The organism is Stenotrophomonas sp. BR163, from assembly GCF_047520985.2.
Classification (GTDB): domain Bacteria; phylum Pseudomonadota; class Gammaproteobacteria; order Xanthomonadales; family Xanthomonadaceae; genus Stenotrophomonas; species Stenotrophomonas sepilia.
The window spans coordinates 1-56,071 of the sequence record NZ_JAXBRE020000024.1 but is presented as its reverse complement, the minus strand read 5'-3'; the positions used below and the strand labels follow the sequence as shown (position 1 = coordinate 56,071).

Annotated in this window: 49 protein-coding genes (1 of these 49 cut by a window edge); 28 read left to right on the top strand and 21 right to left on the bottom strand. The window is 63.8% G+C overall.

Annotated features, from left to right (window positions below):
- Positions 1–209, bottom strand: the beginning of a protein-coding gene (locus ACM0PY_RS16905; RefSeq protein WP_180886351.1) for a PadR family transcriptional regulator. It extends 352 nt beyond the left edge of the window; 209 of the gene's 561 nt are visible here — the first part of the coding sequence; it begins with the start codon at positions 207–209; its stop codon lies off the left edge, out of view.
- A 544-nt stretch (positions 210–753) separates the two neighbouring features.
- On the opposite strand from ACM0PY_RS16905, the gene aceE reads away from it, so the two are divergent.
- Together aceE and ACM0PY_RS16895 are read left to right on the top strand one after the other, a co-directional pair.
- On the top strand, positions 754–3,441 hold the full coding sequence (gene aceE / locus ACM0PY_RS16900) for a pyruvate dehydrogenase (acetyl-transferring), homodimeric type (RefSeq protein ID WP_012478970.1): 2,688 nt from the start codon (positions 754–756) through the stop codon (positions 3,439–3,441).
- A gap of 526 nt (positions 3,442–3,967) precedes the next feature.
- Entirely contained in the window at positions 3,968–5,542 is a 1,575-nt protein-coding gene (locus tag ACM0PY_RS16895) for a DNA cytosine methyltransferase (protein WP_070490038.1), read from the top strand.
- A 41-nt stretch (positions 5,543–5,583) separates the two neighbouring features.
- Here ACM0PY_RS16895 and ACM0PY_RS16890 read toward each other — a convergent pair whose 3' ends face one another.
- Complete coding sequence (locus ACM0PY_RS16890; protein WP_070490040.1) at positions 5,584–6,042, bottom strand: very short patch repair endonuclease; 459 nt, start codon at positions 6,040–6,042, stop codon at positions 5,584–5,586.
- Positions 6,043–6,177: 135 nt separating this feature from the next.
- Here ACM0PY_RS16890 and ACM0PY_RS16885 point away from each other — a divergent pair, with 135 nt between their 5' ends.
- From ACM0PY_RS16885 to ACM0PY_RS16865, 5 genes are all read left to right on the top strand, one after another.
- Positions 6,178–7,656, top strand: coding sequence for an ATP-binding protein (locus tag ACM0PY_RS16885; RefSeq protein ID WP_070490041.1), 1,479 nt, complete (start codon positions 6,178–6,180; stop codon positions 7,654–7,656).
- On the top strand, positions 7,653–10,307 hold the full coding sequence (locus ACM0PY_RS16880; RefSeq protein WP_235646817.1) for a Z1 domain-containing protein: 2,655 nt from the start codon (positions 7,653–7,655) through the stop codon (positions 10,305–10,307). The genes ACM0PY_RS16885 and ACM0PY_RS16880 overlap by 4 nt, the downstream gene beginning before the upstream one ends.
- Positions 10,300–11,265 (top strand): PD-(D/E)XK motif protein, encoded by a 966-nt coding sequence (locus ACM0PY_RS16875; protein ID WP_070490045.1) that lies wholly within the window; start codon positions 10,300–10,302, stop codon positions 11,263–11,265. The genes ACM0PY_RS16880 and ACM0PY_RS16875 overlap by 8 nt, the downstream gene beginning before the upstream one ends.
- Complete coding sequence (locus ACM0PY_RS16870; protein WP_180886440.1) at positions 11,265–13,367, top strand: AIPR family protein; 2,103 nt, start codon at positions 11,265–11,267, stop codon at positions 13,365–13,367. The genes ACM0PY_RS16875 and ACM0PY_RS16870 overlap by 1 nt, the downstream gene beginning before the upstream one ends.
- Before the next feature lie 542 nt (positions 13,368–13,909).
- Positions 13,910–14,308, top strand: coding sequence for a transposase (locus ACM0PY_RS16865; protein WP_180886442.1), 399 nt, complete (start codon positions 13,910–13,912; stop codon positions 14,306–14,308).
- A 275-nt stretch (positions 14,309–14,583) separates the two neighbouring features.
- Here ACM0PY_RS16865 and ACM0PY_RS16860 read toward each other — a convergent pair whose 3' ends face one another.
- The 3 genes from ACM0PY_RS16860 to ACM0PY_RS16850 all read right to left on the bottom strand — a co-directional run bounded on the left by ACM0PY_RS16860 (position 14,584) and on the right by ACM0PY_RS16850 (position 17,333).
- Positions 14,584–15,462 (bottom strand): DUF5677 domain-containing protein, encoded by an 879-nt coding sequence (locus tag ACM0PY_RS16860; protein WP_414609332.1) that lies wholly within the window; start codon positions 15,460–15,462, stop codon positions 14,584–14,586.
- A gap of 799 nt (positions 15,463–16,261) precedes the next feature.
- Positions 16,262–16,630: a hypothetical protein gene (locus ACM0PY_RS16855; protein WP_180886446.1), complete on the bottom strand. Its 369-nt coding sequence runs from the start codon at positions 16,628–16,630 to the stop codon at positions 16,262–16,264.
- Between the two features lie 487 nt (positions 16,631–17,117).
- Positions 17,118–17,333, bottom strand: a complete 216-nt coding sequence (locus ACM0PY_RS16850) for a hypothetical protein (protein ID WP_180886448.1) — start codon at positions 17,331–17,333, stop codon at positions 17,118–17,120.
- Positions 17,334–17,496: 163 nt separating this feature from the next.
- Between ACM0PY_RS16850 and ACM0PY_RS16845 the strand changes: the two genes are divergently transcribed.
- The 4 genes from ACM0PY_RS16845 to ACM0PY_RS16830 all read left to right on the top strand — a co-directional run bounded on the left by ACM0PY_RS16845 (position 17,497) and on the right by ACM0PY_RS16830 (position 22,890).
- Positions 17,497–17,877 (top strand): hypothetical protein, encoded by a 381-nt coding sequence (locus ACM0PY_RS16845; protein ID WP_180886449.1) that lies wholly within the window; start codon positions 17,497–17,499, stop codon positions 17,875–17,877.
- Positions 17,878–18,118: 241 nt separating this feature from the next.
- Positions 18,119–18,751, top strand: a complete 633-nt coding sequence (locus ACM0PY_RS16840) for an imm11 family protein (protein WP_180895471.1) — start codon at positions 18,119–18,121, stop codon at positions 18,749–18,751.
- A gap of 29 nt (positions 18,752–18,780) precedes the next feature.
- Entirely contained in the window at positions 18,781–22,206 is a 3,426-nt protein-coding gene (locus ACM0PY_RS16835) for an XVIPCD domain-containing protein (RefSeq protein WP_180886453.1), read from the top strand.
- A gap of 45 nt (positions 22,207–22,251) precedes the next feature.
- Positions 22,252–22,890, top strand: a complete 639-nt coding sequence (locus ACM0PY_RS16830; RefSeq protein ID WP_414609333.1) for a hypothetical protein — start codon at positions 22,252–22,254, stop codon at positions 22,888–22,890.
- Positions 22,891–22,967: 77 nt separating this feature from the next.
- Here ACM0PY_RS16830 and ACM0PY_RS16825 read toward each other — a convergent pair whose 3' ends face one another.
- Together ACM0PY_RS16825 and ACM0PY_RS16820 are read right to left on the bottom strand one after the other, a co-directional pair.
- A complete protein-coding gene (locus tag ACM0PY_RS16825) occupies positions 22,968–23,465 on the bottom strand; it encodes a hypothetical protein (protein ID WP_119706053.1) in 498 nt (165 codons plus the stop codon).
- A gap of 289 nt (positions 23,466–23,754) precedes the next feature.
- On the bottom strand, positions 23,755–24,513 hold the full coding sequence (locus ACM0PY_RS16820) for a hypothetical protein (RefSeq protein WP_235646819.1): 759 nt from the start codon (positions 24,511–24,513) through the stop codon (positions 23,755–23,757).
- 326 nt (positions 24,514–24,839) lie between these two features.
- Here ACM0PY_RS16820 and ACM0PY_RS16815 point away from each other — a divergent pair, with 326 nt between their 5' ends.
- From ACM0PY_RS16815 to ACM0PY_RS16790, 6 genes are all read left to right on the top strand, one after another.
- Complete coding sequence (locus tag ACM0PY_RS16815; RefSeq protein ID WP_180886402.1) at positions 24,840–25,766, top strand: XVIPCD domain-containing protein; 927 nt, start codon at positions 24,840–24,842, stop codon at positions 25,764–25,766.
- Positions 25,763–26,398, top strand: a complete 636-nt coding sequence (locus tag ACM0PY_RS16810; protein WP_180886403.1) for a hypothetical protein — start codon at positions 25,763–25,765, stop codon at positions 26,396–26,398. Before ACM0PY_RS16815 ends, ACM0PY_RS16810 begins: the two co-directional genes overlap by 4 nt.
- Before the next feature lie 2 nt (positions 26,399–26,400).
- Positions 26,401–27,414, top strand: a complete 1,014-nt coding sequence (locus ACM0PY_RS16805; protein ID WP_180886405.1) for an XVIPCD domain-containing protein — start codon at positions 26,401–26,403, stop codon at positions 27,412–27,414.
- 186 nt (positions 27,415–27,600) lie between these two features.
- Entirely contained in the window at positions 27,601–28,746 is a 1,146-nt protein-coding gene (locus tag ACM0PY_RS16800; RefSeq protein WP_180886407.1) for a YncE family protein, read from the top strand.
- A gap of 143 nt (positions 28,747–28,889) precedes the next feature.
- On the top strand, positions 28,890–29,465 hold the full coding sequence (locus ACM0PY_RS16795) for a hypothetical protein (protein ID WP_180886409.1): 576 nt from the start codon (positions 28,890–28,892) through the stop codon (positions 29,463–29,465).
- Between the two features lie 300 nt (positions 29,466–29,765).
- Positions 29,766–30,236: an XVIPCD domain-containing protein gene (locus ACM0PY_RS16790; RefSeq protein WP_235646821.1), complete on the top strand. Its 471-nt coding sequence runs from the start codon at positions 29,766–29,768 to the stop codon at positions 30,234–30,236.
- A gap of 63 nt (positions 30,237–30,299) precedes the next feature.
- Here ACM0PY_RS16790 and ACM0PY_RS16785 read toward each other — a convergent pair whose 3' ends face one another.
- Positions 30,300–30,716: an XVIPCD domain-containing protein gene (locus tag ACM0PY_RS16785; protein WP_180886411.1), complete on the bottom strand. Its 417-nt coding sequence runs from the start codon at positions 30,714–30,716 to the stop codon at positions 30,300–30,302.
- Positions 30,717–30,791: 75 nt separating this feature from the next.
- Entirely contained in the window at positions 30,792–31,271 is a 480-nt protein-coding gene (locus ACM0PY_RS16780) for a nuclear transport factor 2 family protein (protein WP_134971618.1), read from the bottom strand.
- A 227-nt stretch (positions 31,272–31,498) separates the two neighbouring features.
- Between ACM0PY_RS16780 and ACM0PY_RS16775 the strand changes: the two genes are divergently transcribed.
- Positions 31,499–32,311 carry an alpha/beta fold hydrolase gene (locus ACM0PY_RS16775; RefSeq protein ID WP_180886413.1) on the top strand — a complete coding sequence of 271 codons (813 nt, stop codon included), beginning with the start codon at positions 31,499–31,501 and terminating at the stop codon, positions 32,309–32,311.
- 293 nt (positions 32,312–32,604) lie between these two features.
- Here ACM0PY_RS16775 and ACM0PY_RS16770 read toward each other — a convergent pair whose 3' ends face one another.
- Positions 32,605–33,285: a hypothetical protein gene (locus tag ACM0PY_RS16770; protein WP_180886415.1), complete on the bottom strand. Its 681-nt coding sequence runs from the start codon at positions 33,283–33,285 to the stop codon at positions 32,605–32,607.
- 134 nt (positions 33,286–33,419) lie between these two features.
- On the opposite strand from ACM0PY_RS16770, the gene ACM0PY_RS16765 reads away from it, so the two are divergent.
- A complete protein-coding gene (locus ACM0PY_RS16765) occupies positions 33,420–34,064 on the top strand; it encodes a hypothetical protein (RefSeq protein ID WP_088496225.1) in 645 nt (214 codons plus the stop codon).
- Positions 34,065–34,128: 64 nt separating this feature from the next.
- Positions 34,129–35,097 (top strand): polysaccharide deacetylase family protein, encoded by a 969-nt coding sequence (locus ACM0PY_RS16760; RefSeq protein ID WP_180886417.1) that lies wholly within the window; start codon positions 34,129–34,131, stop codon positions 35,095–35,097.
- Positions 35,098–35,100: 3 nt separating this feature from the next.
- Here ACM0PY_RS16760 and ACM0PY_RS16755 read toward each other — a convergent pair whose 3' ends face one another.
- The 4 genes from ACM0PY_RS16755 to ACM0PY_RS16740 all read right to left on the bottom strand — a co-directional run bounded on the left by ACM0PY_RS16755 (position 35,101) and on the right by ACM0PY_RS16740 (position 37,734).
- A complete protein-coding gene (locus ACM0PY_RS16755; RefSeq protein ID WP_258013495.1) occupies positions 35,101–36,027 on the bottom strand; it encodes a class I SAM-dependent methyltransferase in 927 nt (308 codons plus the stop codon).
- Positions 36,008–36,412 carry a hypothetical protein gene (locus tag ACM0PY_RS16750; protein WP_495493280.1) on the bottom strand — a complete coding sequence of 135 codons (405 nt, stop codon included), beginning with the start codon at positions 36,410–36,412 and terminating at the stop codon, positions 36,008–36,010. The genes ACM0PY_RS16755 and ACM0PY_RS16750 overlap by 20 nt, the downstream gene beginning before the upstream one ends.
- An 88-nt stretch (positions 36,413–36,500) precedes the next feature.
- Positions 36,501–37,169: a hypothetical protein gene (locus ACM0PY_RS16745; protein ID WP_180886419.1), complete on the bottom strand. Its 669-nt coding sequence runs from the start codon at positions 37,167–37,169 to the stop codon at positions 36,501–36,503.
- A 145-nt stretch (positions 37,170–37,314) separates the two neighbouring features.
- Positions 37,315–37,734 (bottom strand): hypothetical protein, encoded by a 420-nt coding sequence (locus ACM0PY_RS16740; RefSeq protein ID WP_134971603.1) that lies wholly within the window; start codon positions 37,732–37,734, stop codon positions 37,315–37,317.
- A 90-nt stretch (positions 37,735–37,824) separates the two neighbouring features.
- Here ACM0PY_RS16740 and ACM0PY_RS16735 point away from each other — a divergent pair, with 90 nt between their 5' ends.
- A complete protein-coding gene (locus ACM0PY_RS16735) occupies positions 37,825–38,109 on the top strand; it encodes a hypothetical protein (RefSeq protein WP_180886421.1) in 285 nt (94 codons plus the stop codon).
- 37 nt (positions 38,110–38,146) lie between these two features.
- Here the strand turns inward: ACM0PY_RS16735 and dmeF are convergent, their stop codons facing one another.
- On the bottom strand, positions 38,147–39,112 hold the full coding sequence (gene dmeF / locus ACM0PY_RS16730) for a CDF family Co(II)/Ni(II) efflux transporter DmeF (RefSeq protein WP_180886378.1): 966 nt from the start codon (positions 39,110–39,112) through the stop codon (positions 38,147–38,149).
- Positions 39,113–39,162: 50 nt separating this feature from the next.
- On the opposite strand from dmeF, the gene ACM0PY_RS16725 reads away from it, so the two are divergent.
- A complete protein-coding gene (locus ACM0PY_RS16725; RefSeq protein ID WP_180886379.1) occupies positions 39,163–39,447 on the top strand; it encodes a metal-sensing transcriptional repressor in 285 nt (94 codons plus the stop codon).
- On the opposite strand, the gene ACM0PY_RS16720 is transcribed toward ACM0PY_RS16725, so the two are convergent.
- A complete protein-coding gene (locus ACM0PY_RS16720; protein ID WP_134971597.1) occupies positions 39,435–39,821 on the bottom strand; it encodes a MerC domain-containing protein in 387 nt (128 codons plus the stop codon). The genes ACM0PY_RS16725 and ACM0PY_RS16720 overlap by 13 nt on opposite strands.
- 68 nt (positions 39,822–39,889) lie before the next feature.
- Here ACM0PY_RS16720 and ACM0PY_RS16715 point away from each other — a divergent pair, with 68 nt between their 5' ends.
- A complete protein-coding gene (locus ACM0PY_RS16715; RefSeq protein WP_180886380.1) occupies positions 39,890–41,215 on the top strand; it encodes a GTP-binding protein in 1,326 nt (441 codons plus the stop codon).
- A 143-nt stretch (positions 41,216–41,358) separates the two neighbouring features.
- Here ACM0PY_RS16715 and ACM0PY_RS16710 read toward each other — a convergent pair whose 3' ends face one another.
- The gene (locus tag ACM0PY_RS16710; protein ID WP_134971593.1) at positions 41,359–42,966 is read right to left on the bottom strand and encodes an ATP-binding cassette domain-containing protein; all 1,608 of its coding nucleotides are present in this window, start codon (positions 42,964–42,966) and stop codon (positions 41,359–41,361) included.
- Between the two features lie 254 nt (positions 42,967–43,220).
- Entirely contained in the window at positions 43,221–44,120 is a 900-nt protein-coding gene (locus ACM0PY_RS16705) for a LysR family transcriptional regulator (RefSeq protein ID WP_134971591.1), read from the bottom strand.
- A gap of 223 nt (positions 44,121–44,343) precedes the next feature.
- On the opposite strand from ACM0PY_RS16705, the gene ACM0PY_RS16700 reads away from it, so the two are divergent.
- On the top strand, positions 44,344–45,522 hold the full coding sequence (locus tag ACM0PY_RS16700; RefSeq protein WP_180886381.1) for a serine hydrolase domain-containing protein: 1,179 nt from the start codon (positions 44,344–44,346) through the stop codon (positions 45,520–45,522).
- On the top strand, positions 45,519–46,703 hold the full coding sequence (locus tag ACM0PY_RS16695) for an MFS transporter (protein ID WP_180886382.1): 1,185 nt from the start codon (positions 45,519–45,521) through the stop codon (positions 46,701–46,703). The genes ACM0PY_RS16700 and ACM0PY_RS16695 overlap by 4 nt, the downstream gene beginning before the upstream one ends.
- 274 nt (positions 46,704–46,977) lie before the next feature.
- On the opposite strand, the gene ACM0PY_RS16690 is transcribed toward ACM0PY_RS16695, so the two are convergent.
- Entirely contained in the window at positions 46,978–48,594 is a 1,617-nt protein-coding gene (locus tag ACM0PY_RS16690) for an EAL domain-containing protein (RefSeq protein WP_072167714.1), read from the bottom strand.
- Positions 48,595–48,821: 227 nt separating this feature from the next.
- Between ACM0PY_RS16690 and cycA the strand changes: the two genes are divergently transcribed.
- Together cycA and ACM0PY_RS16680 are read left to right on the top strand one after the other, a co-directional pair.
- A complete protein-coding gene (cycA, locus tag ACM0PY_RS16685) occupies positions 48,822–50,195 on the top strand; it encodes a D-serine/D-alanine/glycine transporter (protein ID WP_180886383.1) in 1,374 nt (457 codons plus the stop codon).
- Between the two features lie 211 nt (positions 50,196–50,406).
- Positions 50,407–51,183, top strand: coding sequence for a lytic transglycosylase domain-containing protein (locus ACM0PY_RS16680; RefSeq protein WP_180886384.1), 777 nt, complete (start codon positions 50,407–50,409; stop codon positions 51,181–51,183).
- Between the two features lie 97 nt (positions 51,184–51,280).
- Here the strand turns inward: ACM0PY_RS16680 and ACM0PY_RS16675 are convergent, their stop codons facing one another.
- A complete protein-coding gene (locus ACM0PY_RS16675; RefSeq protein WP_134972650.1) occupies positions 51,281–52,801 on the bottom strand; it encodes a tetratricopeptide repeat protein in 1,521 nt (506 codons plus the stop codon).
- A 167-nt stretch (positions 52,802–52,968) separates the two neighbouring features.
- On the opposite strand from ACM0PY_RS16675, the gene ACM0PY_RS16670 reads away from it, so the two are divergent.
- The gene (locus ACM0PY_RS16670) at positions 52,969–55,050 is read left to right on the top strand and encodes an NHL repeat-containing protein (RefSeq protein ID WP_180886385.1); all 2,082 of its coding nucleotides are present in this window, start codon (positions 52,969–52,971) and stop codon (positions 55,048–55,050) included.
- Here ACM0PY_RS16670 and ACM0PY_RS16665 read toward each other — a convergent pair.
- On the bottom strand, positions 55,028–55,435 hold the full coding sequence (locus ACM0PY_RS16665) for a YciI family protein (protein WP_414609489.1): 408 nt from the start codon (positions 55,433–55,435) through the stop codon (positions 55,028–55,030). The genes ACM0PY_RS16670 and ACM0PY_RS16665 overlap by 23 nt on opposite strands.
- Positions 55,436–56,071: the final 636 nt, after the last annotated feature.

Sequence of the window (56,071 nt, the reverse complement as noted above, 5' to 3'; positions counted from 1 at the left end):
GGGTACATGGTGCCGGCGCTGGGCGTGTAGGCCTGCATGAACTGGTTGCTGATCAGCTGCATCAGCTCGTAGCCATGGCGCGGCTGTTCGCCGATCAGGGCCAGCACCAGCAGGCGCAGGTCGCCGCGGCTCAGCACGCGCGGCTGGCCGTTGCGGCGCGGCACCGCGGGATCGGTGGAGCGGGCTCTGGCAGAAGCGGTACGGCTCATTTCGATATATCGGTAAACGAGTGTGCAAACGATATATCGATATGTCGAAAGCGACAACATCCGATCCGGCCACAAGCAGGTGCAATTTGGGCCACGGACCTTCGTGCGCACAGCAAAAGGGGCGCCCCCTGCGAGGCGCCCCGGCGATGCTGTGGAAGGGAGCAGGGCCATCGGGCCCATCACTCGCGACCCACCCTGGGCCCGCGACTGGCAGTGATCCAGAGGCAGGTGCGACATGTTGTCGCCGGTTCAGAACCGCTGCCCGGCGCCCACCTACGGCGGTTCCGGAGTTGCCCTACAACCGTCATCGGCAGCAGTAACACTGCGTCCTGCGCATGGGCGCAGCGGCCGCAAGCGACAGCCCGCGCCGCCGCCAAGGCCCGCCGCAGGGCCATCAGCGGGCCCGGCAAGCCCCTTGCGGACACTGGCCGGTTGCATCCATACGCCTGCGTAGCCAAGTGACGAAAGCCCTTGGTGCGCTACACTTTGCGGTCTAGAAATCTATACAACAGTCGCGCGCGTGCGTGCGGTTATGGGAGCGCTAATGAACTGGTTGAACGAGGTGCTGAACAACGACCCGAATCCTGTGGAAACCCAGGAGTGGATCGAGTCGTTGAAGGCCGTTATTGATGTCGAGGGCTCCGAGCGCGCGCATCAGCTGCTGGAAGGCATGGTGGAACTAACCCGTCGTTCGGGCGCCTACCTGCCGTTCTCTCCCACCACCGAATACGTCAATACCATCGAACCGCAGTTCGAGGCCAAGAGCCCAGGCAACGCCGAGCTGGAATGGCGCATCCGTTCGATCATCCGCTGGAACGCGATGGCCACGGTGGTGCGCGCAAACCGCAAGCCGGGTGACCTGGGCGGCCACATCGCCTCGTTCGCCTCCGGCGCCACCCTGTACGACGTGGGCTTCAACCACTTCTGGCGCGCCCCGAGCGAAAACCACCCGGGCGACCTGCTGTTCATCCAGGGCCACAGCGCCCCGGGCATCTACGCGCGTTCCTTCCTGGAAGGCCGCATCAGCGAAGAGCAGCTGGACAAGTTCCGCATGGAAGTGGATGGCGGTGGCCTGTCCTCGTACCCGCACCCGTGGCTGATGCCGGACTACTGGCAGACCCCGACCGTGTCGATGGGCCTGGGCCCGCTGGCCGCCATCTACCAGGCGCAGTTCATGCGCTACCTGGAAAACCGTGGCCTGATCGAGAAGTCCGACCGCAAGGTGTGGTGCTTCATCGGCGACGGCGAGAGCGACGAGCCGGAAACCCTGGGTGCCATCGCCCTGGCCGGCCGTGAAGGCCTGGACAACCTGATCTTCGTGGTGAACTGCAACCTGCAGCGCCTGGACGGCCCGGTGCGCGGCAACGGCAAGATCATCCAGGAACTGGAAGGCGTGTTCCGTGGCGGCGGCTGGAACGTGATCAAGCTGCTGTGGGGCGGTTACTGGGATGCCCTGCTGGCCAAGGACACCAACGGCGTCCTGAAGAAGCTGATGATGGAAACCGTCGACGGCGAATACCAGAACTGCAAGGCCTTCGGCGGCGCGTATACCCGCGAGCATTTCTTCGGCAAGTACCCGGAAACCGCTGCGATGGTGGCCGGCCTGAGCGACGACGACATCTGGCGCCTGAACCGTGGTGGCCACGACCCGCACAAGGTGTATGCCGCCTACCACCAGGCCGTGAACACCAAGGGCATGCCGACCGTCATCCTGGCCAAGACCGTGAAGGGTTACGGCATGGGCAGCGCCGGTGAGGCACTGAACCCGACCCACCAGACCAAGAAGCTGGACGACGAAGCGGTGCGCCACTTCCGCGACCGTTTCAACATTCCGGTGACCGACGCGCAGCTGGCCGACGGCCAGGTGCCGTTCTACCACCCGGGCCCGGATTCGCCGGAAGTGCAGTACCTGCAGGAACGCCGTGCCGCGCTGGGCGGTTACCTGCCGCAGCGCCGCCGCAAGGCCGACAAGACCTTCGTGGCACCGAAGCTGGAAGCCTACGAGCGCCTGCTGAAGAGCAGCGGCGAGCGCAGCTACTCCACCACCATGGCCTTCGTGCAGAGCCTGAACATCACCCTGCGCGACAAGGAACTGGGCCCGCACATCGTGCCGATCGTGGCCGACGAAGCCCGTACCTTCGGCATGGAAGGCCTGTTCCGCCAGATCGGCATCTACGCGCCGTTCGGCCAGAAGTACAAGCCGGTGGACGCCGACCAGCTGATGTTCTACCGCGAAGACCAGAGCGGCCAGGTGCTGCAGCAGGGCATCAGCGAGCCGGGTGCGATCAGCTCGTGGATGGCCGCCGGTACCAGCTACTCGGTCAGCAACGTGCCGATGCTGCCGTTCTACATCTACTACTCGATGTTCGGCTTCCAGCGCGTGGGCGACATCGCCTGGCAGGCCGCCGACATGCGTACCCGCGGCTTCCTGCTGGGTGGCACCGCCGGCCGCACCACGCTGAACGGTGAAGGCCTGCAGCACGAGGATGGCTTCAGCCATCTGGTGGCCGGTGGCATCCCGAACGTGCGCAGCTACGACCCGACCTTCGGCTTCGAAGTGACGGTGATCCTGCAGCACGGCACCAAGCGCATGATGGAAGACCAAGTGGACGAGTATTACTACGTCACCCTGATGAACGAGAACTACACCCACCCGGAAATGCCGGAAGGCGCGGCCGAAGGCATCGTCAAGGGCATGTACCTGCTGACCGACGCCGGCAAGCCGAAGAAGGGCGAGCTGCGCGTGCAGCTGCTGGGTTCGGGCACCATCCTGCGCGAAGCCATTGCTGCCGCCGAGCTGCTGGACAAGGACTTCGGCGTGACCGCCGACATCTGGAGCTGCCCGAGCTTCAACGAACTGCGTCGCGATGGTTTCGACGTGGAACGTGCCAACCGCCTGCATCCGGAAGGTGAGCAGCGCAAGGCCTACGTGACCGAGCTGCTGGAAGGCCGCCAGGGCCCGGCGATTGCTGCTACCGACTACGTGCGTGCGTATGCGGACCAGATCCGCGCGTTCGTGCCGATGTCGTACACCGTGCTGGGTACCGATGGTTTCGGCCGTTCGGATACGCGTGCGAACCTGCGCCGGTTCTTTGAGGTTGACCGGTACTACATCGCGCATGCCGCGATTGCGGCGCTGGCGAAGGAAGGGAAGATGACCGCGAAGGATGTGGCCCGGGCGATCAAGCAGTACAAGATTGATCCGGAGAAGGCTAATCCTGTTGGGGTTTGATGTAGTGCCCTTGCCGAGATGGCATCTGTGGTGATAAAGAGGGCGGCGAGTAGCCGCCCTTTTTATTTTGCTAACGATGTGAATGTCATTGAATTGAATACAATGAAAGCGAAAACGGTCTGCCATGTGGGGTGTCTGCGGTGGGCGGTAATGTTGATGCAGGAATGCCACTGGAAGCGACGGGTTCTAGCGGGGGGCGGCCTCGAAGTTGAGCGGCGAAGCTCGGGTAATTTCATTAACGCGTTCTTTTATCCTGCGAAGATGGATTTGTTCAAGCAGAGCAGGACGATTGATTTACTGCTGACGCGCTTGAAGGAATGTGAGATGGATCTATCTCCTGACTTTAAGCGGCGCGCAAATCTATGGAACGAAGGTGGGAAGAATGGACGGAGCGCTAGCGTGCTTGCGCTGACCGCAGGTCTGGGCAGTTGCCAAGCAAGATGAGTGGTGATTTCTGAATGCTCTCAGTTCTAAGGAGGGCTTATCACATCAAATTTCCGGAAGTACTAAGGGGAGGATTTCTGGCATGCCAGTTCCCATAATTGATATTTTTGCTGGCCCAGGAGGGCTCGGGGAAGGATTCGCGTCCCTGCGGGGCCACAAGAGGCAGCCATTCTTCGAGATTGCCCTTTCTATTGAGAAGGATGCTGTCGCACATCGCACGCTGTCGCTCAGGGCAGTGTTCAGGCGCCTGCGTGGCACCAAGGACGTCAAGCACTACTACAGCTACATACGGCGCGAGATCGATGAGGCTGCTTTTCGCAAGATCCCTGCCGTGGCCAGCGCCTTTGAGCATGCTGCCACCGAGGCGAGATGCCTAGAACTTGGCAAGTCCGATGAAGTCAGCATAGACAAGGAAATTCGGGCTGCACTTAAGGGGCAGGAAACCTGGGTGCTGATCGGCGGCCCACCCTGTCAAGCGTATTCGCTGGCGGGGCGCTCCAGGCGTGCCAACGACAAAGACTTTCACAAGGATGAAAAGCACTTCCTCTACAGGGAGTACCTGAGAATCATCCAAGTGCACAAGCCCACCATTTTCGTAATGGAGAATGTCAAGGGTTTGCTTTCCTCCAAGCACTCCGGCAATCCGATGTTCGAGAAGATCATCGCGGATCTTTCAATGCCGACCGAGGGGCTCGAGTACGAAATCCGATCCTTCACCAAGAAGGGCGACGAGAGCTCGCTGGAACCTACCGACTACCTTATTCATTCCGAGCGGCATGGGATTCCGCAAAGCAGGCATCGCGTGATTCTGCTCGGAGTGAGGAAGGGGTTGGATATTCCTCAGCATCAGTTGCTGGCACCCGTGGCAAAGCCTGTCACGGTCAAGCAGGCCATTGACGATCTTCCTCGAATCCGCAGCAAGTTGTCGCGTGGCGATTCGGTGGAGGCGTGGCGCAAAGCTGTCCAAGCTGCCCCCTCGTGCGTCAAGGGCTGGAAGACAGAGAATGAATCTGCCATTATCGAGAAAATGCGTTCCTTTGCTGCTGCGGCAACCAGCACTACCACTGGTGGCGCCTTTATTTCACGGGACTACAAAAGGCTAAAGAAGCCAACAGAGCTTCAGCAATGGCTTCACGACCGAAGTTTGGGGGGGGTTTGTCAGCATGAGGCGCGTGGGCACATGGCATCCGATCTTGCTCGGTATCTTTTCTCGGCCAGTTTTGCTCACTTATCGGGATACTGCCCGACGCTGGATGTCTTCCCTCCCAAGCTGCTTCCTGATCACATCAATGCGCATGTCGATCGGGAATCCGAAGTGATCCCATTCAAGGACCGGTTCCGCGTGCAGTGCAGGAATGAACCGTCCACCACGGTGGTGGCCCACATTGCGAAGGATGGGCACTACTACATCCACTACGATCCCTCGCAATGCAGAAGTCTTACGGTCAGGGAAGCAGCACGGCTCCAGACGTTTCCCGACAACTACCTCTTCGCGGGCAACCGCACGGAGCAGTACACCCAGGTCGGCAATGCGGTGCCTCCGTTGCTTGCCCACAAGCTAGCCAAGACCGTTCGTAGCCTTTTGAACGAAATGAATAAGAGGAGGCGAAGGCAGATTGGTTACATCTTAAAGAAGATGCCGGCGGGAAGTATGTAGCGAAACCTGCCGGAACAGCTTCCGGTACTTATTGAAGCGGGCTAGTCAGTGCTTTGACCGATCACCAAGACATCCTCGCCGCTATGCAGCCATTCCTCAACCACCTGTGCAGTCTCCTCGCGCGAGTGCTTCAAGGCACACTCCCATACGACCGCCATACGCCAGCCAAGCGCATGAATCATCTCCGCATGGCGCGTGTCGCGAGCGACATTTCCCTGGAATTTCTGCAGCCAGAAATCTTCATTGGTACTGGGAGTGGTTGTATAGCGGCACCCTTCATGTCGGTGCCAGAAGCACCCATGGACGAATACCACTGCTTTGTGCTTCGGGAACACAAGGTCGGGGGAGCCGGGCAGCCCCCGCACATGAAGTCGATATCGAAAGCCCCTGGCGAAAAGAAGGGAGCGAAGTATCCGCTCCGGCCGGGTGTTCTTTCCGCGAATGCTCGACATCATGCGGCTGCGCTGCGGAGTGGTTGGAACGCGCATGGTCTTGAGCATCTTCCGCCTGAATGTCTGCAGGAATGGCAGCTCCGCGCTTCCGCTTGGCAATGCGAACGGATGAATACGATACCCGAAGCAGCAATTCGGAGCTTACCATGCGCTTGACTCACGAGAAGACGCAAGAGGAAGCCGATGGCTCGTGATCGCAGTCATCCGCCGAGCGCGGCCTGCCTTTCGGAATCGATGCGGGACCTTGGGTACTCACTCGAAACTGCGATTGCCGATCTGATCGACAACAGCATTTCCGCTGGCGCGGACACCATCGACATCATTTGCGATGCATCCGGTAAGCATCCTGTGATGGTCATCCTCGACAACGGCAAGGGGATGACAGAAGACGAGCTGCTCGGTGCAATGCGTCATGGGACCGGCAACCCCAGGCAGCATCGGTCGCCGCAGGATCTAGGGCGCTTCGGCCTTGGCCTGAAGACAGCCTCGTTTTCCCAATGCCGCTCATTGACCGTTGTGAGCACACGCGATGGAACTTTCTGCGGAGCCGAATGGAATCTGGATCGCATCGATGCTGCCGACGACTGGATTCTCTCCATCCTGGACGATGCGGACATCCATGGGTTCCCTTACGTCGAACGGCTCGGCGCCCGCGGCACGGCCGTTATTTGGCGAGAGCTCGATCGATTGATGGAGGACGAAGCCGGGCATCGTCGAGACGAGATTGTCAATGAGAAGCTTGAGGCGGTGGGCAGACATCTGTCACTTGTCTTCCACCGGTTTCTCTCGGGTGAGATCAAGGGACATGCCAGGATTTCTCTCACCGTCAATGGCCGTCCGATTACGGCATTCGATCCCTTTTGCAGGAAGAATCCTGCCACCCAGGTGCTTCCAGAGGAGATCGTCCGCATCGGCGAGGCCGAGGTGCGCCTGCAGCCTTACGTGCTTCCGCATCACAGTCGTCTGTCCGCGTCCGAGTACGACTACTACCAGGATCGTAGTGACTTCATCTCTAATCAGGGGGGCTACGTCTATCGAAACGGCCGCCTAATGGCTTGGGGCGACTGGTTCAGACTTGTGCCGAAGGGTGAGGCCACCAAGTTGGCCCGGGTACAGATCGACTTTCCCAACAGTCTGGACGAAGCCTGGACCATCGACATCAAGAAATCGCGTGCCCGCCCGCCGCATGGGGTGCGGGAGCGGCTGCGTCAGATCATCAACAGGATTACTGCCCGCAGCGTGACGGTGCATAGGGGGCGCGGGCAGAAGCTCTTTCAGGAAAGCCAGGCCCTATTCTGGGAGCGCTACGCCGATCATGGCGGCATCCGTTTCGCAATCAACGAGCAGCACCCTCTCATTGCATCCCTGGGCACAAGACTTTCGCCCGAGGATGCGGATCTGCTTCGTGTCCTGCTGGATTCGATTGCCGCCTCCCTGCCGGTGGAGATGATCTATTCCGATTACTCGACCCATCCGCGCCAGATCAACCGGAGGGCGGTGGATGAAAGCCAGACTCTGGAGCGCCTGAAGAGTCTCAGGAAGGTGCTCTACGGCGACGGGCCGGGCGATCCGAATGCCTTTCTCCAGATCGTGCGCTCGACGCACCTTTTCGATGGCCAGATCGAACTGGCCGAAAAATTCATCAGCGAGACCTTTGCATGAGCCTCACAGTCATCACGGAAGAACGAAACATCGCCAACGCGCTCATCTCAGGCCTTGCCAACATGGCCGAGACGCCGACGCGCGAGCAGGTGGAGGAGAAGGCGATAGAGATCGCCGCGATCTTCGGCTATACGGGCGATCTCCGCAATATCGTCACCGAGGCGATGATATCGGTTGACACGCGCATGGGGGCCGGTGTTTCGCTGGTGGATGTCACTGCGAAGCATGATGATCAGTGGGTCCACAAGCGTGATGATGTCGCTTGGACATATGCGGAATCCTATGGAAACTTTCTTCTCAAGGAAGGTTGGCCGCCGCAGATGGTCCAGTCGCTGAGCGATGTCACGACCCGCATTCTTGGCCACCTGCAGGATCCGTTGAGCGAGGGCACAACCTGGAACCGTCGCGGCCTTGTCATCGGTCATGTGCAGTCGGGCAAGACGGCCAACTACACCGGCCTGATAGCACGCGCCGCCGACGCCGGCTACAAGTTCATCATCGTCGTCGCCGGCATTCACAACAATTTGCGCAAGCAGACGCAGCAGCGCATCGATGAGGCCTTCATCGGCCGGTCCAGCGATCCCGAGGATCGTCGCAACATCGGCGTCGGCCTCGCGCCGGGCTATCCGCATCCGGCCACCCTCACCAACATCAACGAGGACTTCAACAAGAACACGGCGGAAAAGAGCGGCTGGAAGATCAACGACTTCAGTAAGCCGATCATTCTGGTCATCAAGAAGAATGTGACGACGCTCACGGCTCTTCACAAATGGCTGAAGGAGCTGAACGCCGAGGGCGATGGCCGGATTTCCGACGTGCCGATGCTGCTGATTGACGACGAGGCCGACAACGCGTCGATCAACACGAACAAGGAGGATCTGGATCCGACACGAACGAATGCGATGATCCGGCGCATCCTCGGGCTGTTCGCAAAATCGTGCTATGTCGGCTACACGGCGACCCCATTCGCCAACATCTTTATCAACCCCGACGCCTATGGCGATGATGTGCGTGAGGAGCTGTTCCCTCGCGACTTCATCTATTGCCTGGACGCGCCAACGACGTACTTCGGTGCCGAGAAGGTGTTCCTCGACGAGGCGACCAGTCAATCGATCGTGAGGCCGATCGACGATTGTGAGAATCTCATTCCGTACGCCCACAAGCGTGACGATGCTGTCCCCGAGTTGCCCCCCAGCCTCTATCGCGCACTCGACGAATTCATCGTCGCTCGCGCCATCCGCAACCTGCGTGGGCAGACAGGAAAGCATTGCTCAATGATGATCAATGTGTCGCGCTTCGTGCCCGTTCAGAAGGCCGTGCGTGACTTCCTGAGTCTCAGGGAGAAGAAGATCAGGGAAGCGGTTCTCGCCAACTACGCGATGCCGGAAGAGGTTTCCGCAAGAAACGCGTACATGCAGGGCCTGAAGCACGCCTTCGATGCGGAGTATGCCGATGCTGGGTTTACTTGGGCGGAGGTGAAGGCAGCCCTCAGCGGCGTCTTCGAGCACCTCCACCTCTATGTCATCAACAGCAAGAGTGACGAGGTGCTCGACTACGCCCGCTACGCGAAGGAAGGAGTCGGGCTGACCGCGGTCGCGGTCGGTGGTCTGAGCCTCTCCCGAGGCCTGACCATCGAGGGATTGACCGTCAGCTACATGTACCGCAATACGAAGATGTACGACACCCTCATGCAGATGGGGCGCTGGTTCGGTTACCGGCCGGGCTTCCAGGACCTCTGCCGCGTTCATCTCTCTCGCGATTCGATTGATTGGTACTCTCATATTGCCGAGGCAGCAGAAGAACTTGTCCAACAGGCTAAGCAGATGAGTCGGAATGGATTGAGTCCTGATTATTTCGGCTTGTACGTTCGGTCACATTCGAAGAGCCTGTTGATTACTGCGGCGAATAAGATGCGCGCGGCAGAAGAGGTTGTCATTAATCAAAACCTTACCGGGCAGCTCGTTGAAAGCACCTCGCTGCCATTTGACAAGGAAATCAACAGTGCAAATGAGCGGCTGATAGAGGATTTATGGAAAAGACTCAGCAGCCGAGCTCAGTCAACGGACAAGGGGTGGTTCATACCCAATGTTGGAGTTGGCGATATTGAGGACTTTTTGGTTGAATTCAAAACACACAAGAATTCATCCCTGAAGAAGATGATGGCTCTGGATTATTTGGAAGCCATAAGAGATCAGTATCCGAATGGCGATGTTTTACTGATCTCTAAGGGGGCTGGTGATGCTGATAACTTCAGGCTTGGTCCACAGGATCGGACGGCAGAAGGGGCGACTATGGATGAATGGAAAATATCCGGATATCGAGTTGCGAGTCGAGGCGACGAGAAATTTGGGTTGAGTGAAGAGCAAATTCTTGACGCTCAGCGCAAAGCGGCCTCCGATATCAAGAGTAAAACGGGGAAGCCGTCGGATTACCATTATCGAGTGGTGCGGAATAAGCCGCTATTGATGCTTCATGTGTTGACCCCAATGGATAACGAAGAGTTTACAGGGTGTCGTATCCCTGCTTTCGGCGTGAGTTATCCAGATGGTCTCTATAGAACTGAGGTTAAGGTTGTTGTCAATCGAGTCTGGCTGAAGCAGATGCAGGGCCCTGCGGACAACCCTGATGAAGAGGATGACTACGATGCCTGATTCCTCTCCTTGGGATGACATTGCCGTCCCGGGATCGGACTTCAATGTCCGCCAAGTTGCGGTGGGAACGGCCGTGCCCTGTTTCTGGGGACGCGATGCCGGGGGCGCCTGCCTGTTCATCGTAGAGCTCCAGGGGGATCATGCAGCCCAGTACCGGAAGAATGCGGTCACGGTGAACGGCATCGACGTCGATCTCCGTGCCGGAGTTCAGGGGCAGCAGCACTTGGTCCTCGCCCTTGAAAGACAGGTCGATCGCGATCTCTTCGAAGGACTTTGCCGCACCCTTGCATCCTCGCTGGAGCACGCCACCGATTCGGCCAGCTCTCTCGCCGTCTCGCTGGCGCACATCTGCCGCTGGAAGACCTTCCTGTCAGGCCGAAGTCAGCATCTGTCCATCGAGGAGGTCCGCGGCCTCTTCGCCGAAATCGTGTTTCTGATGGAACTGATCGATCGGCAGATGTCGAGCAGGGCCGCCGTCGAAGCCTGGCTCGGTCCGGAACGATCGCATCAGGATTTCATCTTCGGCAACACAGCCGTCGAGATCAAATCGCTCTCGGGCGCGGAGCGGAGCAGCGTCCGCGTTTCGTCGGAAGACCAACTCGAATCACTGAACGACGCGCTGTTCCTCCGCGTGTACCGGCTGAGCGATCTGGCCGATACCGCAGGAGCCCGCTCGCTCAACGAGATCGTTACCGCAGTCCAGGCACGACTCGGCGAGGCGGATGCCGTCGAGGCCTTTGACCGGAAGCTGGTGGCGCATGGTTATGCGCCCCTTCTTGGCTACGATGAGCCGCGCTTTGTCGTCAGCGACGTGCGCAGCTATCGTGTTGGTGACGGATTTCCGCGTTTGATGCGGTCGCAACTGCCGCCAGGGATTACCAACGTGGCCTATGACATCAGGCTGGAAACGATTGCTCCGTACGAGTGTAACGAAGCGGCCATCTTCGGGGAGGATTGATGGAGCAGACCGAAGAAGAGTTCTTCCACGACTTCCGACAGGAACTGTTGGCGGGCGCCGAAGCCAATGGCAGCTTCCAGCTCTCCGAGTTCATGGAGACCATCGCGAACGACCTTGTCGAGACCGGCTTCACGGAAGGTTTTGAACTCTGCCATTTCCGGGCGCAGCGTGGCATGCGCGTGGATGGCTACTGGTTCAATGACGAAGGAGTTCTGGACCTTTTCATCGCGGACTTCGATTCCCGGAACGAGCTGGCATCGCTCACCAGAACGGAAGTGGCCGCGGCATTCAAGCGTGTTGCCAACTTCCTCGAAGCCAGCGCCAACAAGGGCCTGGCCGGCGAACTTGAGGTCACATCGCCGGAGTACGGCCTTGCTAGGCAGATTGCGGATCGCAAGGACGCCATTCGGCAGGTCAACTTGGTTCTCTTCTCCGAACGCACGCTCAGCGAGAAAATCCAGGCCCTTCCTGATGCGGAAGTGGCAGGAGTTCCGGCTGCTCACCACATATGGGACATCTCGAGGCTTCACCGGCAGCGAAGCTCCCGCAGCCACAAGGAACCACTCGACCTCGACTTTGAACAGATGTTCGGTAAGGGCATCGCCTGTCTTCCAGCACATCTGGAGACCGACGCCTATCAATCCTATCTGATGGTCATGCCTGCCGAAGTGTTGGCAGCTCTGTACGAAAAATTCGGAGCGCGATTGCTTGAGCAGAACGTCCGAACTTTCCTGCAGGCTCGCGGCAATGTGAACCAGGGAATAAGGGCGACGATCCTGAACGAACCAGGGATGTTCTTTGCCTACAACAACGGGATAACAGCCACAGCACAGAGCGTCGAAACAGGGATGACGGATTCCGGTCTGGCAATCACGAGGGTTGTCGACCTCCAGATCGTGAATGGTGGCCAGACCACTGCATCGCTGTTCCACACACGCAAGCGCGACAAGGCCGATCTTTCCCAGATATTCGTTCAGTTGAAGCTGTCCGTCATCGACAATCTAAAGAGCGAAACGGTCGTTCCAAAGATATCGGAATATGCGAACACCCAGAATAGGGTGAATGCCGCCGATTTCTTCTCGAACCACCCGTTCCATGTGCGGATGGAAGGATTTTCCCGTCGGATCTGGGCACCGGCGCAGAAGGGAGCCCCGCGCGAGACGCGCTGGTTCTACGAGCGCGCGCGCGGCCAGTATGCCGATGCGCACTCGAAGCTCACTCCTGCGGAGCAGCGTCGCTTCAAGGCGGAGCATCCCAAGCCACAAATGTTCACCAAGACGGATCTTGCGAAGTTCGAGAATGTCTGGGATGACCACCCCAGGTGGGTTAATCTTGGTTCCCAGAAGAACTTTGCACGCTATGCCGCCCGCATCGGCAGTGAGTGGGAGAAATCATCCGATGCGTTCAACGAGTTCTATTTCAAGAGGGCTGTCGCACGTGGCCTGATCTTCCGCGCAACGGAGCGCATCGTTTCTGCACAGCCTTGGTACAACGGCGGGTACCGAGCAAACATCGTCGCTTACACGCTGGCAGTACTCGGTGATATCACAAGGCGTAGGAAGGAGTGCATCGACTTTGTCGGCACTTGGAATGCACAGAAGGTCGACCCAGTGCTCGAAAGTGCCATCGCCGTCGTGTCGGCGGGCGTGAACGATGACATCATCAGGCCACCGCAAGGAATTTCCAACATTTCCGAGTGGTGCAAAAGGGAGGCGTGCTGGACTAGGATACAGGCCCGTACCGACGCCATTGCCAATCTTCTCCCACCCGAGTTCTACGATCGACTTGTCCCGCAGGACGATCAGGCAGCGATCGTGAAGACTGCGAAGGAGACGCAGAGGATCGACAACGGTATCGAAGCGCAGCGAAAGGTGCTGACGATTCCCGGCACGGAGTGGGCTCGCATCTATCAGTCACTACTTGAGAGGGATCTGCTCACGCCAAAGGAAGACGGAGTGCTCAAGGTTGCTATGCAGATTCCCTCCAAGCTTCCGACTGAAAGGCAGAGCGTGGTGTTGCTAGATATTCTCGAGAAAGGGGTTCTGGAAGGCGTGGTTGTAAATGCGGCACTTAGATCGTGCGACGCAGATCGAGCACCGTGATCGGCTCCAGAGGTGGGCCGCCGGCCTTGACCCGCTATGCGACGAATTGGGTGACTTGGTTCAGAGCCGCGTGAGCCCTCCAGCGATCGGAGTTGTAGCGCGACGGCAGCATCGGTTCGGGACCGGCTACGCAGGTTTGCTGTGCGACCAAGATGCCGAGCGCATGATGCTACAGACCGACCACATACGGATTGCGTTCTTTCATCCGCTGCTTCGGAAACGTCAAGGGACACTCTGAACATGCCTTCGGGTAGTACCGGCATCCCCGAAAAGAATGACGACACAAATTGAGGAGCCATCTAGGCAGCCATCTGCTGTGGCCGTGGGATCCATTGAGCGACGCGGGCGAGGAGGAAGCATTGCGCGAGTTTGCCTCGATGCGATTATTCACCCGACTCAGCGGCCTCGATGCGATTCCGGGTGAGACCACGAGATTCCACTTCCGTCGTCTGCTGGAGAAGCGGGATCTGGCCGCTAAGATGCCCGAAGTGGCGAACGCGTATACTGCCTGCAGAGGCTAGGGGCTGCGCGCAGGCACGCTCTTGGAATGGACCATTGCCTATAAGCCCAGTTCGACCAAGAACGCGGGCGAGGCGCGCGATCCTGAGACGCATCAGCTCCGCAGAGGCAGCCGTCGACACCAGCCCATGATGGTGCATATCGGCGTGGATGAGATTTCAGGTCTGGCTCACCACGTGAAGTGCACTGCAACCAATGTGGGCGATGTCACGGTCATTGAAGCAATGCTCCACGGCAAGGACGGCTGCGTGTTGGGCGATCGCGGCAATACCGGCGCAGACAAGCGAGTGGCCTGGCCGACTGCAAAGCGCCGATCATCAACACGGCTAAGAGATCCGGGGCGAAGACAATCAGGAGCGCGCGAGCGAAAGCAGGCGCAGCTCCGGGAGGCGTGCAAAAGCCAGCTTGCGCGCCACGATTGAGCATCCGTTCGGGGTGATAGGCAGTAGTTCGGCTGCGCCCGGTCAGCTGCCGAGGGCCGGCCAAGAGCACCGTGTGGGTGCTCACGATGTTCGCGCCGTCGAATATGGGGCGCCGGCAGCTGGTTCTACCATGGCGTCAACTGCGTCCCGAGATGCTGGTAAGGGCACTACGGGGCGTAAGAATATGCCAAGACTCTGCGTAAGATAGCCCCGGATCACTCCGGCGCTGGAGATTCAGGACTCAGCCGTGATTGGTTCAGGGCGTCCCCAAGGTTCTATTCTGAACTTTCATCTTCGCCGTATTCAACTTTCATCCATTCTCCAAATGGATTTCCAAAGCCATTTCCCATTTCGTCGACTCGCTTCTGTCCATCCAAGATAGGCTTGAGATCCAGATCTAAGAATCGGTAGCCAGACACGATCCGTAGGTACATAAGAGAGAAGCAGTCCGAAATTAGGCGTGAGAGGTGCGCTAGTTCTAGAGCATCTCGCCTCTCCTCGTCTCGGGACTGTCTGTCGTATGGGAGAGAGATTCCAATGTAATCGGCATGCTGGATATGGCTTGACAAAGAGTAATTGTGAAGCAGGGCATCATATCTAGGGACTCGATGCGGGGCGTCTTTGCGGAGTGAGTTCAAAAGTCCACCAACTCCCCAGCGCGATTCGATCGAGCGACGCTTAGTCTTGTCGTAAAGTCGGCCAAGCTCATCCAATTCTTCTTCGCTAAGAAGCCTCTCCCTAAGAGGAAGCCACTCACGTGAATCCGGTTCAGACAGTGCCGCAAGGGTACTTCTCAGTTTTGAGTCGTCCTTGAGTAAAGAAATGTTGAAATGGTCGGTGGAGTATTCAGCAACCCTCGCTTTGAATTCATCTTCACTCTGCAGTATGTATGCAGTCTTCAGTGTAGCCTCCGCCACTGCACGAAGGACCATCTCGGCATCCCACAATTGCCCGTAAGAGCAGAGCAGGAAGACGCTTTCGGTAGAGCGGGCAGAGGAAGTTAGCAGCATTGCAAGAAGAGACCGCTCTTCGTGAGACCATCTCGGGTGCACCGCAATCGGCTTGGTAAGCTGAAGTAGTTCCCGCATAAGCTCCAAGGCTTTTGAAGACCTATCTCGTTCTATCTGTAAAAGCTGATCGTGATGCATTTCCATCCTTTTTCAGGCTGAAGGCGCTACAAATCTCTGCGGGTACTGGTCAGTCTGTAGATTCGCTCATGTGAGAAGAGAATTCATCCAAGGTCGCCTCCACTTGACGCGTGGAGAGTGTGTGCAGTTCCATTGGTTAGTGAAGGAGACTGGCGCTACGCCTCAGTTCAGTACGTTATAGCGCTGCATCGATGCTTTGGCTACTTTCTCAAGCCTCCCTGCCTCGCAACATTCCCCGAAAATTCGTCATGCTGGCGGCAATTCCTCCCTGCGCATCCTCCGTGGAATGCATGCACATCATGATCCAATCTCCACTGGATCGCATAAGCTTCCTATTCTTTACCAGCAAGGATCAGGTGTCAGCACAATCCGCCTACTCCAACGCAACAGCACCGGCTCAATGCAGGGAACATCAACTTCCCTTCCCGCATACAACACAGTCAAAGGCTACTCCAACGAGTTGTCCGCCAGCATCACAGGTGCGCTACGTCAACTGACTACGAAGCATCTATCACTCGGGTGCCGCGCTTCATACATTATGCCTCCACGCGCAAATCGAATTGCTTCTTTGCATATGACAGAAAAATTTGCATCGGAGACCATGCGAAAGGTTTATAGTTTCAAGCCGGCTTGAGGGGCGTGATGGCTGGCGGTCGTCGCGGACAGCGCCGCCAGCAGAACAGCGCCATAAATCACAGGCTTCATTTGACGCTCTGCGGATAGGGGATGGACTAGAAGACGAACGATCCGCCGATAGCACCTGGATGGCCAGCAGCCACGCGACAGACGGCCAGGTCCAACTGGGCTACTCCCGCACCTGCAATCGCTCAGCAACCTGCGCAGTCAACGCCACACACGCCATCTTCAACCCTTCCATCACCCGATCCCCAAGGTACTCCTCGGGCGCACCGTTCTGCCGGGTCCGCTCCGCAGCCAACATCAGCTCCGCCAGCACACGCAGCCCGGCCAGCGCGCAATCCGCATCCGCCAGCTGAAGACAACGCCCAGGCAGCTGATGCCGCTCCGGCCAAGGCTGGCCATCTGCAGCTGCACCAGATCCGATGCGGCGCAGCGTGGCGACGAAGGCGTTGGGATCGACGGACGGTTCGCGCTCGGGTTCGGCGTTGTCCGGATCGTACTGCGCGTGCAGGGAACGGAAGTCCGATGTGTTCATGGCAATGCTCCGTACAGGACAGACAGCAGCGCCACCGATAAAAGTGGCGGACGATGCGAGGCTCGAAAACCGGTCAACAACCAATCCGGCGGGTCCGAAGACCCCCAACGCACCGCCCGCCATGGACCGCGAACGGATTGCCAGCCGGCGCCACACAAACGTGACGCCGGCTGACAAGCGCAAACACATGGTTGTTGACCGGGTTTTCGACGCCCGTGCCACCCTGTGTGAGGTGGCATGCCAAGATGTACTCGCATGGTTGCGAGATGCCAAGAAACCGTAGACCACAGAGGCCGTAAATGCTGACGCTTACGGCATTGTTGCATGGCGCGCGCGCGGCAGAACCCTTGCCGTGCGGTGGTTTCGGCCGGTGTTAAGTTACCGTCCGAATGCGCATCAAAAAGCACGGTTTGCAGTTGTTCGGGATCCCAAAAGCGACACGTAGCCCACAGGGCCGACTCGCGCGTCGTGCCGATTACGACACAGCTTAACTTTGCAGCGCCACGCCCGGCCGTGGCCACAGCGCATCGTCGCGCTCCAGGTCGTAGTCGCTGCCGAACGCCAGCGCCGCCTCGCGTGGCGGAAGGTCTGCGTAGCAACCCAGCAGGTACTCATCCATGCCAGCATGGCGATGGTCGATGGCGAACAGGTGGAGGAGCTCCTTGTCGAAGGCTTCCAGCCATGCGGGGTCGATCTTGGTCATGTCATCCTCCAGAGGGGAAAGGGAGGATGGCTGGAGCGCGTCTCAAGACGTGGGACGCGAGCTTGATTAGGTTCCGAATCTCGCAGTGATCTGATTGCACAAGGCACAAGGTCGGGGTAGAACGAGGCAGACTCGTTACGGCGCACCATAGAGGTAAACGTCCATGCCTGCTATTGAAGACAATGACGCACTGTTCGATTCTCAATTGATCATCGGTCCCTCGATCGTCGCGGGAAGCGCCCTGCTTCGCCACCTGCAGGCGGCAGGCGAGTTCGATATCAATACGTCACCCAATCGCCTCTATCTGCCCATCGACCAGGCACTGGCCGACCAGATAGGATGCTCACGCTATGCGAAGGAGCCGCTTGATTCCTACACGCAAGGCATGCTGCAGCAGTTGGCTGCCATCGAGGCCTCGCCGGACGGACAGGGGGCGCTGAGAGGTGACCAGGGCTCCTCCGTTCGGGCCTTGGAGGCTATCAGGATGCTGCAGGACACGGTGAAGGTGGCCCTGATCAATGGGGATCTAGTATTGGCCTGCTGAAGTTGAAGCCGGTCGGCTCAATGATCACGCCGGTCGTTCTGTCGATGCACAATAGAGCCTGATGGCTTACGCATGCATACTTGAAGAATGTGAAAGAGCGTGGACGCGTTTGCTCAGCAGGATGGCTGCTCGGTCGCAGCATTGCGGAAGGAAATCGAGCTACATGAGTGCGGTATTCAGTGGGCGTGACACACTTCGAAAGGTCTGAATGCCGAGCAGAGGCGGGAGTTGAGAGGCTACTATGAACGATGGAAACGTCCCGAAGCTCGGTGAGTTCTACCTCCTCACGCCAGATACCCGGGGAGGAGGACGTGGGCGTGGCGTGGTGATGGAAAACAAGCGGGACGTCCCGTTGGCCAGCTATCTCAGCTTGCCGCCTGGAAGTGGGGGGCTTTCCGCACTGAAGGAAAGCCCTCGACTGCGCTATGACGGCGGCCTGGGTGAAATGCCTCAGGATCTTGAAGGGGGCTTCAAAGGCTATTGGCTGGTATCCGAGTCGCTTCGACGCGTTCTTGAGGGGATAGACGGGGCAGGATTTGACTTCAGACGCTGCGCGTTCACTCTCGAGGATGGATCAGAAGGCGAGGCCCGCTTTCTTTGCGAAGTTGTGCGAACGCTGGAGGCGATTGACGAGGAGGCTTCCACCGTGAAGGTACTGTTGGATGGCTATCCAAGTGGAAAGTTCTATGACATAACGGGCGGAGCCAGTCTTGCATTTCGAACGGATGTAATTGCCGGGGCGCACGTCTTCAGAACGCCATTTACTGCCGATGTTTACTGCGACCGGATTTTGCGGGACGCGCTGATTGAGTCTGGTTTTGGAGTGCCGCCGACGACTCGGGGCGTCTGGCTCATGGATGCAGCCAGTCTCTAATTTGCGGTGCGTGGGTGCCGGAAATTGGGGTGGAGGAGGTTGAAGAGATGCCGAGTCGAGGAGTTATTCTTCAGAGTCATCATGTGCTCGAGAAGAGCCTGTTCCTGAGTAATGATCTTCTCGACAAATTGGTCGAGCACGGGTTGATGGACGCTGACGCATCAGCGAACAGGCTTTACCTTCCTGTTGGTGGTGAACTCGCTGAGGATCTTGAAGCATCGCCTCATAGAGGCCGGACGCAAAGTGCGTACACGGCAGGTGTGACGAACGCGCTTAATGCCATCAGAAGTTCATCTGATGGTATAGCCGCCTTGAACGACGATGAGGCTGCGCTGGCACGTGTCGCGGCCAAGGTCGAGGATCTACGAGACGCACTGAAGGTGGGGCTAGTCAATGGTGACGTGTTTGCCACGACGCCGGATTTTCTGACTTCGCAGGAAGCGGAGGTGATCAACAAGAAGTTCATCGGAGAACATCGACAGTATTTGATTGATCGCGCTGATCAAGTGGCTGAGCTCAGATCGATGCATCCGGTGGAATCGGAGTGGACAGCAATCACTCGCTCAGATCCCAGAGTCGCTCGATTGATCGACGAGATTAATAGTAATCCCAAGAACCTGGTCGCCGGCCCAGGGGAGCGCGACGCCTTTGCGCGCGAAGTCGCCGGCAGGATGGAGATGCGCTTGGCGGTTTCGGAGGCAGAGCAGGCCGGGCGATTGACGCTTTCCGATGCGACTACCGCTCGTGTCCAACGGGCTCTGCTGGACGATCTGCCAGCCATCGGCAAGGTTCGCGAAGGAATCTATGATCTCGCTGAGGCATCGCCCAGCAACTACAAGCCCGTCTCGCAGCGCGGCTTTGCCACCATGGAAGTGCTCCTCAGCGAAGCCTCCACGAGCCAACTGATCCGCTCCGGCGGCCTGCTCGCCTCCGGCGCCGACGCTGTCATCACCGCCCGCCGCACCTCGCAACTGCTGGAAGAAGGCAACGGCACGGCCGCCCAGTCCGAGCTCACCCACGCTCTGGCACGCAACGGCGGTGGCTGGATCGGCGGCATGGCCACCGCATCACTGATCGGCACGTCGAGTTTCGTCCCTGCGGCCATCGTCGCGGGCGATGCGCTGCTGATGAGCAAGGCGTTCGACAAGGGTGCCGATCTGCTCGACAACCGCGCCATCTACCAGCAGACCGACAAGGCCGATGTCACATGGCAGTTCAATGGCCTCAACTGGCAGCGCCAGGCGGTCATGGACAGCGCGGGCGATGGCCTGGGCAATCCGGCTGAGCGCAGTGTGGGTGCCAGTTACGAGAAGGCCCGCGAGCTGGGTGCGTACGCCCACGTAAAAGCGGTAGAGCTGGCGCTGGGCAAGGCGCCGCCGCCGCAGGATCCTTTCAGCATCCCGGCGAAGGATGGCGAGAGCCGTCTGGACAACCCCAACTGGCACCGCGATGCGCAGACCGAACAGTGGACGCGGCGGGTCAAGATCAGCGTGTCCGGTGCCAACGACCGGGGGGTGTATGAGACGCAGACCGCCAGCCCCGAACGCGCCAACGAGTTGAATCGTGAGGCGGTGCAGCGCATCGAGAACAACATCGCCAACGGCAAGGCCGCCATTGCCGCCAGCTATCTGGAGACCTACGCCGCTACCCGTGCCAGCGACTTCGTGCCGCTGGTGCCGGAAGCGGTGGAGCAGGCGCGTGCCAAGCCGGACGCCATCCGGGGCTCGGACAACCAGCTTTACCAGCGCGATGAAGAAGGGCAATGGCACCACGCTGGCCAGATCGCGCAGGGGAACATGGCGCTGGAGTTGGAGCTGACCCGCACCATCCAGCAGCCGTCGCTCGATCAGTTCAACCAGACCATTGCCGCATTGGACGCGCGACCGTTGCCATCTGCGGCGGAGGTGAACCAGAACGAGCTGCGCCACAGCTACTACGCTGCGGGCGTTGCGCTGTCACCGGCGTGGGAGCAGGCCGTTGCCCTGGCCACGGCGCGCACGCGCGAGCAGCACGGCATTACGGGTCCCACGCTGCAGGAACTGGGGCCTGTAGCCGAGGGCAACGCGGGCGCCTCCCGACCCATCACCCATTACCAGGTAGGCCAGGATGGCGTGGCGCGCGCCGTCGCGGCCACCAGCACGCAGGAGCTGCAGGCCGCATGGAATGAGGTGCGCGCGCGTGCCAATGAACAAGCGCCGTTGCCGGACTCGCCCGAGTTGCGCATTGCCGCGCTGTCGGTGGGTGAGCAGGAGGCTTACCGGCAGGCACTGCTGGAGGCCAATCGACAGGGTGCTGCGCAGGTGGATGCGGGGCAGGCTGCACAAGCGGCCGCGCAGGTGGCACATGGCGACAAGCCATCTGAGCAGGGCGGGAATGTGGAAGTGCGGCCTGAAGAGCCTGCGACTGCGCAGCCCATTGCGCCTGCGGCGGTAGCGGTCACGCCAGCGGTAGCGGTCGCACCACCGCCTACGCCCGCGCCGCAGGATAAGCCCGAGCCACAGCGGTACGCCGAGCAGCGCGATCCGCAGCGGCGTGAGGCGGAGCCGCAACCTCAGCCCCATCCAAACAGCGAGGCGCCTACCGAAAGCCGTATCGCCTCACAGACGCCGGAGCCCGCTGGGCCGATGCAGGCACAACCGGCCGCACCTGAGCGCGCGACGCCGCATGTCGCCGCGCCTCTGGATGCGGCAACGCAGATGATGCCCACGCAGCGCACAGAGCAGGCATCGGAGTCGGAGCAGATGGTCGCACCTGCGGTTGCTCCCACTCCAAAGCAGGACATGGCAGTGCAGGAGAGTGAACCGGTGCCCTTCAAGGAGCCGCTGCCTGCTGAGCCTGCGCGCGATCCATGGCCTTTGGAGCAGGAAGCGGCACAACACGTGCCAGAGCCCGAACCGGCTCCGTTGGGTGACCACCAGCCCGTCACTGCGGCTGTCACTGTTCCTGCCGCGCCCACGATAGCGCCAAGCCCTGAACCGACCGCGCCCGCACCGGATGAGGCACCGGGCCCGAACCGGACGCTGCAGGACCCCACGCAGCCCGGCCATCCCGATCATGCGCTGTATCAGCAGATCCGCGAGGGCGTGGAAGCGTTGGACGCCAAGCACGGTCGCAGCTTCGATGAAGTCAGCGAACGCATGACCGTCAGCCTTCTGGTGCTGGCCAAGGACAACGACTTGGAACGGGTGGACCATGTGCTGGTGAGCAACGCTACGCGCGAACACCCGGCCGGGCACACGCTGTTCGTGGTGCAGGGCGAGCCCAGCAATCCGGCACACCAGCGCGCTGCGATGCCGACCGAGCTGGCGGCGCAGACATCGGTGGAGGAATCACTGCAGCAGTTCGATGCGGTCAGCCGTGAAGCGCATCAGCGTGCGCTGGCGAATCAGATGGACCAGCAGCTGGAAGACCAGCGGGTGCAGCACGAGATACAGATTCGTGCGGCGAGCATGTGATGATCAGGATGTGAGCCGCACTGCAGCTTGCAGAAAGGAATGAAGATGAAGCCACATGGAAAGCGCCGGATGTACATACTCGCGGGACTACTCGTTCTTCTGGCTACCGCCTGCCGGCCCGATGCGGCTCGCGACGCAGGCTCGATAGCAGAGGCCCATCGTCCGGATCTGGTGCCGCTTGTGCGAGCCATGCCGACTACCTCAATGGATGCGCCGTTGACGGTCGAGTTCGATGTGGCCGCTCCCAGCAAAAATTCCTCTCCAACGCTCATGATCGGCATTCGCGTTGACCGCACGGATAACACCGCGGCGTTTGGGGCACTGGCCGATGTTCGGGCGTCCGGGTTCCAGGCGAAGGTTTCCATGCAGCGCCTGGAATCGAGCGGATGGAAGGACGTGCCCTTGCACCGGCTGGAATGGGTCATTGGGGAACCTGCCAGAACAATTCCCATCCCCGCCGATGGTCGAGTGACAAATGCGTGGCTGGACGATGTTGACGTGCTGGCGCTGCAGAATGCTGGGCTGGAACGACCCGATGATAACTATGCACAGCTGGCCTTCGCATGGGCACGCAATCCGTCGCCGGGCCGATACCGGGTTGAAGTGCAACTGCACTCCCCTCTGCCACAGCTTGAGCCGTACCACCCGGAACTCCTGGTTGCTTACTTGCGCAGGCCCAAGTAAGGCAGCCTCGCCACCGCCGGTACGCTGAGTGTCACGGGTAAGTCAGCTCGACAATCTTCCGATAGCGGGGTTCGTATTCATCTGTCTCCCCCTCCGAACTGGACCGCGTAGACGCAGGTTCTCGCTGTATCACCTTCATCGGAACGATAGGTCAACAGGCTGGTATCCATACCCTGGTTACCACCGGTGATGGGGCGCCGGTACTGCCTGATGCCCCCTCTCTGAAATGGCACTTCTGCTCCGGTCCTGTATCCGAGGGCTTCGAGCGCTCGTCCGGCACTTTCGGCTTCCCAGTAGCACACGCCATTCGGAGCATCTGTCACTGGCTGCTTACCCAGCTGATAGAAGATCACCTCTTGGTTGGGGAACTCACGTGCCGACTCAACCGATAGATAAGTAACCCCATAGTTATAGCCGTCCGTTGTTGTCAGGTCCTTCGCGATGTGCCTGATGCTGACCTTTTCGTCTGGCACGAGTGACACACCGATCGCCGTGCCAAACTTGTCCGGACTGATGTCCGCCCTTGACCTGAGCGAATCCGCGTAGGCGAGAATGCGTTTTTGCAGCTCGGCCATGGAGATGCGGGCAGGCTGCGTATCTGCGGCAGCGGCACGTTCATTGACGGCAGACGTATCCGTCGATCGGGCACATGCAGATGTTAGCGTGAGCAAGGCCGACAGTCCGGAAATTGCCCCAATGCGAGCTGCGCGCGGCATAGCTCGAGGTAGCTGCGGCCGAAGCAATCTGGTCATGATGGCGTAGAGCAAAGCCGAAGCCTCCTTCGTTGTGATGCCCATCGGTGAGTCCCTGACGGTGTTGAAGGTACTGTTCGACCCGAATGAAGAGCGCCCGGACCTCCATCGTTCACGGCTGAACGCGATATCGTTCCAGAAGATCACGAACGCTGGTTTCCAGTCGCTGCCAGTCGCTCAGCATGACGCGTGCATAGTTCATCTCGATCGCGATGCTGTCGCCCACGTCCACGATGGAATGGCGGCACATTGCGATCTGGCCTTCGCCAGCGCGTTCAAGTGTCTTTCCCTGAACTACAAGTCCGTCAGGAATCCGATCTGCCGGGTCGCAGCTGATGAACGTTGTCAGTTGGCCCTCCGCCGAGCGGGCCACATACCAGTCTGGTTCCATTCCTGGGTTGTGCACGTAAGGCCTGCCCAGAGCAGCCTCCGAGTCCTTTGCATAGGCTGCCATCAACGATGGGTCGATCGCATACGGCGTCAGACCCCAGCGCTCGGGTTGTGCAACGCGCAGCGCGAGGTTCTCTACCGGGTCCCTTCGCTCCAGTGATCCCGGCGCGCTGGTGGCCTCACTACTGGACCGACGTGCCAGATAGTTCTGGATGGGAACGCGATCGATGTACCTAAGCTCGACCAGCACCTGCCGCCGGCTGTCCTGCGTGCTGCGCACCGGGCGATCACCGGGCGGCGCTGCATCGAAATCCGGCCAGAACACCGTGAGCATGACGCCCCCATCGGCCAGGGGGCCCGTCTGGTTGTAGTAGAGGTTGGCCGGGAACATGAAGCGGTGCGGGTCAAGCCGAGCCTCTACGGGCTCCGTTGTATAGGTATGTCCACCCACCGTACGGGGGCTGGTTGCGGCTTCGGACATGGGGGGTTCGTTCGGGCCCGTTTCCGTGGATGGGGCTTTCGCGCAGGCGGTGGTGCTCAGCACCGCCACCAGGGCGAAGGAGGCAAGCCGGCAAGCCGGCGCTCTGCTCATGGGCGATTCCCTTGCATGATCGAAACGACTATAGAACGGTGGAATGGCAAGCTCCAGTCGCTGCCGGGACCTTGCTTGCGCCCGGGTCCAGTACTGCACGCTGGCTCACACATTCAGCAAGTCGCGATCGGCGTCCTCTCTTCTTCCACCTGCCCCCCATCCCACCTATGCCATCATCCAGCCAGGACCGCAGTACCCATCAAGGCTGAACAGGCATGGAGCAGGCAACACGCTACACCGTAACCCTTTATCTGGCCGCGCCCGGCACCCCGCTGAAAAGTGGGGGCATCTCGCCGCGCGGCCATATGTACCTGCAGGTGGCCGCGGGCGACGAGGCCCACAGTTACGGCTTCGCACCACCGCGCCAAGTACCGGGTGAAACCCGGAACGGCGTGCAGTACGCGCAGGTACGCCACGACGATGCCGACGAGCATCTGGACCCGTACTACAGCCGCACCCTGGAAATCACCGAGGAGCACTACGGCTGCCTGCGTGATTTCGCCGAGGAACCCGCCGAGTTCGAATTCGATGTCGATCGCCCGGCCACCATCAACCGCTGCAGCGATTTCGTCTGGGCGGCGCTGCACTACGCTGGCCTGCATCCGCTGCCGGCGACGCTGGATGGCGGCAGCAACCTGGGCGAGTTCGCGGTGCTGTTCAACCTGCCGGAGATCCAGTGTATCGCCGCGCCGTTCCCGGGCAGCGACCTGAATGCCGAAACCCACCACGCGATGCCCGAGCGCGAGGCCGAGCATCATCGCCAGGGCGACCGCGCCAGCGATGAGCCGCCGCCGACGCCGATTGAAGTGGCCGGCACGCTGCTGGACCCTTCGCACCCAGACCATCGCCTGTTCTCGCAGCTGATCCAGAAGGTGGCGGAGCTGGACGCCGCGCACGGCCGCCCGTTCGATGCAGCCAGCCAGCGCATCAGCGCCAGCCTGCTGGTGCTGGCCAAGCAGAACAATCTCTCGCGTGTGGACCATGTGCTGCTCAGCCGGCCGACCCAGAACAGCCATGCCGCCGAAAGCATCTTCATCGTGCAGGGCGACCGCAACGACCCAGGGCACCGCCGCGCCAGCATCGCCACTGAGGTGGCGGCCAAGACCGATGTGGCCGATTCGCTGCGGTTGAAGGAGCAATGACGCGGCCACTTCGGCGGGGGCTGGTGGTACTGGCGGTGCTGGGCGCGCTGGCGGCATGCCGTGCGTCACCTGCGCCTGAGGTTGCGCCGCCCCAGCTGACGCGCGCACAGGCCGAGGCGCGCACGGTTGTGCCGTTCACGCGGGCCGTGCAGTTGCAGAAGGCCGGCCGGATTGCCGAGGTCACGTTTGATTTGCCGGCGCCCCAGAAGCCGGCCATTCCGATCCTGAACATCGGGTTGCGGCTGCAGGATACCGATGCGCGACGGCTGCTGGATGCTTCGGAGAAGATCACGCTGGGACGGCTGCCAACGCGGCTGCGCCTGGAGCGTATTGATGGCGGTGCACCTGGTCCTGTGCAGCTCTGGCAGCGTACTCGCGATGGACGCGATTCTCAGAAAATCGGGGAGGATGGCGTGGTAACAGACCTGACGACGGGGAGCGTGGACATCAACAGCTTGGCCGAGGCCGGGTTGTACTCTGAAGAGGTGCTCTATCGCACGTTGCAGTTGGCGCAGGTCGGAGGCATTGCACCCGGGCGCTACCTTCTGCGGGTGGACCTTGTGGAGGATCGGCCCCGGCTGGAAGGCCTGAAAGCAGAACTGATCGTTGGCTACCAATCACTAGGAAAGTAGACATGCACAAGGACGATGCCGAACGCTACAGCGTAACCATTCATCTGGCGGCCCCCGGCACGCCGCGCTACGGCCGTGATGCTGAGGGAAACAGGTTTCTGCTGGAGCCATCGTTCGCGGGGCACATGTTCCTGTCGCTGCGCCGTTCGGGTGAACCCTTCCCGGAGAGCATGGGTTTCACCCACGCAGGCACCAAGGACGAGCCGAACAGGGGCAAAGTCGATGACATGGATGTGTTGGTCTACGACAAACCCCGCTTCGAGCGCACGATCGAGATCAGCAAGGAGCAGTACGACCGCATCCTCGAGTTCTCGGCAGACCCGAAGAAGCACGGCTTCGACATGGAGTACGACTTCTTCTCCAACGCCTGCACCGATTTCGCATGGGGTGCCCTGAACCACGCTGGGCTGCGCCCGGTCGGGCTGGCCGGGGAGATCACCAACTACGAGGGCGCCACCAGGGTCCTGGACAACATCCGCGCGGTCAACGCCATTCCGCAGCAGGTGAAGGGCAGCGAGCTGGACAAGGTGCAGTGGAACCCGATGCCGAAGCAGACCTTCCGCGAGTGGATGTTCACCGAGAACGGCGAGCAGTGGCGCGGCAACAGTACGCTCGCGGCAAGCGGCACGCCCGCAGACCCGGCGCACGACGATCATGCCCGCCTCAACCAGATCCACCAGCAGGTGGCCGACCTCGGCGCTTTCGGGGCGCGCAACGGCAATGTCAGCGCCAGCCTGCTCGCGCTGTCGAAGGAGCAGCAGTTCTCGCGCGTGGACGAGGTGGTGCTGGGCGAGCAGCGCGGTGATATCGCACCGAAGCTGTTCATCGTGCAGGGGGACCGCAGTGACCCGGCACACCAGCGCGCCAGCATGCCGGCGGAGGTGGCTGCGCAGGCACCGGTGGAGGCCTCGTTCGATCGGGTCGCGCAGTTGCAGCAGAATCAGCGGCAGGGAGACGCGCAGCGCCTGCAGGAGGAGCAGCAGCTTCAGCAGAGCCACGGCCCACGGATGGCATAGCGGCGGGCGCAGCATCGAGGTCGAGCGTCGGCCATGCCCGCGCCGGCGCACGCCACGCCCCCCACCTGCTACCATTCCCCCCGCAACCCCAGCCAGCCCACCCCGCGCAGACAGATGTGGGGCGGGCCGTCGCAGTACGGCCCAGCGAGCCAGGACACCTTCCCGTGCCCATTCAAGGACGCTCGCATGTTCCGTACTCCTCTCTTCCGCTCGGCCGCGCTGGCCGTTGCCGTTTCGCTCAGCCTCGGCGTGCCCTCCGCGTTCGCCGACAACGCACCCGCCGCCAGTGTCACGGCCGCTGTGCAGCGCCAGGCCGTGGCCAAGGGCCTGTACGAGCTGGCCTACAGCCCGAAGCAGAACGCAGTCTTCGTGGCCTCGTCCGGCGGCTTCGGCGATGACGCCGGCCCGGCCCAGGTGCTGCGCCTGGACCCGGCCACGCTGGCGGTGGAAACCCGCATCCCGCTGGAGCGCAAAGCCTTCGGCGTGGTGCTGGATGACGCCCACAACCGCCTGTACGTGGGCAACACCGTGGACCTGTCGGTGACCGTGGTCGACACCGCGCAGAACAAGGCCGTCGGCACCCTCCAGTTGATGGAGAAGAAGACCGGCAAGGACGGCAAGGCCGCCTACACCCACGACCTGCGCGAGCTGGTGGTCGACAGCGCGGCCAACCGCCTGTACGTGACCGGCCACAGCAGCCAGCCGGACGTGAGCAGTGTGCTGTTCGTGATCGATACGAACACGCTGAAGGTGATCAACACCATCGACGGCTTGGGCAATGCCAAGGCACCGGGCCTGGCGCTGGATGCGGCCAACAAGCGCGTCTACACCAGCAACCTGCTGGCCGAGCTGGTGGTGGTGGGCACCGATTCGAACAAGGTGGTGGCGCAGCACAGGATCGCCGCCGAGCAGCCGATGAACATCGCGCTGGACCCGGCGGGCAAGCGCCTGTTCGTGACCGACCAGGGCTCGGAATTCCTGCGTGGCTACCAGGCCAAGAGCAGCGGCCTGGTCAGCAAGCATCCTGGCCAGCGCGTGCTGGTGCTCGACCGCAGCACCGGCAAGGAACTGGCCAGCATCCCGACCGATGCCGGCCCGCTCGGCATCCTGCTGGATGCACCGCGCAAGCGCCTGTACGTGACCAATCGCGAAGCCGGTACGGTGACCGCGTACGACAGTGACAGCTACCAGAAGGTGGCGACCTACAAGGTGCCGACCCACCCGAACAGCCTGGCGCTGGATGCGAAGAACAACGTGTTGTTCGTGAGCATCAAGAACGGCGAGAAGGACGACAAGGGCGCTGACGAGAGCGTGGCGCGCATCCAGCTGTAAGGCGCTGACGCCGGGCTCGCCCGGCAGCGTGCCGCATGAAGAAGGCAGGGTGCCGACCCTGCCTTTTTCTTTGCCGGGTTGCAGTGCCGAGCGCCAACCCGCTAGGGTTGAACCCTAGGGCAGGGAGCCAAAGGGTCTGAATCATGCTGGGTAATCACCGTTGGTTGCGCGCCGGCCTGTTGATCATGTTGAGCGCTGGGCTGGGCGCCTGCTCCGCCCGTGATCCTGTCCCACCCGAGCCACTGGACCTGGCCCAGCCGATCGCGGTGGATCAGCCAGGTCAAGGGGTGAGTTTCGAGTTCGAGATGAACGCGCGAAATTACATCCCACATCGCACCTACGCCGTGGAGCTGGAATTGCAGCGCCAAGAGGCGCGCAAGCCCGACGAGCCTGACGTGGGCACAATGAGGATCCCGTTCGAGGTGACCCTGCAGCAATGGGGCGCTGATGCCTGGAAAGATGTTCCCACCTACGACAGCTATCAAGCCGGGGTGCTCAATGCCGCTGAGCCGCTTCCGGAATGGCATGCATCCAGCGAATGGCGGTATACGTCGCCTCACATGGGCAGTGACGGCCAGTACACGCTGAGCCTGGTTGCTCTGCCAGTGGAGCCTGATACCCGCTATCGCGTACAGGTTCGCACGGTACAGGCCACGCCGGAATTGCAGCATTACTCGGCCCAGTTGCGGGTACACGCCGCCCGACCGCCAGGAAAGTAATCAACCTCACCACCGGACCCGGAGAAGTTCGGCTTCAGCAAGCACTATCAGGACGTGCGCAGCAACTGCGTGGACTTCACCTGGGAAGCCTTGAACCACGCAGGCATCGAGCGGAAAAGAAGTATCGACGTGAACGCGTTGGGAGGTCCCGCCGGGCAGCTTCTTCCGGATGTTCGCATTCCTCTTGATATCAAGGGTGCAGGCAAGGATGCGTTCAGGCCGCTGCGCAACATCGATGGCGTGGACAGCATTGATCCGCCGTTTCCGGACAGCGAGCTCAATCAGAGGAAAACCAATCCCATGCCGGAGCGCAGTTTCAAGCAACACATGCTGAGTGACGCTGAGGGCATGGGCGAACGAAGCGGTGATCTTCTGGCCCGGCACGGTAACGATCCGCTGCTCTCGCAGATCCACCGGGGCGTGGCGCTGCTGGATGCAGAGCGGGGCCGCGACTTCGACGCCACCAGCGAGAACATCAGCGCCAGCCTGTACGTCCTGGCCAAGGCGAACGGCCTGACCCAGGTCGACCATGTGTTGCTGAGCGATCGCACCGCGCAGGCCGACGCTGCGCAGAGCATCTTCATCGTGCAGGGCGAGCGCAACGATCCGGCGCAGCTGCGCGCCAGCATGCCAACAGCGGTGGCTGCGCAGACACCGGCAGAAACTTCGTTCGAGCGTGCCGAGCAGCTGTCGCAGTCTGCACAGGTGCGCACGCAGGATGAGCTGCAGCAGCGCCAAGTGCAGGAGCAGTCCGGTCCGCGCATGGCCTAGCGCAGCAAGCGCCACGGCGAGCCGCCGTACTCGCGCTGGGCCGCCAGTAACGCTGGAGGCGGCTCAGCCCAGACGGTGTGCCGGGCTCTGCTGCTGCTCCTGCTCACGGGCCTGCTGTTCGGGCACCACCCCAACGGCCTGCTGCTGCATGCCCAGCCCCAACTTCTGCATCGACTGCTCCACCGGCGTCTGCGCCGCCACCGCGGTCGGCATCATCGCGCGCAGGTGCGCTGGATTGGCCGGGTCGCCCTGCACCACGAAGATGTTGTGTCCGGCCGGGTGCTGGGCCGTGGCGTTGCTGACCAGCACGTGGTCGACCTGTTGCAGGCCCTGCTCGCGGGCGAGCACGGTCAGGCTGGCGGTCAGGCGTTCGCTGGTCTGGTCGAACGCACGGCCATGCTGGGCGTCCAGTGCGGCCACGCCCTGACGGATCTGCTGGTTGAGGCCGTAGTCGGGGTGGTTGGGGGTGATCTCTGCCATGGCGATCGAACGGTAGCGGTGGGTCGGGGTGAACTCTGCCAGTATAGATCCGGCCGGTGAAGGGCGCCGGAAAGGTCAGTCCGCCGGCCGATGGTCATAGCTGATCACCCGTTCGGCCAGCCAGTGCCCGTCCACGCGGCGCCAGACCTGGATGAAGCGGGCCTGGCCGGTCCAGCGTTCCACGCCGTCCTTGCCGCGCTCGTAAAAGCGGTGGTCGCCGATTTCCAGGGCCCGCTCATCGTGCAGCGGAAACACCTGCAGCGAAGATTCCACCAGCTCGCGGCGCAGCTGCCAACCACCCTCGCGCGCGCTGCTGCACAGGTTGGCCACGCTGTGGCGGAAGTCCTCGCGGTTGCTGGCCGACTTGCCATCCTTGTCATGGAAGAACTCCATGTCGTCGGTCGTCATCGCCGCAGCCCTGTTGGCATCGCAGGCCTCGAAGGCCGCAGCGAAGAGCTGGGTATCGGCCTGGCGGATCTGCACGCGCAGGGTGGCGGCGGGCGCTGGCGTGGCAACGAGGCCGGCGGCCAGCAAGGGCAGGGTGAGCAGCAGCATGGTGAGGCTCCAGGGAGGGTTCACGCAGGCTCGCATGGCGTTTGGGCCACTGCAGCCGGCTTCCGACGAAACGGCCCTGCCACGGAATGAATGCCCATATTGGCGGCCCGGTTCCAGCCTTGAGGCCGTTGCCTGTGCAGGGGATGTCATGAGCGGCCGGGATTCCCTCACGGCCGCCACAGGTGACGGCCACTAGCCTGAAATCCTTCCCTTCCACAGGAGCGCCCATGCCTGCTTCCCGCATCCGCTTGCACGTTGAAGACACCGGTGGCGATGGCCGCCCGGTTATCCTGATCCACGGCTGGCCGCTGTCCGCCGATGCCTGGAAGACGCAGGTGGCGATCCTGCGCGACGCCCAGTATCGGGTGATCAGCTACGACCGGCGTGGCTTTGGCCGCTCTGACAAGCCGGCCGAAGGTTATGACTACGACACGCTGGCGGCGGACTTGGCGGGGCTGATCGAGGAGCATGACCTGCGCGACGTCACTCTGGTCGGTTTCTCGATGGGCGGCGGCGAGGTGGCGCGCTACGTGGCCAACCATGGCCAGGATCGCGTGCACAGTGTGGTATTCGCGGCCGCTGTGCCACCGTTCCTGCTGCGCAGCGACGACAATCCGGAAGGTCCACTGACGCAGGCCAAGGCCGATGAAATGCGCAGCGGATTGGAGAAGGACCGCGAAGCGTTCTTCGATGGCTTCACCCGCGACTTCTTCAGCGCCAACGGCCAGCTGATGGTCACCGAGGAGACGCGCCAGGCGGCGATCGCGCTGTGCCATCAATCCGACCAGGCGGCGGCGCTGGGCTGCATGAAGGCGTTCGCCACGACCGATTTCCGGGATGACCTGAAGAAAATCACGGTGCCGACGCTGGTCCTGCACGGCGACAGTGACGCCATCGTGCCGTTCGAGGGCTCTGGCCAGCGTACCCACAAGGCCATCAAGGGCAGCGAAGTGGTGATCCTGGAGGGGGCGCCGCACGGCTGCAACACCAGCCACGCCGACCGCTTCAATCTGGCGCTGCTGAACTTCCTGAAGCGCTAAGCTGCGGCCATGCGCCAGACCAGAACCCCCCCATGGAAGAAGCCCAACCCCAAGGGCCAAACGTCGCAACCGCTGTCGGATGCGCAGAAGGCGGCGGCACGGCAACGTGCCGAGGAAAACGGGCGGCGGTATCCGAACCTGGTGGACAACATGTGGGCGGCGAAGCTGCCGCGTGGGTCGTGATTCACAACCTGGGTGTGGGCTTGATGTAGAGCCGAGCCGATGCTCGGCTGGCGCGCGCAGCGCGTGCCATCCGGGGAAGGGGCAAAGGGCAGCGGAGCATGGGCTCTCCTCTAAGGGCCGGGCAGTGGCTGCCAGTCCGCCTCCGTCCACGGCGCAACGTCGCGTTGCTGTACGTCAATGGCCTCGATTGGCAACCCGGCCAGCCGTGCCAATTCTGCGCGCAGCATTTCAGCGTCTACCGGTCGCGCGACGGCCACCTGCAGGCGATCACCCTGCAGCCGTACCTGCACGGGTACGACCGCATGGGCTGCATGCTCGCCGCCGGTGCGAGCAATCGGATAGCGCATCGCCACGGGCCTTCCCAGGTGTGCCAGTACGGGGCGCCATGCCTGCAGCACGACAGGCTGTGCTGCTGCGGGAACACGCACCTCGATGATGGTTCCCGGGTAGCCCATGACATTGCCCACCATCACCTGGAAGCGCGCGCCATCGGGGATGGCGACCACAGTGGCGGCCAGCACGCCTATCGACAGGACAGCTGCGGCGAAGCGCCAACTGCGCGGCGCGGCGGCGGCGCGGGTCGCCGTGCGCAGCCCCGGCTTGCGCCGCAGCTTGCGCGCGTAGATGCGCCGATCCTTCCTGCGCGGGCTGCTGCTGTGCGCCGGCAGGTTCAACGGGACGCGTGGCAGCCGGGCGACGCGCGCGTCGATCAGGCGCGCGAGCAGGTACCACGCGAGCACGAATGCCAGCAGGGGCAGCAGCGTTCGTACGGTCAGGTACAGCATCACCATCGGGAATACCAAGGAAATTTCGCATTCAAACAACCGTGCCATCGTAACGGCGCTGCGTGGTGTGTGTCGCATCCGCCAGCCGACACGTGCGAAGCGCTTGGTTAGGATGGCTCTTTGCTGTCATGGATGAACCGATGAGCGCCGCCACCTCCCGAATCCGCCGCATCTGTGGGCAGGGGCCGATCCTGTTGATGCTGCAGTGGGTCGCGCTGCTGTCTGTGGTACTGGCTGCCGGCTTCTTCCATTACCGTGTGGAGCTGTTGCTGGAGCCGGTGACGGTGGCCTGTGGCGGCCCGGACGCGCAGGCGCGATTGAAGGTTGCCGAACAGGTGATGGCGCGTGTGGGCGCACTGGATGACTGGCAACCCCTGGGCTGGATTCCATGGGTAGGCGTGGTGCTGGCGTTGCTGGGGGCCATGGCGGTGTGCGCAAGCCGTGCGCTGTGGCTGCGCGATCGGCTGCGCACGGCGAACGTGGCGCTTATGGTGCTGCACGGTGGTGCACTGGCTTTGGCCGGATGGGTCCTGCACCTGTACGAGAATGCGTGGAGCAATGTGGCGCGGCTGTCACCCACGGCGTGCCTGGTGGAGCTGGTGCCGGAGGGTGATGTACCGCTGGAGCAGGCGCAGCGCGTGGTGTTCCACATCCTGACGCGGGTGAACGCGCCACTGCTGCGCAATCCGGATGATCTGGCGCTGGTGTTGACGGTGCTGTTATTGGCCGCGATGGCCGGCGGCGTTGCCCTGTGGCGCGCGATCGCGTGGGCCCGGGCGGGCTGAGCACGCTCGGCGGCGCGCGGCAATCGCGCTACAGTCGACGCCTCGCCACTCCAGGGAAGACCCGATGCGCTTGTTGCTGCGTGCGTTGCCGTTGTTGCTGTGTTCGCTGGCGGTACACGCCGCCGAGGTGGACCGTCGTATCGCGGTGACCATCGATGATCTGCCATGGGCACGGCTGGACCAGATCGTGCCGCCGGATCTGCAGGCCCGGCACGAAGCGTTGATGGCCCAGCTGCGCGAGGCCGGCGTGCCGGTGGTGGGCTTCGTCAATGAGAACAAGCTTGAGGTGAATGGACAGGTGCAGCCGGCGCGGGTGCAGATGCTGCGCGACTGGCGCGATGCGGGCTATGTGCTGGGCAACCACACGTACTCGCACATGGATCTGAATGCGAAGGGCGTGGCGGCATTCCAACAGGATTTCCTGCGCGGCGAGACGGTGCTGCGGCCGCTGCTGGCCGAGAAGGGACAGGCGCCACAGTGGATGCGCCACCCCTACCTGCGCGCCGGGCGCACTGCGGATGAGCGCGTGCAGATGGGTGCGTTCTTCAAGCAGCATGGTTACCGCGTGGCGCCGGTGACGGTGGACAACGGCGAGTGGGTGTGGGCGTTCGCCTATGCCAACGTGATGAACGAGCAGGCGGATTCGCCTGCACGCGAAGCGACGTTGGCGCAGCTGCGCAAGGGCTACGTGCCGTACATGCTGAACAAGCTGGATTACTACGAGAAGCAGTCGCAGGCGCTGCTGGGGTACGCGCTGCCGCAGGTGTGGCTGATGCACGCCAATGAGCTCAACGCGGCGACCTTTGCCGAACTGGTAGCGGCCACGAAGCGCCGCGGCTATCGCTTCATTTCACTGGACGAAGCGATGCGTGACCCGGCGTATGCGCGGGGTGCCGAAGGTTACGATGGCCGCTATGGCCCGAGCTGGCTGCATCGCTGGGCGATGGCGGAGAACAAGCCGAAGGAACTCTACGCCGGCGAACCCGAGGTGCCGGCGTGGGTGATGAAGCTGGCCAAGGTTGATTCGGAGTGAGGCTCAGCGCTTGACGGCCAGCACGCCGTCCAGCGCCAGTTCGGCCTTGAAACCGGCTTTTTCCAGGCGCTTGGCCACTTCACGCGGCACGTCGCGGCCGCTGGTCAGCTTGTTCGGCGCGCCCGTGTAATGGAACAGGCGACCGCCCTTGCGGATGACGCGGGCGAGGTGGTCGTAGAACACCTGCGAGTACAGCTCGCCGGCGATGCCGAAGCGCGGCGGGTCGTGCAGGATCGCGTCGACACTGTTGCTGGCCACCTGTTCGATCTGCTGTGAGACGTCACCGTGGCTGAACTGCAGGCGACCACCGGCGGCAGCCGAGTCTGGATCCGGCGACCACGGGTTGAGCGTGCGCAGCCACATCACATCGGCGTTCTTCTCGAACGAACGGATCTGGCCGACACCGGCTTCCAGCGCGCAGGCGGCGAAGTAACCGAGGCCACCGCAGGTATCGAGGATGACCTTGCCGGCCGGGGCGACCAGCTCCACCTTGCGGCGCGCGTCCTCGAACGGCGACAGCTTCGAGGTGGGCAGCATCTTGATGCCGTCGATCTCGAACGTCGGTGCGCCCCATTCGGTGGGCACCAGCTTGATCAGCGAGCCGCTGTAGCGCGAGATCGGCGCGAAGTCCTCGCCATCCCAGTAGTACAGCGTGCGGTCCTTCAGCTTGCCCGGCCACGGGTAGGGCTGGCCCCGGAAGTGGAAGCTGTCCGCATCCAGCGCCACGCTGTCCTGGCTGCGGCCGAGGTCGAGCGAGCCCTGCCAGTCGGCGGCGCCCTTGTCATGGGCACGGCGCAGGGTGTCGGCGCTGTCGCGGGTCAGCAGGGGGCCGGTGTAATGGGGCACGGCGGGTACCGGGGCGGTTCGGGGGAGGGCATGGTACCGCAGCTGTTGTAGAGCCAAGCCGATGTCAAAGTAGATCCACGCCATGCGTGGATGCAGGTTGCCAGGCGTCGAGCGTGGGCCCGACGCTACCGCTGGTACAGCTATAGCCGTGCGCGGTCCCTTCCCCCGCGATCATGCCGACGCCACGCGACGGCTGCATGCCCTGCCGCGCGCACGATCGGCGATGGACCTCCTGGGTTTGCGGTGGCTGCCGATCGAAGTCGTAGCGCATGCGGCCGTCCTCCTGCAGCAGCCAATGCAGGGTAACGCGCTCATGGCGACCATCACCGAGATCCCAGTCCAGGGTGCGCATGATCAGGGTCTGGCCATCGGGCAGCTGCCGGACTTCGTCATAGGCCCCCTGAGACTGTATTGCACCGGCCATCAGCAGGAGGGGCAGCATGTTCCAATATCCAAGACTGAATGTCATTTCGTCAGTCCTTTGCCAGTGAGTAGATGGCGTTGATGCATGGACGAGAGATGCCCTGCCTTTGGGCATGGGCATCTCCCTCTAGGGGCTATTGAGCGAAGATCGTCCCTCTATTGGTGGCACATTGCTTCGGGATGCAGGTCTCCATCATGGTGTTTGCAAACTTGGACTGCGAAAAATAGCAATTGACGCCAAACTGGGTTCTGCCTCTGAACGGCCCAGCGTAGTGGTCGATTTCCTGTGCAATACAGCGTCCATTGTCCACGCTGAGGGTTGAACGTCTCATGCCGCCAATAGAGCTCTCCCAACTCCCGCTCCCAATGGGAAAGATATTCTGACCAACGGGTACCCGACCACTTGGTGCAGTCGCCGTTGCCCAATCAATACTTTTCACAGGGTCGGCAGGGGGCGCGGGATCATCGCTGTAGCAAGACCAGCCGGTGGAGGGACCCGACAACGTCATGGTCCCGCTTGAGGGTGTCATTTCCACCGACTCGCAATAGGCTTGGTGATAGAGCTGCGTGGCTCTACTCTGGTCTTCATAGCGATAGCTGAGTCTCCCAAAATCATCTTGTTTCAGGCGCTGTGTCACGTCCACGATGCCGCCATTGAAGTCTGGCCAGCTGCTTGTCCTATCTACGCTGACACTTCCGTCTGGATTCGCGACTACGACATCTATGCTTAGGCGCTCTCTAGCGCCAATGGCGGTCGCGGGCAGAAAGGCCGCTATCAAAAAGGCGAATTGCTTCAACTTCATGTCTCAGCTCCTCTTTTGGGATGGAGAGCTGATGCTGAACTGAGTTCTGGTCGCCCGACGAGATACCTACCAAGTTATCGTTGTTTTGAAACTTTTCTTATGTTTCAGACTGTTAACCACGAAAGAAGCTGTCGCAAACGTCTGCTCAAATGCACTTCACCGCATACACCGGCCCGGCCCCGATCAGCATCAGCGCCATGTAGTCGCTGTCGCTGGCCTTGCCCTTCAGCGTCGCGCCCTTGTTGAAGTGGAAGATGCCGAAGCCGCCGGACATGCGGATAAGCGCACTGTCGATCTGGTCGGCGTCGTCGCGGAAGTAGCGGCTGATCTCGCTGGACGTGGCCTTGTGCAGGGCATTGGGTTCGCGCTGCCACTGCGCGCCACGGCTGAAGGAAACGAAGTACTGGCCACCTTCCTTGTCGATGCGGAAGTCGGCGGGTTTGCGCGCGCTGGTGGCGAAGCAGCCCTGCAGCGGGTCGGTGGAAAACGGAAGACCGGCGTCACCGCTGCAGGCGGTGGTCGACAGCAGGAGGGCACCGGGCAGCAGCAGGCGGAGCGTGCGCATGGGATGTCCCTACAGGGCAGGTGCGGCTAGTGTAGGCGGCATGCGGGCGTGGCCCGTACAGAAATTCGGCAAGGACACAGGGGTTTTCGGATGGCGCAGGGCAAGGCACCGTGGTGCGGCGTGGCCAGTTGGCTGGGTATTGCAGTGGGGTGGGGGGCAGGCACCGTGGCGGCACAGGCAGCGGTCGCTGCGGGTGGCAATGGCATGGCCGCCGGGCTGGGCGTGGGCGTGCTGGGCGCGGCGCTGGTGGGTTACGGCCTGGCGGTGGCCTCGCGCGTGCGCGGTGAGCGCTGGCCGTGGATCGGCATCGGCGGTGCAGTGCTGAGTGCGCTGCCGCTGCTGATGTACCTGCTGCGGATGATGCTGAAGCTGTAGCGGTAGTGCCGGCCGCTGGCCGGCACTACCGGATGTCTCACGCGCTACGGTGGATCTCCACCGTTACGTGCACCAGCTCTTCATGGATCGCCAGCGCGTTGCGCACGGTATCGGCATCCAGCGTGGCGTCACTGGTGACCACGCTGGCGCTGACCGCGTACTTGCCGCGACCCACCTGCCAGACGTGCAGGTCGGCCAGGCGCGCCGGCCACGGGCCCTGTTCGATCACTTCGCGTACTTCGGCCACCACCGGCGCGTCCATCTGCGCGTCGAGCAGGATGCGGCCGCTGTCGCGCAGCAGGCCGATCGCCCACACCGTGACCAGTACGGCGCCGACCAGGCCCATCACCGGGTCCAGCCAGGTCAGGCCCAGCAGCTTGCCGCCGAGCAGGGCGATGATGGCCAGCACCGAGGTGGCGGCGTCGGCCAGCACGTGGACGTAGGCCGAGCGCAGGTTGAGGTCGTGACTGTGCGCGTGGGCGTGATCGTGGTCATGGCCGTGATGATGGCCATGGTCATGCCCGTGGTGATGATGCGCGTGGCCCGGGCTGTCGTGCAGCCACCAGGCGCACAGCAGGTTCACGCCCAGCCCGACCGCAGCGATGGCGATGGCTTCGTTGTAGTGGATCGGTGCCGGTACCCACAGCCGCTCCAGCGATTGCACGGCCATCAGCGCGGCGACGCCAAGCAGGGCGATGGCGCTGGTATAGCCGGCCAGGATCTCGATCTTCCAGGTGCCAAAGGCGAAGCGCGGGTCGTGCGCGTAGCGGCGCGCGCAGCGGTAGGCGAACACTGCCAGGCCCAGCGCGAGTGCGTGCGAACTCATGTGCCAGCCGTCGGCGAGCACGGCCATGGAGTTGAACCACCAGCCGCCGACAATTTCCACCAGCATCATGCTGACGGTGAGCCACAGGGCGCGGCGGGTATTGCGTTCGGCCAGCGGGTTGCCGTCGTCGAAGCGGTGTTCGTGGCGACGGGCGGCGGCGAGGGCATCCAGGTGCATGGGAAGACCAGAGGGTGGAATGATACCCCCATAGGGTATACGATGCGCCCATGGCCCATGTACACACGAATCGAAAGCAGCTGCTGACCCGGGTACGCCGGATCGGCGGCCAGGTGGCGGCGTTGGAGCAGGCGCTGGACAGGCCGGAGGGTGAGGCCGGCGACTGTGCGGACGTGCTGGTGCAGGTTGCTGCGGTGCGCGGCGCCGCCCACAGCCTGCTGATGGAGCTGCTGCACGAGCACCTGCAGGAACATGTGGTCGGCGCCGACGACCCGCAGCAGCGGGCGGCCGAGGCCGAAGTGCTGGTCGAACTGCTGCGCCGCTACGGCAAATAGCAAGGGTAGTGCCGGTGCCGCGCGTTCCAGATATGCGTGGCGGCCAGCAGCAGGCTGCCGGTGACGGTCATCGGTGTTTCCCAGTCGTGCGAGGGCAACGCCAGCGCGCCGGCCAGCAGCAGGCCGAGCCCGGCGCCGGCGGTGGCCCAGGCCAGCATGGGCAACGGATGGCGGCGCTCGGCACGCCACAGCGCGTAGCCGGTCAACGGCAGGGCGATGGCCACGAACAGCAGGTGGACCCATTCCGCTTCGGCCCAGCTGCCGAACAGCGGCAGTGCGGCGGCAAGCAGGGGCAGCGCCAGGCAGTGCAGCAGGCACAGGCTGGACAGCGCGACCGCGCCGGCATCGAGCAGGGCGGCAGACGGCGACTTCATCGGGGACGTTCCTTGCGAAGAAAATGTTATACAGTAACATTTCCGTTCCGCAGCCAATCTGCTCCGACATGAACACTGTTTCCCGCGCCGACCGTCGCCTTCCGGTCACCGTGCTGTCCGGCTTCCTCGGGGCCGGCAAGACCACCCTGCTCAACCAGATCCTGCGCAACCGCGCGGGCCTGCGTGTGGCCGTCATCGTCAACGACATGAGCGAGGTCAACATCGATGCGCAGCTGGTGCGCGAGGGCGGCGCCGAACTGCGCCGAACCGAAGAGACGCTGGTGGAATTCAGCAATGGCTGCATCTGCTGCACGCTGCGCGATGACCTGCTGCAGGAAGTGCGGCGCCTGGCCGACGCCGGTCGCTATGACTACCTGTTGATCGAGTCGACCGGCATCGGTGAACCGATGCCGGTGGCGGCCACGTTCGCGGTACGCGACGAGCAGGGCTTCAGCCTGAGTGACATCGCGCGCCTGGACACGATGGTGACGGTGGTGGATGGCAGTGCGTTTCTCGCCGACTTCGGCTCGACGCTGCGCCTGGCCGAGCGCGGGCAACAGGCCGGGCCGGATGATGATCGCGGCGTGGTCGACCTGCTGTGCGAGCAGGTCGAGTTCGCCGACGTGATCGTGGTCAGCAAGGTCGACCAGGTGGATGACGAAGTGCTGCAGGACACGCTGGCCGTGCTGCGCGGCCTGAACCGCGACGCGAAGCTGCTGCTGTCCCGCTTCGGTGACGTGCCACTGGCCGAGCTGCTGGACACCGGCCGCTTCGACTACGAGCGTGCGCAACGTGCGCCGGGCTGGGTGAAGGAACTGCGTGGCGAGCATACGCCGGAGACCGAAGAGTACGGCATCGCCAGTTTCGTCTACCGCTCGCGGCGACCGTTCCATCCCGCGCGCTTCGCCCGCGCGCTGCAGTCGGGGATGCCCGGCGTGATCCGCAGCAAGGGCTGGTTCTGGCTGGCCAATCGCATGGACTGGGTGGGTGAGCTGAACACCGTGGGTGCCGCGACGCGGACGCAGGCGGCGGGGTTCTGGTACGCCGCGCGTGATCGCGTGCGGGCTGGGCTGGAGGACACCGCGCCATTGCTGCCGCCCACGCCACTGCCGTATAGCGACCTGGGCTGGGCGCGGCAGCAGGCCGACTGCTGGAGCGCACCGTTGCCGGGTCTGGAAGACTTCCCGGATGCGGCCGCGCATTCGGCAATGCAGCGCTTGTGGCACCCGCTGTGGGGCGACCGCCGCCAGGAGCTGGTGGTGATTGGCGTGCACATGGATGAGCGCGCGGTGCGTGCGGAGCTGGACGCGTGCCTGCTCAACGATCAGGAACTGCGTGCGGGGCCGCTGCTGTGGCAGCAGATGCCGCAGGCATTCCCGGTGTGGAAGCGGTGACGGTGCACTGAGGATCCATGGGTTGCCGGCCAGCGGCCGGCACTACCCCTGGTCGATAGGCCATGCATGCCTCCTCGCATGGCCAATCCTGTAGAGCCGAGCCCATGCTCGGCTGCTGCAGTAGGTCCACGCATGGCGTGGATCTACAAGGCGTCACGCCACTGCCACCCCCCGGTGCCCACCTGCAGCACGTGGGTCGGCCGCAACGCCTGCAGCAGGTGCCGGTCGTGGCTGACCATCAGCAGCGCGCCCGGCCATGCCGCCAGCAGTTCTTCCAGTGCCTGCAACGCGCTCAGATCCAGCGCGTTGCCCGGCTCGTCCAGCAGCAACAGCTGCGGTGCGGGATCGGCATACAGCACGCTGGCCAGCGCGCCTTTCACCCGTTCACCATCGCTGAGGCTGTGGGCTGCACGCTGGATGCGCTGTGCGTCCAGCCCGAGCAGGGCCAGCCGTGTGCGCAGTTCGCTGGGGTCGGCACGCGGGTTGGCGGCCTGCACGGTGTCGAGAATGCTGCGTTCGCCGGACAATCCCAGCAGCTGCTGGTCGAGCAGCGCCAGTGGTGCATGACGCTGCACGATGCCGCTGCGTGCAGGCAGCTGGCCGGCCAGCACGCGCAGGAGCGTGGACTTGCCACTGCCGTTGTCACCGACCACGGCGATGCGCTGGCCGCGGCGGATCTCCAATTGCAACGGTGCACTGCAACCCTGCGGCAGCACCAGCGACTCCGCCTGCAGCAGACGTGCGTTGCCGCGTTCACCGTCACCGGCGAACAGCGCCAGCTCCGGCGCGGCGTGAACTGCCGAAGCCGCTGCGCGCAGCTGGTCGGCACTGGCCTGAAGACGATCGGCCTGTACCTGTTGCGCGCGCCCGTGGCTGGCCTCTGCACGCTGTTTCTGCCGGCCAAGCAGGATCGGTGCCTGGTTGGCCTGCTTCGCATCGCGATTGCCACGTGCCTGGCGCTGCTGCTGGCGTTCGTGCTGCTCGCGCGCGCTGCGCTGTTGCTGCCGGTGCTGGGCGCGGGCGTGGTCGAGCTGTGCGGCGGCCGCTTCGCGTTCGGCGGCCCGCGCGTTGGCGTAGTGCTGCCACGGGCCGCCATAGCGATGCAGCCCGCGCGCGTCGAGCTCGACGATCTGCTGCATCTGCGCCAGCAGCTCGCGATCATGGCTGATCACCAGCAGGCCGCCGCGCCACTGCTGCAACCGTTCGTACAACTGTTGGCGATGGCGGCCATCGAGGTGGTTGCTGGGTTCGTCCAGGATCAGCCAATCGGCGCCGCTGGCCCAGGCGCCGGACAGCGCCACCTGCATGGCCTGGCCGCCACTGAGACGCACGGCGGGTTGGGCGGGATCGAGATCGTCGGGCAGGCGGAGCGCCTGCCATTGCTGCTGCAGGCGCTCGCGCAGATCCCAATGGTCGCCGACGCAGGCGAAGTCGGCCTCATCCACGCTGCCGGCTTCGATGCGTTGCAGTGCGGCCAGTTCCGCGCCGACGCCGGCCAGTTCACCGACCGTGCCGGCGGGTGGATAGCCGGGCGTCGGCAACAGGAACACGCGGCCGCTGCTGCGCACCTGCCCGTTCTCTGGCCGCACCCGACCGGCCAGCAGGCGTGCGAGCACGCTCTTGCCGGTGCCATTGGCACCGACCAGGCCGGTGGCGACCGGATCGAAGGAAAACGACAGATCGGAAAACAGCGGGCGGCCGTCGGCCAGCCGATACGACACGCGATCGAGCGTGAGGGAATGTGTGGTCATGCGACCTCCATGGATGCCGGGTTCTCCCCTGCGCGCAGGGGCGGGAAGAGTCAGGCCGTCTGTTGGGAAGACGGCGGCATCAATGGCGCATTGGTCGCGAGCCTCTGGGAGGAATGAGGGGACAGTATAGCGGCGGTGGCTGAATGGCTGCGTGCAGCTGTAGAACCGAGCCACGCTCGGCTGATCTTCGCTTGGGGTTCCGGTGAGTCGAGCATGGCTCGACGCTACAAGAAGCATCCATGCCTGGCGTGGATCTACGGCACGGTGTCCAGGCGGGCGCCGACGAAGTCGATGAACACCCGCAGCTTCGGCAGTACGTGTCGGCCCGACGGCCACAGCAGGTGGAAGGTGCCGCAGGAGTGCACATGATCCTCCAGCACGGTGACCAGGCGGCCGTCGGCCAGCGCTTCGCGCACCGAGTGCACCGGCACGAAGGCCAGGCCGGTATCGCGCAGCGCCAGCGCCACCCGCGCCTCGATGGTGTTGGCCACCATGTGCACCGGCAGCTCCTGCGGTGTTTCGTGGTCGGGCCAGTGGATCGGCCACGGCTCCAGCTTGCCGGTGCTGGGGAAGCGGTAGTGCAGCAACGTGTGCTGCAACAGGTCGGCCGGCGTGCGTGGAACGCCGCGACGCTGCAGGTAGCCCGGCGAGGCGACGACACGCCGCGGGAACACCCCCAGCCGGCGCGCGTTCATCCGCGAGTCGCTGGGTTCGCCAACGCGCAGCACCGCATCGAAACCTTCCTCGATGACATCGACCAGCCGGTCGCTGAAATCCAGGTCGAGGCGGATGTCCGGATACGCGGCCATGAATTCGGCCATCAACGGCAGGGTGAGGTCACCTACCAGCGGCAGGCTGATCCGCAGCGTGCCGCTCGGTGCAGCGTGCGGTTGCGCCAGTTCGGTGCGCGCGGCATCGCGTTCGTCGAGGATGCGCCGGCAGCGCACCAGGAACAGCTGGCCCTCGGCGGTGAGGGTGATGCTGCGCGTGCTGCGGTGGAACAGGCGCACGCCCAGTGCGTGCTCCAGCCGCGCAACGCACTTGCCCGCGGCCGAGGCCGAGATGCCCTGCAGGCGCCCGGTCTCGACGAAGCTGCGGGTGTCGGCGGCGTGGACGAAGGTCTGCAGGTTGGCGAGGTTGTCCAGGACTGACATGGGCGTACCGGCAATGAAAACGGCAGGGTAGGGGTGATCGCGACACGCGGCGCGGCCGTCGCAACACTGTGGTGCGGGGCCTCGGGCAGCCCTTGCGGCGTTCCAGTTCCGGGCATCATGCCGATTGCGGACTGCACGGTCCATGATGCCCGGAGCGGCAACCGGCTTTTTGCGCCGCGTCGTGCTGCCTAACGTGGCGGGCCTCTCCCCACGGATCACCGCGATGAATGCCGCTCTTTCCCTTGAACCTGCACCGACGCTGCCTTTGGTGCAGCGGCTGCTGCAGCAGGTCCACCCGCTGCGCCTGGTCGGTGCGGTGGTGCTGGTGCGCGAGCACGGCGTGCTGCGCCATGCCAGCGCGACCGGGCTGGCCGATCGCGAGTCGGCCAGGCCGATGCAGCGCGATCAGCTGTTCCGGCTGGCATCGGTCAGCAAGCCGTTGCTGGCCACGGTGATCCTGCGCCTGGTGGCCGAAGGCGTGCTCGACCTCGACACACCGGTGCAGCGCTGGCTGCCGGACTTCCGCCCGGCGCTGGCCGATGGCCGCACGCCGCCGATCAGCCTGCGCCAGCTGCTCAGCCACAGCAGCGGGCTGGGCTATCGCTTCCTGGAGGCGGATGCGGTGGGGCCCTACGCGCGCGCTGGCGTCAGCGATGGCATGGACGCCAACCCGCTTTCCCTGACCGAGAACGTACGCCGGATCGCGCAGGTGCCACTGCTGTTCGAGCCGGGCAGCCAATGGCTGTACTCGTTGGGCGTGGACGTGGCCGGTGCGGTGGCCGAAGCCGCGACCGGTGAAACGCTGCAGGCGCTGTTCCAGCGTCTGCTGGCTGCCCCGTTGCGCCTGCGCGACACCGCGTTCGCCACGCGTGATGCAGAGCGGCTGACCACGCCGTATGTGAGCGACACGCCGCAGCCGCACCGGCTGCAGGAAGGCGAGGTGGTCGCACCTTTCGAGGGAACGGTGGGCATCGAGTTCAGTCCCGCGCGTGCCACCGACGCCAGCCGGTTCGCTTCGGCCGGCGCCGGCCTGGTCGGTTCCGCCGATGAGGTGATGGCGGTGCTGGAGGCCTTGCGCGACGTAAAGCGCTCTGGCCTGTTGCTGCCCGCGCTGGCGGCACAGATGGCCAGCCCGCAGGTGGGCGAGCAGGGGCCGCCGGAACCGGCCGGCTGGGGCTTCGGGCTGGGCTTTGCGGTACTGCGCGACGCCGCCGCCAGCGGCACACCACAGCGCGAAGGCACCTGGCGCTGGGGCGGTGCCTACGGGCACAGCTGGTTCGTCGACCCGTCGCGTGGGCTGAGCGTGGTGGCGCTGACCAACACGCTGTACGAAGGCATGGATGGCGCCTTTGTCGATGAACTGCGCGACGCGGTCTATGCCGACCTGGAGACCACGCGATGAGCGGCCATGCAATCGATGCCGCCAGTCCGGCTGGCGAGGCCACGCGCCTGCCGTGGGCGGGCCTGCTTGCCTTGGCCGGTGGCGGCTTCATCACCCTGTTGACCGAGACCCTGCCGGCGGGTGTGCTGCGTCCGATGGGCGACAGCCTGGGCGTGAGTGATGCGGCGGTCGGCCAGCTGGTAAGCGTGTATGCGCTGGGTTCGGTGATGGCTGCACTGCCGATGACCGCGCTGACCCAGCGCCTGCCACGGCGTCCGCTGCTGCTGGCGGCCATCGCCGGCTTCGTGGTGGTCAATACGCTGACCGCGTTGAGCAGCAGGTACGCGCTGATCCTGGCTGCGCGCTTCCTGGCCGGCGTGAGCGGTGGCCTGCTGTGGTCGCTGGTGGCCGGTTATGCCGCGCGCATGGTGGTGCCGTCGCTGCAGGGACGGGCCATCGCGGTCGCGATGGTCGGTTCGCCGCTGGCGCTGTCGCTGGGGGTGCCGGCAGGGACGCTGCTGGGCCAGCAGATCGGCTGGCGCTGGGCGTTCGCGCTGATGAGCGTGCTGGGTCTGCTGCTGCTGGCCTACGCGCGCTGGGCGTTGCCGGCGCTGCCGGCCGCTGGGGCCGGGCAACGCACTTCGCTGGCGACCGTGTGGCGCCTGCCCGGTGTACGCAGTGCGTTGCTGGTGATGGCGCTGTACGTGCTGGCGCACAACGTGCTGTACACCTATATCGAGCCGCTGGCGGTCGACGCGGGTGCCGGTGCTTGGCTGGACCGGCTGCTGCTGGCCTTCGGCATGGCGGCGATTGCCGGCATCGCGATTGCCGGCTGGGGCGTGGATCGCCACCTGCATGCGCTGGTGTGGGCGGCGGTGATCGGCTTCATCGTGCCGGTGCTGGCCTTGCTGGTGTGGCCTGGCGTGGCGAGCGCGCTGCTGCTGGCGACGATCCTGTGGGGCGTGGCGTTCGGCGCCGTGCCGACCCTGTTCCAGACCGCCTTGGCACGGCGCGCCGGGGCCGCTGCGGACCTGGCGCAATCGATGCTGGTGACCGGCTGGAACCTGGCCATTGCGGCCGGCGGCGTGGCAGGCGGCGTGCTGCTGCAGGCCAGCGGCCCACGCCAGCTGGGATGGCTGCCGTTGCTGCTGCTGGCGGTGACCGCCGCGTGGCTGCTGGCACGGCCGAAGACCTGGGCGTAGGCGCAGGCCAAACGTTACGGAGGGGGCGGCCAGCGGCCGGCACTACCGTGGTCCACGCCATCCACGCATGGCGTGGATCTACCGAGCGCAGCGACCCGCGTTTGCCTTTGCTTTCGCTTTCTTCCGTTGATTCCGTGGCGGGACGCCGCCGCAATGTGCCCGTGGCCGGGTGGGTGGGTTGCGCAGGACGCCCAACCCCGGTCTTGCCCACCCGGCCCCACCTGATGGATCCACCGGGCGCGATCCTCCACGAGGGGCTCCGCCGTTCGCCGTCCTACTCCACTCCCTCACGCTCGATCGGCACGCTGCGCGGGTTCTGCATGTGTTCGCGTGCAGCGCCGTACTGCTGCTGCCGCTTCTGATGGAAGGCGACGAACTCATCGCGCGGCAGCGGCCGCGAGAACAGCCAGCCCTGTCCGAATTCCACATGCCGGCTGTGCAGATAGGCCAGCTGCGCTTCGGTTTCCACGCCCTCGGCCACCACCCACAGGCCCAGCTCCTTGGCCATGTCGATGATGTGCGGCGTGACCGGGCTGGTGGCGCTTTCGGTGCCGATCGCATCGATGAATGATTTGTCGATCTTCAGTGCATCCAGTGGCAGCTGCTGCAGGTATTGCAGGCTGGAGAAGCCGACGCCGAAATCATCGATGGCCACGCTGTGGCCGGCGCGGCGGGCGGCGGCGAGCATGGTGCGCGCGCGGTCCAGATCGAGGAAGCCACGTTCGGTGGCCTCCATCCAGATCTGCTGCGGCAGGATGCCGCTGCCGGCCATGTGCCGGGAGATCATCTTCAGGGCGCGACCGCTGCTGATGTCTTCAGCGGCGAGGTTGATCGCGATGTGCGCGCTGCGGTCGGCGACCAGCAGCTCGCGCATGTCGCGCACCACGTTCTCGATCACCAGGTCGGTGACGTCGGCGATCATGCCGGCCTCTTCGGCCAGCGGAATGAACAGGTCAGGGCGCACCTGGGTGCCATCCGGGCGTTGCCAGCGCACCAGCGCCTCGGCGCCGACGCAGATGCCGGTGTCCAGTTCGATGATCGGCTGGTAATGCAGGTACAGCTCGCGGCGACGGATGGCGGTGGCCAGTTCGCCGCGCAGGGAAAGGCGGCGCCGTGACAGCCAGATCACCAGCCCGGCGCCGGCGGCGGCCAGCAGCAGGCCCACCGGCACGTACAGCCAGGCCTGTTGGCGGAAGGCCGCGGCCAGCGCGGTGCGCGGTGTAGTGGCAACGGCCAGCCATTCCTCGTTGCGCGCGGTAGCGAACAGCGTGGTGTGGTCCAGGCCTTCGCCCGGGTCGCGCAGCAGTGCCTGCAGCAGGTCCGGATCCAGGCCGGGCTGTTTGGCCAGCAGGCGTCCATCGGGGCTGGCCAGTGCCAGCCGCACATTCGGGTCGGCGATGACATCGACGAAGCGGCGTGGGTCCACCAGAGCGTCGTAGGACCCATACAGGATCGCCAGCACCTGGCGTCGCCCGCTGATTTCCGGGCGCACGTCCACTGCGATGCCGGCGCCGTCGCTGGTGACGTGGTCCGGCCTGGGCTGATCCACATCCGACAGGAACGGCCCCCAGGAGGTGCAGCGCAGCTTGCCTCCTTCGAAGTAGCCCATCTGGTCAATCGATGGGGTGGTCATCACCAGGGTCTGCATGCGCCGGATGTGCTCGGGGCTGCAGGACACGTAGGCACCGGCTTCGGCGGATTTCAGCGCCGCCAGCGCCTCCTGGTAGGACAGGTCGGAGCGGCGCAGGGTGCGATCGGCGATGTCGCGCAGGCGCTGCTGTTCGACGCTGACCGCGCGGTCCCAGGTAGCGTAGGCCATGACCGCGATCGGCACCGCAGCGGCCAGCAGGGCCAGTGCGGTACCGCCGATGATGACGCGCAGGCGGCTCATGGCCGGGGCTCCAGCGGGGCGGGCGGGGCAGGGCGCATGGTCGGGCCGGTCCTTGGGCAGATGCGGCTATCTCAGCATGGCACCGGGCCGGGCGGAATGGGATCAATACGGTATTCGGTCACATTGTGGTGAAAGCGCCCTGCTTTGACGCAATGGGGCGTCTGGCGCTGGCGCTCGGCGTCGCGGAGGACTACCGTCGAACGCTTCGCCCGCCCCTTCCCGCGCCCATGACCGAGCCCGCCACGCCCCCCGAGCACCTGCGCCGCAGCCTGTCCAACCGCCACCTGCAACTGATCGCCATCGGCGGTGCCATCGGCACCGGCCTGTTCATGGGCTCGGGCAAGACCATCAGCCTGGCCGGCCCGTCCATCGTCTTCGTCTACCTGATCATCGGCGCGATGCTGTTCTTCGTGATGCGCGCAATGGGCGAGCTGCTGCTGTCCAACCTGCAGTACAAATCCTTCATCGACTTCTCCACCGACCTGCTCGGCCCGTGGGCCGGGTTCTTCTGTGGATGGACCTACTGGTTCTGCTGGATCGTCACCGCGATTGCCGACGTGATCGCGATTGCCGCCTACGCACAGTTCTGGTTCCCGGGGCTTGAAGCCTGGAAACCGGCGCTGGCCTGCGTGATGTTGCTGCTGGCGTTGAACCTGGTGACGGTGAAGCTGTTCGGTGAAATGGAATTCTGGTTCGCGCTGATCAAGATCGTGGCGATCTGTGCGCTGATCATCACCGGCGCCGGTCTGGTGGCGTGGGGCTTCACCTCGCCGAGCGGCCACACCGCGTCGCTGTCGAACCTGTGGAATGACGGCGGCATGTTCCCGATGGGCCTGGTCGGTTTTTTCGCTGGATTCCAGATTGCGGTGTTCGCCTTCGTCGGCATCGAGCTGGTCGGCACCACCGCCGCCGAAACCGCCGACCCCGAGCGCAACCTGCCCAAGGCAATCAACTCGATCCCGGTGCGCATCATCATCTTCTATGTGCTGGCGCTGATCGCGATCATGGCGGTCACCCCGTGGCGCCAGGTGGTGCCGGACAAGAGCCCGTTCGTGCAGCTGTTCGTGCTGGCCGGCATTCCCGCCGCCGCCAGCCTGATCAATTTCGTGGTGCTGACCTCGGCCACGTCCTCGGCCAACAGTGGCATCTTCTCCACCAGCCGCATGCTGTACGGCCTGGCCGAAGAGGGCCACGCTCCGCGCGGGCTGTCGAAACTGTCGCGCGCTGCGGTGCCGGCCCGTGGCCTGCTGTTCTCGTGCCTGTGCCTGCTGGGCGGCACGCTGCTGATCTACCTGATTCCCAACCTGGTAACCGCCTTCACCCTGGTGACGACGCTGGCCACGGTGCTGTTCATCTTCGTCTGGTCGCTGATCCTGGTGGCCTACATCGCCTATCGCCGTCGCTACCCGGAGCGCCACGCTGCCTCGATCTTCAAGATGCCCGGCGGCGTCGCCATGTGCTGGGCCTGCCTGGTGTTCTTCGCCGCCGTGCTGGTGCTGCTGAGCCTGCAGGGCGACACCCGCCAGGCGCTGATCGCCAGCCCGGTGTGGTTCGTGCTGCTGGGCGCGGGGTATTGGCTGCGCCGAAGGGCCGCGAGGTGATCCAACGTCTCCGTTCCATCGATTGATCCATCGTCTCCAGAGAGTTTCATCCACGCAGGGCGTGGATCTACTGTCAGCCGCAGGAAATCGGCCGCTGCCGTTGCCGTTGAGGTTGCCGGCCAGCGGCCGGCACTACCGCGGGTGCAGGGCGCAGCCCTGCCGACCCCCGTTCACCCAACATTCGCGGGCGCGGCCGGATCATCCGGCCGCCATGTCCCATCGACCTCTCCTGCTTGCACTGGTGCTGCTGCCCACCCTGTGGCCCGGGATGGCTGCCGCGCGCACGGTCTATCGCTGCGTGCAGGGCAACACCGTCAGCCTGGCCACCGCACCGGAGCCGGGATCGCGGTGCACGCCGAAGGAGATCGACGACAACGCCATCCAGGCCCCGAACCTGTGGGGCAACATGGGCGTGTTCAGTGGTGTGCTGTACGAGCGCGAGCAGGACGACGTGCTGGTCTATTCCACCCGCAACCTGCCCGGCTCGCGGGTATTCCTGAAGTTCACCGTGGCCACGCCGCCGGGCGAGCCTGCACACGAGGGCCTGGGCAAGGTCGGCGCGCCGCAGCTCGCGCAGCACGCCAGGCAGTTCAAGGCCGCGGCCAAAGCTACCGGCGTCGACGATGCCTGGCTGCGTGCGATCGCCCATGCCGAAAGCAATTTCGATCCGCTGGCGGTCTCGACCAAGGGCGCACAGGGCGTGATGCAGTTGATGCCGGAGACCGCACAGGAATATGGCGTGCGCGATCCGTTCTCGCCGCAGCAGTCGATCGAGGGCGGCGCGCGCTACATGCGCGCACTGCTGCGCCGTTACAACGGCGATCGCCCGTTGGCGGCGGCTGCCTACAACGCGGGCATCGGTGCGGTCACCCGCTACAAGGGCGTGCCGCCCTACGCCGAAACCCTGGCCTATGTGGACAAGGTGATGGCGCTGTACGCGCGCTACCGCGAAGCGATGGGCATCCGCACCGAAGTGCCAGCCCGCTAGCGGACGGTGCTGCCTGCACGTGGCGTTGTAGAGCCGAGCCGACGCTCGGCTGCGCCAATTGCAGCCGAGCATCGGCTCGGCTCTACACAAAAGCCGCTCAGCGCGAGGTGTAAGTGCCGACCAGGTCGTAGCGCTCGATGCGGCCGACGCGTGCCACTTCGGCCTGCACGTCGGCACGCTGCTTGAGTGCACGCCACGCGGCATCGATGCGCACATCGCCCGGCAATGACGGATAGGTGCGCATGTCCTGCAGGCTGGCCAGGGTTTCACCGCGTTCAACCGGCGAGCGCAGCTGTTCGATCAGCACGGCCGCGGCACCGTCCAGGTCGCCTTCTTCCAGCAGCATTTCGCGGTGGAACAGGCGGGCATCGTCGCGCTGGGCCAGGATCACCGCGCGTGCTGCATCGCGCGCCTTGGCATCACCGCGCTCGCGGGCCGCGGCGAACTGCAGCAGCGCCTGTGCGGCCTTGCCGTAACCGGCGAGGCCCGGCATGTCATTCACTGCCTGCGCAGCGTCCTGCATGCGTCCCAGCGAACTGAACACGAAGCCGACATTCATCTGGTGCTCGACACCATCCGGGCCGAGCGCGCCGATGCGGGCGGCCTGCTTCGCCGTGGCCAGTGCCTCATCGGTGCGGCCCAGCCGGCGCAGTGCGGTGAGCCGGCTGTTGAGCAGCCAGGCCACCCATTCCGCTTCTGTGGCGGCAGGCGATTCGCCGTTGCTGGCGGCAGCGGCCATGCCCTCGGTCAACGACAGCACTTCCTCGTTGCGGTCCAGCATCAGCAAGGTGGTGCTGAACTCGGCCATGCGCGCGTCCAGTGCGCGGTCGAGCAGGCCGGAAACACGTAGTTCATCGAGGTGGCGCTGTGCCGCCTGCACTGGATCGAAACGCGCGTCACCGCGATCGACATAGCGATCGAAGCGCTTGTCGCTGCGCAGGCGGATGATCTCGGCCGGGCTGTCGATGCGCGCCAGCGTGGCCGGAATGCTGTCGCCACGGCCGTAGTCGGCCTGCAGCGTGGCCAGCGCCAGCCACAGCCCGGTGGGTTCCAGGCCGCCACTCTTCCAGCCGTTGTCAAACAGCGCCTGCAGCAGGTCCATGCGCTTCTGCGGCTGGTCACGCAGGCGGTACTGCAGGTAGTTGACCGCGTGGTGATCGATCGGAAGCGGCGCGTCGGCGTGCTGCAGTGCCTTCACCAGCAAGGTGGTGGCTGCGGCCGGCTGGTTGTCCGACAGTTCCACTGACACCAGGGTGAGCAGGATCTGTGCATCCTCCGGCAGGGCCTCCTGCGCCCGCTGCAGGTAGCGGCGGGCCTGATCCGGCTTCTTCTGCATCAGCGCGGTCCAGCCGGCGACCTGCGAGGCGCGGCCGCGACGCTCGGCATCGAAGTCGTCCAGCAACGGATCCTCCATCAGCCGCTCCATGCTGATCAGTGCACCCAGCGTATTGCCGCCGCGTGCCTGCTGGATGGCTTCATCCCAGCGCGTGGCGTACGCTGCGTGTACTGCATCGGCGGTGGCCGATGGCTTCTGCGGGGCCACCGTGATCGAAGCGGAGGCGGGCGCACTGGCCAATGCGGCCAGCAGCAGTGCGGTGAGGGGGAGAGCGCGGGGCATGGAGAATCTCCATCCGTGGGAACCGCATTGAACCTGCTACGGCCAGCGAGGACAAGCACGACGAAGCGAATCCTGGCCTTCAGCCGCATGATCGGCCGTGGCGGATCGCACGCGCAGCGTCTATTGTCGGTGCCTCTTCAAGCAGCAGGCAGAGGCAGCGCAACACGATGGCACGGTGGCAATGGATGGCGGCAGGGGTGGCGTTGGCAACGGCGGTGGGCTTGGCTGCAACCTGGTGGGACACCCCGCTGAAAACGCTGGCCGGCCCTGCCGGCCCGGTGCCCACGCCCTTGGCCTGGACCGCGCAGATCGAGCCGCTGGCGGGTGATGGCCATCCCGGTGACCGCGACGGTGCGTCCGCGCAGGCGCGCTTCGCCGACCCGTATGCACTGCTGCGCGGCACCGATGGCAGTGTCTATTTCACCGATGCCGGTGACAACAACCGGATCCGCCGCCGCCTGCCCGATGGCCGCGTTGAAACCGTGGCCGGGCAGGGTGAGGGCCGTGTCGATGGCCCTGCGCTGCAGGCCAGCTTCAATACGCCCTCGGGCATTGCCGGCGATGCGCAGGGCAACCTGTACGTGGCCGACACCGGCAACCATGCGATCCGCCGCATCGGCACCGATGGCCAGGTGACCACGTTGGCCGGTGGCGAACAGGGCCACGCCGACGGCCCGGCCACGCAGGCCCGCTTCGATGCACCGATGGGCGTTGCGGTGGACGCGCAGGGCCAGGTCTACGTGGCGGACACGTTCAATGACCGCATCCGGGTGATCGGTACCGATGGCAGTGTGCGCACCCTGGCTGGTGGTGATCGGCCAGGCTTTGCCGATGGCGTGGGCGCCGCTGCGCGTTTCGATACGCCAGTGGCGCTGGCCTTCGACGCGCAGGGTGCGTTGCTGGTGGCCGATCTGTTCAACAACGCCGTTCGCCGGGTGGGGGCCGATGGCACGGTCAGCACCGTGGTCGCCGCCGGTGGCGTGATCAATGGGCCGCTGTCGCTGGCCACCACCCACGACGGCGTGCTGTACGTGGGTGATCTGGATGGCCACATCGTGCAGGTGACGCCGCAGGGCCACCAGATCGCGCTGGTCGGCAATGGTCGCCTGCCGCGCCTGGCCCGCCCCAGCGGATTGGCGATGGATGCCGATGGCAGCGTGCTGGTGGCCGACGCCGCAGGCTACCGCCTGCATCGCCTGCGCCCGCTGCCGGTGGGCGAACTGCCGGCACCGGCACTGGTCGGCCCGGCCGCCGATGCCGCGCTGCCGAAGACGGGGGGCCGTTGGCCGCTCGCACCGCAGGACGGCTGGCACGAAGTGGTCGGCACCCTGGGCGAAGTGCGCGGCAACTTCAGCGGTGAGAGCCGCCACCACCTGCATGGCGGCTTCGACGTGCGCGGTGATGTGGGCCAGACCGTGCTGGCGATTGCCGATGGCAAGATCAGCAGCCCGGTCGCGGCCTGGAACCTGGGCGAGCAGGCCGAAGGCCTTGCGGTGGACCGCCTCAAGTACATCCACATGCGCGTCGGCCGCACCCCGCGCGACGTGCCGTTCGACGCACGCTGGCAGGCGCTGTATGACGAGCAGGGCAAGCTGCAGCGGATGCGCGTGCGCCGTGGCATGCGCATCCACGTGGGAGACCGCCTGGGCAGCATCAACAACCAGGCGCACGTGCACCTGGCGGTGGGCACCGGGGGTTTCGAGACCAATGCGGTGGCGCTTGGCTTCCATAACTACGCCGATCACTTCGCACCGCGCATCACTGATGTAGCACTGCTGGATGACAACGACCAGCCGATGGCCGCAGGCAGCGATGGCGTGGTGATGGTCGCGCGGCAGGGGCGTGGCGTGCAGATCGTGGTGGAGGCCTGGGACCAGGTCGACAACAATCTGCCACGACGCCGCCTGGGCATGTACCAGGTGGGTTACCAGATCCTCGATGCTACGGGACATCCGCTGCAGGGCTACGAGCAGCCGCGCTGGAACATCGTGTTCAACCGCATGCCGCCGCAGCGGGAAGCAGTGCGCGTGGCCTACGCACCGGACAGCGGCATCACCGTGCATGGCAGCGCGGTGACCCGGTTCCGCTACCTGGCCACCAACACCGTGCGTGATGGCCTGATGGAAACCGGACGCTGGCAGCCGGCGGCGTTGCCGCCGGGCGAGTACGTCGTGCGCGCCAGCGTGCGCGACTACAGTGGCAACGAAGGCGTCGGCCCGCGCGAGATCAGGGTACGGCTGCTGCCATAGCCGCAGCCGGGGCGCCGCAGCGTTCGCGCTCGGCGTCCATGTCTTCCAGCAGCCGCACTTCGATGCTCCCGAAGCGTGCCCACGGGAAGTCGCGGGCGATGCGCATGGCGTCGTCGCGGTCGCGCGCTACGATCAGGTTGAAGCCGGCCAGCAGTTCGCGGGTCTCGGCGAAGGGGCCATCCAGTACGCGGCTGTGGCCATCACGCACGCGCAGGGTCTGCGCGGTGTCGACCGGCTGCAGCTTCTGCGCGGCCAGCAGCGTGCCTTCGGCCTGCAGTTTGTCGGCGTGGGCCAGGCAGTCGCGCATCAGCGCGTTGAATTCTTCGGTGGGCAGGGCCTGCAGCAGGGCAGGCTCGATGTAGATCAGAAGCAGGTACTGCTGCATGGCGCGGTCCTGGCGGGGGCGGGTGCCCATGATCGCGCAGGATTGCGCACGGGCATGTTGCAGCGCAGAAGCGCGCCTTCGGCGGGGATCGGCGAACGGCGGAGCCCCTCCGTGGTGGGGTGGGGTTGGTCGCTGAAAGCGGGTTTCCTGAGGGTGGGCCGTGCGGGTGGGATTGGCGGGGACGCCGTGAATCCGTCCCTGGAGGCTTAGCCGCGCCATCCATGGCGCGGATACCCCGCCAACCCCACCCGCCCGGCCCCAGACAGATTCCGGCGGCCGATCCACCACGGGAAATCAACAACAAGAGCAAAAGCGGGTCGCTTCGCTCGCAAAGCCGAGCCCGCCAGCCAACCGCCATTGCTGTTGCTGTTGCCTTTTCTCTTGGTCTTCCCGTGGTGGGTACCGGAGGCAGGAAACTGTCCAGGGCCGGGTGGGTAGGCGGGGCGGGGGTATCCGCGCCATGGATGGCGCGGCTAAGCCCCCATGGTGAAGTGACCCCCGGGAGTTGGACATCAGATCCAACCCCGAGGGATACATGAACAGATACGACGCGCGTTTCAAACTGCAGGTCGCCAAAGAGGCCTGCAAGACCTCCACATCGGTCAAAGCCGCTGCTCGTCGCTACGGCCTGGAGTT

Excerpts from the sequence above, each read along its gene's own strand:
- aceE (WP_012478970.1), top strand. The coding sequence starts at position 754 with ATGAACTGGTTGAACGAGGTGCTGAACAACGACCCGAATCCTGTGGAA.
- ACM0PY_RS16895 (WP_070490038.1), top strand. The coding sequence starts at position 3,968 with ATGCCAGTTCCCATAATTGATATTTTTGCTGGCCCAGGAGGGCTCGGG.
- ACM0PY_RS16890 (WP_070490040.1), bottom strand. The coding sequence starts at position 6,042 with ATGCTCAAGACCATGCGCGTTCCAACCACTCCGCAGCGCAGCCGCATG.
- ACM0PY_RS16885 (WP_070490041.1), top strand. The coding sequence starts at position 6,178 with ATGGCTCGTGATCGCAGTCATCCGCCGAGCGCGGCCTGCCTTTCGGAA.
- ACM0PY_RS16880 (WP_235646817.1), top strand. The coding sequence starts at position 7,653 with ATGAGCCTCACAGTCATCACGGAAGAACGAAACATCGCCAACGCGCTC.
- ACM0PY_RS16875 (WP_070490045.1), top strand. The coding sequence starts at position 10,300 with ATGCCTGATTCCTCTCCTTGGGATGACATTGCCGTCCCGGGATCGGAC.
- ACM0PY_RS16870 (WP_180886440.1), top strand. The coding sequence starts at position 11,265 with ATGGAGCAGACCGAAGAAGAGTTCTTCCACGACTTCCGACAGGAACTG.
- ACM0PY_RS16860 (WP_414609332.1), bottom strand. The coding sequence starts at position 15,462 with ATGGAAATGCATCACGATCAGCTTTTACAGATAGAACGAGATAGGTCT.
- ACM0PY_RS16855 (WP_180886446.1), bottom strand. The coding sequence starts at position 16,630 with ATGAACACATCGGACTTCCGTTCCCTGCACGCGCAGTACGATCCGGAC.
- ACM0PY_RS16850 (WP_180886448.1), bottom strand. The coding sequence starts at position 17,333 with ATGACCAAGATCGACCCCGCATGGCTGGAAGCCTTCGACAAGGAGCTC.
- ACM0PY_RS16845 (WP_180886449.1), top strand. The coding sequence starts at position 17,497 with ATGCCTGCTATTGAAGACAATGACGCACTGTTCGATTCTCAATTGATC.
- ACM0PY_RS16840 (WP_180895471.1), top strand. The coding sequence starts at position 18,119 with ATGAACGATGGAAACGTCCCGAAGCTCGGTGAGTTCTACCTCCTCACG.
- ACM0PY_RS16830 (WP_414609333.1), top strand. The coding sequence starts at position 22,252 with ATGAAGCCACATGGAAAGCGCCGGATGTACATACTCGCGGGACTACTC.
- ACM0PY_RS16825 (WP_119706053.1), bottom strand. The coding sequence starts at position 23,465 with ATGGCCGAGCTGCAAAAACGCATTCTCGCCTACGCGGATTCGCTCAGG.
- ACM0PY_RS16820 (WP_235646819.1), bottom strand. The coding sequence starts at position 24,513 with ATGTCCGAAGCCGCAACCAGCCCCCGTACGGTGGGTGGACATACCTAT.
- ACM0PY_RS16815 (WP_180886402.1), top strand. The coding sequence starts at position 24,840 with ATGGAGCAGGCAACACGCTACACCGTAACCCTTTATCTGGCCGCGCCC.
- ACM0PY_RS16810 (WP_180886403.1), top strand. The coding sequence starts at position 25,763 with ATGACGCGGCCACTTCGGCGGGGGCTGGTGGTACTGGCGGTGCTGGGC.
- ACM0PY_RS16805 (WP_180886405.1), top strand. The coding sequence starts at position 26,401 with ATGCACAAGGACGATGCCGAACGCTACAGCGTAACCATTCATCTGGCG.
- ACM0PY_RS16800 (WP_180886407.1), top strand. The coding sequence starts at position 27,601 with ATGTTCCGTACTCCTCTCTTCCGCTCGGCCGCGCTGGCCGTTGCCGTT.
- ACM0PY_RS16795 (WP_180886409.1), top strand. The coding sequence starts at position 28,890 with ATGCTGGGTAATCACCGTTGGTTGCGCGCCGGCCTGTTGATCATGTTG.
- ACM0PY_RS16790 (WP_235646821.1), top strand. The coding sequence starts at position 29,766 with ATGCCGGAGCGCAGTTTCAAGCAACACATGCTGAGTGACGCTGAGGGC.
- ACM0PY_RS16785 (WP_180886411.1), bottom strand. The coding sequence starts at position 30,716 with ATGGCAGAGATCACCCCCAACCACCCCGACTACGGCCTCAACCAGCAG.
- ACM0PY_RS16780 (WP_134971618.1), bottom strand. The coding sequence starts at position 31,271 with ATGCTGCTGCTCACCCTGCCCTTGCTGGCCGCCGGCCTCGTTGCCACG.
- ACM0PY_RS16775 (WP_180886413.1), top strand. The coding sequence starts at position 31,499 with ATGCCTGCTTCCCGCATCCGCTTGCACGTTGAAGACACCGGTGGCGAT.
- ACM0PY_RS16770 (WP_180886415.1), bottom strand. The coding sequence starts at position 33,285 with ATGGTGATGCTGTACCTGACCGTACGAACGCTGCTGCCCCTGCTGGCA.
- ACM0PY_RS16765 (WP_088496225.1), top strand. The coding sequence starts at position 33,420 with ATGAGCGCCGCCACCTCCCGAATCCGCCGCATCTGTGGGCAGGGGCCG.
- ACM0PY_RS16760 (WP_180886417.1), top strand. The coding sequence starts at position 34,129 with ATGCGCTTGTTGCTGCGTGCGTTGCCGTTGTTGCTGTGTTCGCTGGCG.
- ACM0PY_RS16755 (WP_258013495.1), bottom strand. The coding sequence starts at position 36,027 with ATGGCGTGGATCTACTTTGACATCGGCTTGGCTCTACAACAGCTGCGG.
- ACM0PY_RS16750 (WP_495493280.1), bottom strand. The coding sequence starts at position 36,412 with ATGACATTCAGTCTTGGATATTGGAACATGCTGCCCCTCCTGCTGATG.
- ACM0PY_RS16745 (WP_180886419.1), bottom strand. The coding sequence starts at position 37,169 with ATGAAGTTGAAGCAATTCGCCTTTTTGATAGCGGCCTTTCTGCCCGCG.
- ACM0PY_RS16740 (WP_134971603.1), bottom strand. The coding sequence starts at position 37,734 with ATGCGCACGCTCCGCCTGCTGCTGCCCGGTGCCCTCCTGCTGTCGACC.
- ACM0PY_RS16735 (WP_180886421.1), top strand. The coding sequence starts at position 37,825 with ATGGCGCAGGGCAAGGCACCGTGGTGCGGCGTGGCCAGTTGGCTGGGT.
- dmeF (WP_180886378.1), bottom strand. The coding sequence starts at position 39,112 with ATGCACCTGGATGCCCTCGCCGCCGCCCGTCGCCACGAACACCGCTTC.
- ACM0PY_RS16725 (WP_180886379.1), top strand. The coding sequence starts at position 39,163 with ATGGCCCATGTACACACGAATCGAAAGCAGCTGCTGACCCGGGTACGC.
- ACM0PY_RS16720 (WP_134971597.1), bottom strand. The coding sequence starts at position 39,821 with ATGAAGTCGCCGTCTGCCGCCCTGCTCGATGCCGGCGCGGTCGCGCTG.
- ACM0PY_RS16715 (WP_180886380.1), top strand. The coding sequence starts at position 39,890 with ATGAACACTGTTTCCCGCGCCGACCGTCGCCTTCCGGTCACCGTGCTG.
- ACM0PY_RS16710 (WP_134971593.1), bottom strand. The coding sequence starts at position 42,966 with ATGACCACACATTCCCTCACGCTCGATCGCGTGTCGTATCGGCTGGCC.
- ACM0PY_RS16705 (WP_134971591.1), bottom strand. The coding sequence starts at position 44,120 with ATGTCAGTCCTGGACAACCTCGCCAACCTGCAGACCTTCGTCCACGCC.
- ACM0PY_RS16700 (WP_180886381.1), top strand. The coding sequence starts at position 44,344 with ATGAATGCCGCTCTTTCCCTTGAACCTGCACCGACGCTGCCTTTGGTG.
- ACM0PY_RS16695 (WP_180886382.1), top strand. The coding sequence starts at position 45,519 with ATGAGCGGCCATGCAATCGATGCCGCCAGTCCGGCTGGCGAGGCCACG.
- ACM0PY_RS16690 (WP_072167714.1), bottom strand. The coding sequence starts at position 48,594 with ATGAGCCGCCTGCGCGTCATCATCGGCGGTACCGCACTGGCCCTGCTG.
- cycA (WP_180886383.1), top strand. The coding sequence starts at position 48,822 with ATGACCGAGCCCGCCACGCCCCCCGAGCACCTGCGCCGCAGCCTGTCC.
- ACM0PY_RS16680 (WP_180886384.1), top strand. The coding sequence starts at position 50,407 with ATGTCCCATCGACCTCTCCTGCTTGCACTGGTGCTGCTGCCCACCCTG.
- ACM0PY_RS16675 (WP_134972650.1), bottom strand. The coding sequence starts at position 52,801 with ATGCCCCGCGCTCTCCCCCTCACCGCACTGCTGCTGGCCGCATTGGCC.
- ACM0PY_RS16670 (WP_180886385.1), top strand. The coding sequence starts at position 52,969 with ATGGCACGGTGGCAATGGATGGCGGCAGGGGTGGCGTTGGCAACGGCG.
- ACM0PY_RS16665 (WP_414609489.1), bottom strand. The coding sequence starts at position 55,435 with ATGCAGCAGTACCTGCTTCTGATCTACATCGAGCCTGCCCTGCTGCAG.